The organism is Herbaspirillum sp. CAH-3 (assembly GCF_009668275.1).
Lineage (GTDB): Bacteria > Pseudomonadota > Gammaproteobacteria > Burkholderiales > Burkholderiaceae_D > Herbaspirillum > Herbaspirillum aquaticum.
Window position 1 is genome coordinate 111,867 of the sequence record NZ_VSWE01000016.1, and the last position, 42,241, is coordinate 154,107.

Sequence of the window (42,241 nt, forward strand, 5' to 3'; positions counted from 1 at the left end):
ACCAGGGTGAAAATCTGGCCACCTTGGCCCATGATCTGCTGATGCATCAGGCCATCGCCCTGGCGCAATCCTATTCGATGCCGATCTTATCCGAGCAGAACGTGCAAGCCAAGGCGCTCACGAGCCACTTTTCAGTGCCTCGCAATGCCTGATATCGAATTACCGTTCACCCATCCTGCGTTAGTCGAAGCCCTGGAAGTGATCATGAACCGTGAGGGTTTCGACACCATAGAACAAGCGGCCGAGTTCGTCATGGCGCAATCTGTTCGAGAAGGTATCAAACGTGTTACAGGCAAGGGGCGTGCACTCTATGCCATCAAGGGAAAGAAAACAACATGCGTGTAATCAGCCTGCCGTGCCCTCATTGCCAAAGCCCTGTACGTGCAGCCAAAAGCCGGACCATGTCTACGCTGATGAAGGAAATCACCTATCGATGCCAGAACGTCGATTGCGGTCATACCTTCGTTGCCACGTTGGAGATTTCTCGTACCGTTTCGATGTCCGCGATGCCCAATCCCGAGGTGAGCCTTCCCATCTCGCCGCGAGCCTATCTCGCGCCCCAAGGAACAGGCACCGCCTGACTTGCTGTTGACCGCTTAGCCGGTCGCTGAACCCCAAATTGACTAAGACCTGTCGTGCGCCGTCTGGCGCACGCGGGATTCGCTCGCCCTCAAGGAACCTCGCTATGGCTCTCGACCAGCAACAGACTACGCTTGCCCTCGCCGCGCTACGGCTTCGCATGGGCGACGACATCAAGGAATTTCAATGCGCCCAGCGCATGCTGCTGCGCAAGGCCGTGCTGCAGGACGAACTGCAGTGGAATGTGATCTGGCAAGGGAAGAACGTTATTTCCGCACGCCTTGTCCAGCGCTTGCAGCGCCTGGGCGGCCTGATGGGGGCATGGTAATGCGTACTGTAATCGCTCATTGCGTTGCTGGTTTCTTGCTGCTCGCACCCGCCTTGCTGGCCGCCCTCGGCTTGGTGAAAGGGTAATGATGCGCGGTGCACGAATTAAGGACCATGCGTCATTCCGTCCGGCAGCCGACCTGCTGCGCGAGCGCGCGGCATGGGTGCCCACGCCTCCGGGTAACGAGGCTGCCAAGGCTGAGCTAAGTAAATCCATTTCCCTGCTGCGCAACCGGCGGCGGCCCAATCTCCAGACCGGTATTGCCTACTCCTGGGCGGCGATGGCAAAGCCCGTGCGCAGGCACATTCTGGCCCTGGCGGGCCTCTCGGCGGATCGCTGGGAATGCCCTATTCACTCATTTACTGAAGCGGAACGCCTGGCCATGCGCCATGCCGTGCTGCGTGCCATCACGACGTATGAAAGAGCGCTCAATGCAGTCTAGAACAGTCGATGCGAAGACACGCCGTCGGCATCGGGCCTTTGTCGAGTCGCGGCAGTTTGCCGGAGAACTGGCACGCATTCCGCTGAAGTGGCGCGGGCGTGTCGTGAGCCAGGCACTGGAGCTGATGTCGGTATGGCACTGGAACAAGATCTTCGAGCCGGTGGCAGTGGAATTCGTGCGTGACTTCGCTGAGCAGTATGTGCCGGCTGGCGTCGATCTGTCGCAGGATGATGCCGATATCTGCGCCACGGCCGAGAAAGCCGCCGAGAACGTCAAGAAAGTCTTGTGGAAGGCGATTTCTGACACCCACGCACGCGACCTCATCGAGCAAGAGTGTAGTGACTACGGCATTGATATGCCTGAAGTGGACGATGACGATCTGCGCGCCATCATTGCGCGTGTCGTGGATCCGCGCTGGTGGCGCCGACAATTGCGCAAGGTAGTCGGTCGGGCCTTTGAGGGCGGCAATATCCGCCTGGGCTACGTTCACTACCACGGCGAGCCCTATGCCAGTAATGACGCCGTCTTGTCTCGCCTGGCGCAGAACCGGAGAAATGCCGCCGCGCTGGAAGCGACCATGGTGCGAAATGAGGCTGGCCAGGAATTCAGCATTGCTGAGCTGGCTGAGAAGACAACCGCGAACAAGACTATTCGTCGCGGCGAACTCATGCTGCGCATCAATGGTTTCGAGGTCATTGCAAAGGAGTGCAACGATCAGGGGCTATTCCTCACCTGGTCGTGCCCGTCGCGCTTCCATGCCATGCTGCATACGGGCAAGCCGAATCCGAAGTATGACGGCTCGGACCCGCGCACAGCTAATAAATACCTGGGAAAGATGACTGCGTTGGCGCGCTCAGCGCTGGCCCGGCGCGGCATCGGTCTGTACGGCTTTCGGATTGCGGAACCGCATCACGATGGCTGCCCTCACTGGCACATGCTGGTGTTCGTACGCGCATTGCCGGGCTACACCACGCCGCACGTCAAGGACGTCGCCAGCCGCGCTATTCGCATCATGAAGAGATACGCCTGGCGCGTGGATCGGGGTGAACCAGGGGCATTCAAGCGCCGCCTAGATGTGAAGCGCATCGACTGGGCGAAAGGCAGCGCTGCCGGTTACATCGCCAAGTATGTGGCGAAGAACATTGACGGCGTGGCCGATCACAAGACCAAAGAAGGCTACCTCATCACCACCGACATGGCCGGGGATCGTGAGCTCACGCCCTCAGCCCGCGTAGAAGCCTGGGCGGCCCGCTGGGGTATTCGTCAGTTCCAACAATGGGGTGGCGCACCGGTGAGCGTATGGCGCGAGCTGCGCCGCGTGCCGGCAGACATGGTCAAACAAGCCCCGCCGGCCATGGCCGCTGCCTGGGATGCGGTGCAGAAGGTCGAGGGCGAGAAGCGTGCATGCTGGGCGAGTTATCTGCGTGCGCAAGGTGGTGCTCTGGTGAAACGCGACGATCTGATGGTCACGCTAGCCAAGGAAACCAAGACTGTCACAGGCCGCTATGAAGAGTGCGAACGGCTCATGCCTTATGGCGTCCAGTGCCGCCAGATGGTCGGTGTGGTTTTTAAATCCGTTCGCCACACATGGACGCCAGTTCAAGGGCACGACGCCCGCGCATCGGCGGGGTTGGGGTTCCCTTGGACTCGTGTAAATAACTGTACGCAGCCCGCCGGGACTGACTTTGCGGCCGATGTGTCCTTTGAGCCGAAGACCGCGCCGACGTCGGTCACGTTCCAGCCGGACCAAGCCGCACAGGTTGAGCATGCCTGGCTTGCCCTGGGCGCATGCCCCTGGCCTCGGCCGGCGGTCGATGACAGGCCAACGTGGCCAGCACCGGCTATGACGGCTGATGAACAGGGCCGCGCGCTGGCCTCATGGGACGCCATCAAGGCATGCCCCTGGCCACGCATGGCGCCGGTACCGGACAAATCCCCGCGTCACGGCACGCCTCGCCAGGTAGCCGACTGGCGTGCCGGTCGGCTCGATGTGACCGAACTTCCGATTGATACCAACCCAACGAAAGGGAACGCCACATGACCGCGTTTCGTGTCGTCGTGCGCACTGCCAGCGCACGCCATTCTTACACCGCCATCGCAGCCCATAGCTGCGACGTGATCGCCGCCGCCGTCGATCGTTTTGGCGTGTGTTCTGTAACGGCCACCAAGGAGAAGAAGCAATGAATGCACCTGTGAAATTTGATGTGATCCCCCCTTCCAGCAAGCCGCGTGACTTCGTAATGCAGCCACCCCAGACCCTGGACCGCATTACATTCAACACACCCGACGATGGGGTGCTGGCGGGCTATGTTTCGGTCATTCGTCAGCACCTAGGCAACGGGCAGCGATTCGCCTGGGTGGAGCTGGACAACGAGCTGGCCGGCCAATTTCGAGGGGTACCCCTGGCCGACGTGATCGCTTGCGATGACGCAGGCGGCGTGCGCCGTTGTGCTGCCTCCGATGCTAAATCACGACGCTTGTGCCTGGCTGACTATAGCGGTGGGCTGACCCGTGGCCTGCCGGCCGCTTCAATTACCGTAGCCTGATTTCACAATAATTACGGCATCTAGAGAGGTGTCGTCGGGAGAATAGAATGTTCCTGAATGAAAGGGATATCGCGGATCTCACGAAGCGTAAGCGTGCGAAGGCGCAGCAGAAGCAGCTTAATGCGATGGGTATCCAATACAAGGTCCGTGCCGATGGGTCGCTGGTGGTCCTCCAGGCGCACGTTGAAAAGCTGCTAGGGGCGGGCGAGCAGTCAGCCCGTCAACTATCTGTTCGTGAGCCGAATTGGAAGGCGCTGACACATGCCTAGAAAGCGTAATCCTGAGAACCGAGGACTGCCGGCGCGCTGGCAATTGATTCATGGTGCCTACTACTATCAAGTGCCGCCTGGCCTAGAAGCCCGGTGGGATGGGAAGAAGAAGTTTCGCCTGGGAGGGACACTGCCAGAAGCATACAAGACCTGGGCTGCACGGCTGGAACATAGCGGTAATGCTGAGACTGTGGCGCAGTTGCTGGATCGCTACGCGCTGGAGGTGGTGCCAATGAAGAGTCCGAAGCAGCAGCTCGATCAGAATCGCTATGCCGGTCAACTTAGGGCCGTGTTTGGTGAGCTGCTGCTGACTGACATGCGCCCGCAGCTTGTGTATCAGTTTTTTGACAAGTCACCTAAAAAGGTTGCATCGCGTCGTGCCATCGCGCTGCTATCTCATGCATTTACCAAGGCAGTGGAGTGGGGATACGTCGACCGTCATCCATTCATTGGTCAAATGCGCCTTCCATCAAATCCGCCGCGTGACCGATATGTGGAAGATTGGGAGATTGTCGAATCTCTGGGGCTTCAGCGGCATGCGTCGGGTGGGTCGTCCGCTATTCCGGTGGTGCAGGCCTACATACGAATCAAGTTGTTGACCGGCATTTCCAAGGGGGACTTGCTGCGCCTGCGGCCCTCGCAGGACTTCAAGGATGACGGCATTCATGTCCAGCGCCGTAAGGTCAAGAATACGACCGGGAAGCGCACCATTTATGCTTGGACTCCAGAATTGCGCGAGGAGATAGCACGAGCAATGGATATCCGGCCTAAAAAGGTAGACTGGCTTTTCTGCACTCGGAAGGGGACCAGCTACTATAACGAAATTAGAGATGACTACAGTGGCTGGGATTCCATTTGGCAGAGGTTTATGGAACGAGTCATGAGCGAAACTAAGGTGAAGCAATCATTTACCGACCATGATTTGCGCGCGAAGTGCGCTAGCGATGCTTCGACTTTGGAGCATGCTAGGGCTCTTCTTTCTCACGCAGACAGTCGAACTACGAAGCGGGTTTATCGCCGGCGGCCGGAGATTGTGCAACCACTAAAGTCGCGATTCGAGTAGCCGTGCTACGCCATCGGCTCAAAATATGTGTTGCCAGGGTACTGGCGCGCGCCGACCCAGTGTGGATATAAACTAATCTGTTAGTTTTTTCTGCGCGCTCTGTGATATCTCGGCCAACCTATTCTGAGGTGAATTTGTACCAAGCGCTTTTCCCAGGGAATTTGCTGATGGCTTCGAGTTGTAGCCTTTCGCAAGAGTATTCAAGAAATCGCCCAGCAGATTGAGATTGTCTGCTGTCGACGATGTGCGCTTGAGTGATGTCAGTTCTTCCTTCAGCTTTTTTATTGTCTCTGAGGAGCGATGGCTTTGATCTCGATGCTCTTCTAGCTCGGCCAAAGTTCTGGTCATCTTATCCAGCGTCTCTTTATTCTCTCGGGCTGCTTTGCTTAGGGCGTCGCTTCTTTGATCAAGTTCAGACACAAGGCCTTTAACAAAGCTGCCCATCTCATCTGCACTTCCTGCCAGGCGATTGAATATAGTGAGGAAATATTTCACTAATTCGTTATCCGAGAAATTCGGATATCGAATTTTGTGGTCGATTTCGCTCCAGCCTTCTTCAAATATTGTCCGTACCTGTAATTCAACGTTGACAGGTCGATTTATTGGTTTGGCTGAAAAAACATAGTGGAGAGAGCGATAGCCCTCCGGATGCGTTTGGATCTTCAGTCCTAGGGCTTTGAGCGTATCTGTCGAAGTATCTCCGTCACGGACGAAAGCTAGAGCTTCGGCGGGACTCCAAATTGCTTCAACGGAATGATGGATATCCGTGCAGTCGTCTTTGAAGAGATGCAGAGCCCTGATGCCGACGAGATCGGTAACTATTTCGAAATAGTTATCTTTGTTAATAGCTTCGTATTTTTCTTTGCCTTTAATACGCTTACGAACTATTTTCGCCAAAAGATGAAGTTCATCCTTTACGCGCCAGCGAACTGAATGGACTTTTCCTATCTTCTGGATGATCTTGGCGTAAAACTCAGCAACATCTTTAAGCTCATCTTGATGGGTGCGATAGTCAGCAGAAATTTCCTCGAGAATTTTCCAGTCGCAGCCGCTCTGGTCCCAGTCCGCTTGTGAGATATTGCTTTTTTGCAAGAAATCATCCAGTGTCATAATTTCTCTTGGTTGTTATCGAAATGATCACATAGTATGACGCAAAGACATCTCTTTGAGCACTTTGAATAGCACAGGTGGCGTCCAATAGCACAAAGGCCTCCAAGCGAGAGCCTGGAAGCCTTATATTTTGGTGCTGATGGGCGGAATCGAACCGTCGACCTACTGATTACGAATCAGTTGCTCTACCAACTGAGCTACATCAGCTGAAGGAGCGCGATTATAACCTTTTCTTTTCTCTTCTTCTAGTGCAAGAGTTGTTGGAACCTTGGCAAGGTTGATCCCTCCTCTTCAGCTAGCTTCTTCCCGGTAATGTGACTCGGCTAACGCTCCGCTTTCTTGCAGCGCTCAAGCGTTTCAGGGGCAGGCCCAAGCCTTCCCCCCCTCGCATTTACGGAGAGCCATCGTTAGTCTATATCTATCAGGGTTTGAGAATCAATAGCAATATATGGGGTCATTTTATTCAGATCCGTTTTGTCGCAATCGTCTAACCGGGCGCTTAGTTCTGTTGAAAGGCGGGATTGAATGACGAATCAGTTGGTCTCTGCTTCTAGAACAATGCTGATGATCTGTTCGCCCCTAAATCGCTTCTTCATTGAGCTCTCCTCTGCATTGGCAAAAAGAACTCACTGATCCCAATACGAAAAAATTTGCCTCAAATCACAAGCGCTTCGAGGTGATGAGGATTGTTGCTCATTACGTTGTGAACATTTTGAGCGTCGCCTTGTCGAATGGGCCGACAAATCCTGTTGGGTTACCACGCTGCCCAGGTGACAAGCGAGAATGACTGATGGGCGAATCATCCAAAACTGAACATAAGCAAGGATAATTATCGATGGGTGCGCCTGATAGCGTCAGTTCTCAGACCAATACCGTAGAAAACTCCTGCAAGGAACTTCACTGCGATTGCAATTTGATGTGGTCGATGATCCAGCAGATGAGTACTAAACGGCTGTGCCGACTTCACGGTAGTAACAAGGGCTCTATTATCCCTGTGTACAGTGACCGTGCCAGACGCATTTCTGCCACCTATGCCCGGTTTTATCTTGAGACCGAAGATCATGGCGACCCGGCCAAGAAAGGTCGTTTTTATTGGATGGCATTGGGTGCGTTCGCCAGCAAAACCGTGGCCTGTTCTCTGGATGATCTTCGGGTACCCATTATCGATCCGGTATTCAAAGGACTCGCTAAAGGCAATTTATGGTTGTTTTACGACATCAGTGGCTGGCATTGGTATTACACCCGATTTCGCAGCAGCTTTGATGTATGCGTCAGCTGCCGCGATGCGTCGGCTTATATCAAGCCGGTAAAGGATCAGGTCGCCAACTACCCGTGGAAGGATGAGGCGCTACCAAAGATCAAGAACATGCATGAACATGGCTATATCGTCGAGGGCTTCAATTTGGTCAAGCAAATTGAAGCGATGAGAGAAGGTGCTCGGCAGGAAGAACTGAAATTCTCTCATTTGATCGCGATTGCAAACCATGAACAAAACGTCATCTTGCAACAATTGATCTACAACGATCCGTCCTTTTCCGTTTGGGTAAAGAGGCAGCGTTGGCCTATCGTGAACCTGGTTTCGCCAGAACTGCAGTTGGCCTTTACAAGTGCGTGTGATACCAAGGATGCTCGATTGAAGTCGATTGCTCCCGATGGGACGAAGCTGGAAAACTTCAAAAGTCGTATGAGCTGGATCACTGACGCTGCGCGCACCTTTCATGATCTGATGCAGACACAAACGGCATATATGGAAGGACAAATTGCTGCAATGGCAGGCTGGGTCGGCGTGGACCAAGCCGAAAATCTGGCGAGCGACGTTGTCCCCATCCCGTTCCCTTGACATCTGAAGCGATGATTGTGCAAACCTCGTCATTAAAAGCAATTGCGATAGCTCTTGCACAAACAGTGCTGTTGAGCGTCTTGATGTCATGCTCAAAGTCCGAACCTATGAAATCGCCTGAAATGAATGAATCTCTCGAACTCAAGGTCAATGAATCAGGTAGTGAATTCCTCAAGCGCCATGGCGATCGTTTCGCGCTTGTGGAGCGCCCACCTGGCGTCAAGTTCTACACTGCGAAATGGCCGACGGAGGCGCCCGGGAACGTCGTTTTCAAGCAAGGAAACCATTCTTTCAGCGTTCGCTCGGTCTTGAGCGTCACTGGCAACGACGATCCCAATTTTTCTTCAGAGAATATCTTGCAGTGGCACGTCAACGGCGGTATCAGTGATGCCGATCTGATCGGGCATGACGATGCACGCAAGACCTTTTTTTCGCTTTTGCAGACCATTCGACGCGCTGGATGGAAGCGCTATTACATGTTGGGTGAGCCCCGTCTGACCAAAAGCGACGCGATACGCTATGCCCGCACGCAGTTGCCTGTATATGGTCTGGATCCGGACTATGAGCCCACCAGGGAAGAGTGGATGTCTCTTTCCAATCGTTCTCAGTGGTTGTTTTATGCTGATCACGCTTATCTCTCTGTTGCACTTTCGCGTGATCCCGGTCGCATGGATATTGACCGAGAAGGGGCGTACTTTGTGGAGTTCTCCTTGGTTGGCGAAAATGAACAATTCAGGAAGATCGTAGGACCAAAAAGAAGGGCAACCTGGCAGGCATCTTTGCCAGAAGAACTCAGTCTTCTGAAAGCGGAACGAGAAAAAACTGAACATGCGCTAAAGGCCCAAGGGATCCACATCGATGAGGCGTATGTCGATCCACCGACGCCGCGCTTTTAATGCCAATCCAGGTGTTTGATTCGGCTGCGATTGATTGAACAGGAAATGAAAAGCCCGCTAAACGCGGGCTTTTTATCGGAATCTTGATTGGCGTAATGTTCGCACACGTTGCCTGTCCGACCCTCGGAACATTTCCCGAGGGTCGGCCCCGACGGGCAGTACAGGGCGAACACCGCTGCTTTCGGCCCGCGAATCGCAAATCGCAAACCACAGGGCGCAACGCCCCTCAGCCATCAATCTTCTTGTCCTCTTCCTTGGCCTCTTCCATGGCGTCCGGCTCCAGCTCCTCGGCCGCGCGGTTGCAATAGATGAAGTATCCCCAGGCCGCCAGCAATACGCCCGTACCCACCAGCAGCGCCGCTGCATAGATCATGTCAGCCGCTTCTTCATGCGCTGCGCGGAAGGTCATCACCAGCCCCTCGATGGCCAGCGCCACGATCACCACCACAAAAAAACGCGACAGGAAGCGGCGTACCCGCGTCGGGGCGCTGATGTTGGCGTCGCGCACCACCTCTTCCTCGGTAATGGTCTCGGCAATCTGAAACGCCACCACCGCCGCCGCCAAAATACCGATAGCCTCGATCAACGCCTGCGCCTGCGGCAGGCCCAGGCCCTCCGTCACCGCCTCAAATCCCATGCTCGCGGCAATGGCAATGAGCGCCAGCGCGCCCAGCGCAAACAACACCGCGATCACCGCATGCACCACGCCAAATACCGCCGTGATCTGTTTCATTGATTCCTCCCGTCTGGTTTTTGATGAGCGGTTGGACTGATGAGGCGTACAAAGGTTGTCGCAATGACGCGATCTTGAATGTTGCTTTGTGGAATCGATGAGGCGCCATCGCCGTACGGCGGGCATTGCAGGCCTGCTGATGAGCCCGTCTTCCATCATTCTTACAGCGTTTTCAGACGAGGCGGGATGGCGGGGCCGGGCAGGTCGGCGCAAGATCGAATCACCCGCAGTGAACGTATCCTTTACCTGCCCGCAGAGCATCGCGCCGCGGGCGCAACCGGACAGGAGGCCATCATGCCGCAGACCGCATGGAGCAACAAACGTGAACGCCAGTACGAACACATCAAGACCAGCGCCGTCAAACGCGGCACGAGCACCCGGCGTGCCGAGGAGATCGCCGCCCGGACCGTCAACAAGGAGCGCGCCCAGCACGGCGAATCCAAAACAGCCAGCAAGACGTCCACGCAAGACATGGCGCCGTCGCGCCGAGGCGGCCTGCGGTCGCATTCCGGCGCAGGCGGCCGGACCTTCAAGCAGCTCTATGCAGAAGCGAGTGAACGCGGGATCAAGGGCCGTTCGTCAATGAACAAAGCCGCCCTGGAAAAGGCCCTGTCCCGCTGAATGGCACCACGGAGCAAAAAACTAAGAAACCAGTCCGTGGTCCTGCATCCATAAACTAAGTAAACCGGCGGTAGCCGTAAATAATTAAAACAATTTGCGAAATTGGCGCGGCCGGCTTTGCGTAATACGCACGATATACAATTCCTTCAAACGACAACGCCCCCGATAAATCGGGGGCGCTGCATTCTTTACCTTCCCTGAAAACCAGCCCGCAAGCCAGCCAGCAGGGCAGGGCGACCGACCTTACTTGGTCACCGCCAGCACGGTGCGCTGTCCACCCTTGTAGGTATACAAGGTCAGCGAACCATCCTTGATATCGCCCTTGGCATCAAAGGCGATCACACCGGTCACGCCCTTGTGGCTGATCTTGGCCAGTTCGGGCAGGTACTTCTTGGGATCGGCCGAGCCGGCCTTGGCCATGGCGTCCGCCACGGTCATGGTGGCATCGTAGGCATAGGCTGCGTTGTAGACCACGTCGATGCCGAACTTCTTCTTGTAGGCTGCGCGGAAGTCATCCATGCCCTTCTTGCCCGAGGCATCCACGCCACCGGCTTCGGCACAGATCACCTGGTCCTCGCCCAGGCCATCGCCGGCCAGGCCCGGCAGGGAGCCGGTACAGATGCCGTCACCGCCCATGAACTTGGCGCCGATGCCCAGCTGCTTCATCTGGCGCAGCATCGGGCCGCCCACGGCATCCATGCCGCCGAAGAAGATCACGTCCGGCTTCTTGCCCTTGAGCGAAGTCAGGATGGCGTTGAAGTCGGTGGCCTTGTCATTGGTGAACTGGGTGCCGACGATGGTGCCGCCGGCCGCCTTGGCGCCCTTGGCGAATTCTTCTGCCACGCCCTGGCCATAGGCGGTACGGTCATCGATCACGGCGATCTGCTTGGTGCCCAGCTTCTGCACGGCATACTTGCCCAGTGCGGCGCCCAGCTGCGCATCGTTGGCGACCACGCGGAAGGTGGTCTTGAAGCCTTGCTGGGTATACTTCGGATTGGTGGCCGAGGGGGACACTTGCGGGATGCCGGCATCGCTGTAGATCTTCGAAGCCGGGATGGTGGTGCCGGAATTGAGGTGGCCGATCACGGCGGCGACCTTCTGGTCGACCAGCTTGGTGGCGACCGCAGTGGCTTGCTTGGGATCGGAAGCGTCGTCTTCACCCATGAGTTCGAACTTGACCTTCTTGCCGCCAATGGTAAAGCCCTTGGCGTTGAGTTCGTCGACGGCCATGCGCGCACCGTTCTCGTTGTCCTTGCCCATGTGGGCGTTGGGACCGGAGAGCGGGCCCACGTGGGCGATCTTGACGACTTCCTGGGCATGCGCGGCGCCTGCGAATGCCAGACCGATGGCGGCAGTTAATGGAATAATGGCGCTCTTGAATTTCATAACACTCCTCTGTAGATTGGATTGACCACTTTTAATGTTTTGTCTCACAACACAGTTATTCAGATCCTTGTTGCGGTGACCAGGCGGACTGCTTTGCTTTCGTCCCCGACTTTCTGAATAATGCGACGGTACAACATAAGAATCGGCCAAGCCAAGCAATTTTTGAGTGGCCGGCCTGAACAATCATCCTCGACTCTGTCCCATGGCTGCCAAACTTCACACCCTCGACAAGGTGGATCGCAAACTGCTCAACATGCTGCAGAAAGACAACCAGATCTCCACTCGGGTGCTGGCTGAAAAACTGCACATCTCGCAACCGACCTGCCTGCGTCGCATCCGCGAACTGCGCGAGGCCGGCATCATCAGCGCCGAAGTGGCCATGGTCGATCCCTTCGCGCTCGGCTACGGCATGCTGGCCTTCCTGGAGATCTCGCTGAACAACCAGTCCGACCAGCACATGCAGGACTTCGAGCAGCGCATGGCCAAGGAGGCCGAGGTGATGCAGTGCTACTTCGTCTCGGGCGAATACGATTACTTCCTGGCGGTCCACGTCATCGACATGGATGCCTACTATCAGTTCGTCAGACGTGTGATCTCGGGATCAGGCAATGTGCGCCACTTCCAGTCGCGCTTCCCCATGAAGCGGGCCAAGTTCACCACCCGCATCGCCTTCGATGAGAAGGCGGTCGAAGTGCAGGTGCGCGTGCCCGGCTGAACGCCAGCCAGCTTCCCGCGCGGATTGGGGGTCAAGCTCATCCATTGCGTTTTGTTAGATTCCAGGGCGTCCATCCAGAGGGAATCGTCCGGAATTTACTAAGTTTTTCATTTTGCTGACGGGGGATCCCGTCATGCGGGAGTCTTCTCGCGGCGGGGCAGGCACGCACTTTGCATTGCAGTGCGGTTGTCAGTTGTGTTATTTTCGGGGCATCCCGCAGTGTGCAATGAAGAGGTCTAGCGCCACTGCGTCTACGCTGAAGCAGTACCGTGGTCACCAGCAACAAGAGCGGACACAGATCAGCACCCAGCGCCGGCGACCGTGTGGCCGGCCCGCCAGCAGCACCCGCAATCCCTATCATCCACCGTCCGCGGCCCATGCCGCAGGGCGCAGCCTTGCCCGGTGTCGCAGCGCCTGCGACGCCATCCAGCCAACCCCTGCAGCACGCTGCAGAACCACAGAAAGGAAATCCCGCACGATGCACGAAGTCGAGTTATTCATCCAGGACATGGCCATCATCATGCTCATTGCCGGCATTGTCACCGTCGTCTTCAACAAGCTGAAGCAGCCGGTGGTGCTGGGCTACATCGTGGCCGGCGTGATCATCGGCCCGCATACGCCGCCCTATGACCTGATCCAGGATGAGAAGACCGTGCACATTCTGTCAGAGCTCGGGGTGATCTTCCTGCTGTTCTCGCTGGGCCTGGAATTCAGCCTGAAAAAACTGGCCAAGGTCGGTGCCACCGCCTTCATCGCGGCAGCGGCCGAGATCCTGCTGATGATCTGGATCGGCTACGAGATCGGCCTCTACTTCGGCTGGAAGCGCATGGATGCCATCTTCCTGGGCGCGATGCTGGCCGTCTCCTCGACCACCATCATCGTCAAGGCCTTGAATGAACTGGGCATGAAGAACGAAAAGTTCGCCCAGATCATCTTCGGCATCCTGATCGTGGAAGACATCCTGGCCATCGGCATGATCGCGCTGCTCTCCGGCGTGGCCACCAGCGGCTCGGTGGATTCCACCGAGGTCTTCACGACGGTGGGCAAGCTGGTGCTGTTCATGACCGTCTCGCTGGTGGTGGGCATCGTCGCAGTGCCGCGCCTGCTGAGCTTCATCGCCCGCTTCAAGAGCAACGAGATGCTGCTGGTGGCCGTGCTGGGCGTGCTGTTCGGCTTCTGCCTGCTGGTGATGAAGCTGCAATACAGCGTCGCATTGGGGGCCTTCCTGGTTGGCGCCATCATGGCCGAATCGCGCCAGCTGCATCGCATCGAGCGCCTGGTGGAGCCGATCCGCGACATGTTCTCGGCCATCTTCTTCGTGGCCATCGGGCTGCTGTTCGATCCCAACGTGCTGGTCAAGTACTGGATGCCCATCACCATCATCACGCTGGCCGTGGTCTTCGGCAAACTCATCAGCTGCGGCCTGGGCACCTTCGTGGCCGGGCAGGGCGGCCGCACGCCCATGCGCGTGGGCATGGGCCTGGCGCAGATCGGCGAGTTCTCCTTCATCATCGCCGCGCTCGGCCAGAGCCTGAAGGTCACCAGCGATTTCCTCTATCCCATCGTGGTGGCGGTCTCGGCGGTGACGGCACTGCTCACCCCTTACCTCATCAAGGCCGCCGATCCGCTCTCGGCCAAGGCCGTCACGCTGGTGCCGGCGCGCGTCTCGGGTTTGCTGGGCATGTATTCGCGCTGGCTGGAAAGCCTGCAGCCGACCGGCGACCGCGCCGAACTCACGCGCATCATCCGCCGCATCCTCATGCAGGTGATGGTGAACCTGGCGCTGGTGATTGCGGTATTCCTGGCGGGCGCTTTCTTTGTGGACGGTTTGTCGCGCCAGCTCTCGGCTTGGACGCCTGATCCGGATGTGCAGAAGGCCATCATCTGGGGCTGCGCTTTGGTGATTTCCTTGCCCTTCCTGATCGCCACTTACCGCAAGCTGCAGGCGCTGTCGATGCTGCTGGCGGAGGTCAGCGTCAAGCCGGAGTTCGCGGGAGCGTATACTTCCGGGGTGCGCAAGGTGGTCTCGGAGGTCTTGCCCATCATGTCCATCGTGGGCATCATGCTGCTGATCTTCGTGCTCAGCGCCAGCATCCTGCCCCCGCTGAACCTGCTGGCCTTCGTGCTGGCCGCCGCTGCCGGGCTACTGTGGTTGCTGTGGAGCAAGCTGGTCAAGCTGCATTCGCGCCTGCAGATCGCGCTCTTCGAAACCCTGGACGAACAGCCGGACGACGTGCATTGAGCATTGCCGATCCCGCAAGCTGAGAATTTTTTGCGTTGCCAAAAAGGGAACGCCCCCGTTTTTATTTACGTTGAACTGAACCATCATGACTCAAGACGAACTCAAGCAAGCCGTGGCCAAGGCCGCCATCGACTACGTGGTCGACGGCGAAATCATCGGCGTGGGCACCGGCTCCACGGCCAATTTCTTCATCGATGAACTGGGCAAGATCAAGCACCGCATCACGGGCGCCGTGGCGTCCTCCGAAGCCACTGCCGAGCGCCTGCGCTCGCATGGCATCACCGTGTTTGATCTCAACGAGGTCGAGACCATGCCGGTCTATATCGACGGCGCCGATGAAATCAATGGCAGCGGCGCCATGATCAAGGGCGGCGGCGCTGCACTCACGCGCGAGAAGATCGTGGCGTCCGTGGCGCAGAAGTTCGTTTGTATTGCCGATGGCTCCAAGCTGGTCGAGGTGCTGGGTACTTTCCCGCTGCCGGTGGAGGTGATCCCCATGTCGCACGCCGTGGTGGCCCGCAAGCTGGCCGCACTGGGCGGCGAGCCGCGCCTGCGCCTTAACAAGAATGGCGACGGCAAGCCGCTGGTCACCGACAACGGCTGCTACATCATCGATGTGCTGGGCTTGGCCATCACCGATCCGGCCGACATCGAAGACAAGATCAACAACATCGTCGGCGTGGTCACCAACGGCCTCTTCGCGCGCCAGGGCGCCAACGTATGCCTGCTGGGTACCGCCGAAGGGGTCAAGAAACTGGAGTTCTGAAGACTTCGGTTTTCTGAGCCCCAGACAAAAATGCCCGTGTCGCAGGACACGGGCATTTTTTTCATCTCGATGATTTCAGGCGGATGCGTCAGGGCTGGCTGGCCTTGGCCTCATCCCGTGCAATCACCACGGTCATGCGAGCCGGATCGATGTACTTGCGCACGGCCGCATTCAGTTGTGCCAGCGTGAGATCGGCCAGTTTGAGATCCAGCTGCTGCTGCCACAGGAAGCTGCGGTCCAGGTTCATCAGCGCACTCCAGCTGGTGGCGATGCCGCCATCACCGGCGCGCTGCTGGTTGCGCTGCTGCAGGATGCCGGACTTGGCGCGCAGCAGTTCCTCTTCGGTAAATCCATCCTTGATGAGCCGGGCAATTTCTTCGCGCACGGCCGCGTCGACCTTGTCCAGGTTCTGCGGAGCAGCGATGGCGCGTACGCTGAAGTAGCCCGCATCGCTGATGGCGCCGACCTGCAAGCCGCTGTTGATGCCATAGGACAGACCATCCTTCTGGCGGATGCGGTCAGCCAGGCGCGACTTCAGGCTGGAGCCGCCGAGCAGGTAATTGGCCACGGCCAGGGCCGGATAGTCCGGATCGTCATCACGCAGGCGGATGTTCTGGCGGGCCAGGTAGACGCCGTTTTCCTTGTCCGGCGTATCGATGACGATGCGCTTGGGCGGAATGTCGGCCCAGGTCTGCAGGACGCGCGCGTAGGGCGCCCCACTGGCCCAGCCGCCGAAGGCGGCATCGATCGCCTTGCGTGCAGCCTGCGCATCGAAGTCACCGACCACGGCGACCTCGCCATGCGAGGCACCGTAGAAGCGGCGATGGAAGGCCTGCACCTGTTCCAGCGTCACGGCCTGCACGGCGGCGATGCGCTGCTCCAGCGTCTGGGCGGCGCGCCAGTCGCCGTCCGGGTAATGGTTGAAATGCAGTTGCAGCGCTTCGCCGGCACGGGAGTCCGGCTCCTTGCGCGTGGCTTCCAGCGCGGCCACGGTCTCATTTTTCAACTGCGCAAATTCAGCGGGATCCATGCGCGGATGGCGCAGCACTTCGCCCACCAGAGCAAACGCCGGGACCAGATTCTCGCGTGTGGTCTGGAAACGATAGACGTTGCCGTTGATCTTCAGGCGCGTGAATTCGTCGGCGAGCTGGCGGCGATCCAGATCGCGCGTACCCCGCATGAGCATGGCCGCCGTCAGCGAGGCCACCGCGCGCTGGCCGAACAGGCTCTCGGCATCGCCAAACTCCAGGTTCATGCTGACCGACACCGTCTGCCCGCGCGATTGCTTGGGCAGCAGTGCCAGCTTCAGTGCGGTGTGGGGCGGCTGGCCTGGCGCCACGCGGGTGGTGCGCTGTTCGATGTTGCCCGGTGCCGGATCGAACGCTTCGCCCGAGGCGATGGCTGCACGCGGCTGGTATTGCGCCAGCAGCGATTCCAGGCTCGGTGCGGGCGGGACCTCGGCGCGCTGCGGATGATCTTCCGGCAAATAAAGGCCGACGGTACGGTTGTCGCGGCGGAAGTAGCGGCCAGCAGCCGCAGCGATGTCAGCGCTGGTCAGGCGCTGCTCCAGATCGCGTTCGATGAAGACCAGCCGCCAGTCACCGCGGGCAATCGCGTTGGACATCGCTACCGCCATCTGCTGCGGATTGTTCTGCAGCGTCTCGAAGTTGTTGGCGCTCTCGCGGCGCAGGCGCGCGATTTCTTCGGCGGTCGGCGGGGTGGTGCTGAAGGACTCGACGGCGCTGATCATGGCTTGCTTGACCGGCTCGATGTCGGCGCCAGCCTTGACCTGCGCCACGATCATCTGCAGCCCCGGCGCGTAGCCGCTCAGCGGCATCGCATAGACCTGCGTGGCCAGCCCTTTTTCCACCAGCAGCTTGTGCAGGCGGCCATTGGGCGTGTCGGTCAGGATGTCGCTGGCAAACGAGAGGGCGGTGGCATCCGGATGCAGCGCCGAGGGCATCTTGTAACCCAGCGCCACCAGTTGCAGGTCACCCCGGCGGCGGATCGCGAACTGGCGTTCGCCATCCTGGGTCGGTTCCACGGTCCAGAATTCAGGGAGCTTGCGCTTGGGTTTTGGGATGCGACCGAAACTCTGGTTGACCCATTGCAGCACCTGCGCCGGATCGAACTTGCCGGCGATGAGCAGTACCGCGTTGTCGGGCTGGTAGTAGGTGCGGTAGAAGGCTTGCAGGTTTTCGATGCGCACGTTCTCGATGTCGCTGCGCGCGCCGATGGTGTTGCGGCCATAGCTGTGCCAGTCGTAGGCCACGCTCTGCATGCGCTTCAACATCACCCGCGGGGGCGAGGTTTCGCCGGATTCAAACTCGTTGCGCACCACCGTCATCTCGCTGTCGAGATCCTTGCGTGCGATACGGGAATTGACCATACGGTCGGCTTCCATGCTGATCGCCCATTGCAGGTTGTCCTTGCCGGCCTCGAAGGTTTCGTAATAGTTGGTGCGGTCCAGCCAGGTGGTGCCGTTGAAGTTCATGCCGCGCCTGCTGAATTCCTGCGGGATCGCCGGGTTGTGCGGCGAGCCCTTGAACATCAGGTGTTCCAGCAGGTGCGCCATGCCGGTCTCGCCATAGTTCTCGTGGCGCGAGCCGACCAGGTAAGTGATGTTGACCGTGACCGTGGGCTTGGAATCGTCCGGCAGCAGGAGCAGCTTGAAGCCATTGGCAAAGCGGTATTCGCTGATCCCCTCGGCGCTGGGGCCTTGCGTGACGCCGGGCGGCAGCGTCGGTGCAGTGCTGGCCGCCGGACTGGCGGTGGCCGCCCGGGCCCACGGGGAAACAAAGGTAAAGCCGAGACTGACGGCAAGCACGGCAAGGCGCAGGTGACGCAGGGACAAGATGAGCTCCAGCGGGAAGTCGGTAGGGAATCAGGGATTCGGAGTCGGCATTGTAGACGAGCCAGCCGTCGCGATGCGTCAGCCAAAACAAACGCCGCCGTGGCGAACCAGGGCGGCGTTGCGGCGATGCTTGGACGATCCGGCCAGCTTACTCGCTCGGCGGCACGTAACCGGCAGCGGCATCGGCACCTTCGCCGAAGAAGTGTTTTTCCATTTGCGCGGCCAGATACTTGCGGGCGCGCGCGTCGGCCAGCATCAGGCGGTTTTCGTTGACCAGCATGGTCTGGTGCTTGAGCCAGGCGGCCCAGGCTTCCTTGGAGACACTTTCATAAATGCGCTTGCCCAGCTCGCCCGGATAGGGCGGGAAGTCCAGGCCTTCGGCTTCCTTGTTCAGTTTGATGCAGTGGACCATGCGTGCCATGTCGATTCCTTGGTTCGTTAAGTTGAAATGCCTGGGACGGGCGGGCCAGCGATGGGGGTCAGCGGTTGAGCCTGCTCACGTCCTGACGGAAAAATGATTAATACAAATTCTTGATCAGTACCTGCGACTTGCGCTGCCAGTTGTAGATCTGCTGGCGATCCTGCGGCAGGTCGTTGACACCGGCCAGCACGAAGCCGCGCTTCAGGAACCAGTGCGAGGTGCGGGTGGTGAGTACGAAGAGCTTGGTCAGCCCGGCCTCGCGCGCCCGGGTTTCGATGTGCTTCAGGATACGGTCGCCGTCGCCCTGGCCCTGTACTTCCGGATTGACGGTGAGGCAGGCCATCTCGCCCATGCGTTCCTTGGGGAAGGGATACAGGGCGGCACAGCCGAAGATGACGTTGTCGTGTTCGATCACGGAGAAGTAGTCGATTTCCCGTTCGATCAGTTCGCGGCCGCGCTTGACCAGGGTGCCATCGGCTTCCAGCGGTTCGATCAGCTTGAGGATGCCGCCCACGTCCTCGATGGTGGCCTGGCGCAGGCTTTCCAGGTTCTCGTAGGTGACCATGGTGCCCACGCCGTCGTGGGTGAACAGTTCCAGCAGGGCCGAACCATCAGTGGAGAAGGGCACGATGTGGGCGCGCGAGACGCCCGCATTGCAGGCCTTGACCACGCTGGCCAGGTAGAAGGCCGCATCCGCGGGCAGGAAGCCGGCCGACAGCACGGCCTCGGCCTGGTGCGAGGACAGCTCGCGGATTTCAGCGCCGCCGGCATCCTTCATCAGCGGGGTTTCCGACAGGAAGATCAGCTTTTCGGCGCGCAGCGCGATGGCGGCGGATACGGCCACGTCTTCCATGGTCAGGTTGAAGGCTTCGCCGGTGGGCGAGAAACCCAGCGGCGAGAGCAGCACGATGCCGCCTGCGTTCATGATGGGCTGGATGACATCGGCGGCGATCTTGCGGACCACGCCGGTCAGTTGCAGGTCCACGCCATCGATCACGCCCATCGGACGGGCCGTGACGAAGTTGCCGGAGATTACGCGGATGGCCGAATGCGCCATGGGGGTATTGGGCAGGCCCTGGCTGAAGGCGGCCTCGATATCCAGGCGCAGTTCGCCGGCGGCTTCCTTGGCGCATTCCAGCGCGGCGCTGTCGGTCACGCGCAGGCCGTTCTGGAAGCGCGCCTCGACATTGCGCAGGGCCAGCTGTTCGGCCACCTGCGGGCGCGAGCCATGCACCACCACCACGCGGATGCCCAGCGCATGCAGCAGCGAGAGATCCTGGGCCAGCACCTGCAAGCCGCCGGCCGTGACCAGCTCGCCCGGGAAGGCGACCACGAAGGTCTTGCCGCGGAAGGCGTGGACATAGGGCGCGACGGAACGCAGCCAGTTGACGAATTCGGTCTGTTTTTCCATGACGCGCATTATAACCAGCGTCGCGGCGGGCCGTAGGCTTGCGGGCCGCATCGGGGCAGATTTCTTGCACGGATGTTGCAAAGCGGAGCCAACCGGCCCGCTGCCGGCTGAAAAAACTGCACTATCGGCCGTCCAGCCGCACGCAGCCTGACCGGGCGGGCGGTGGCAGGTATAATGTCGGCCTCATGTCCGTTACCAAAGCACCCAATACTCCCCCCGGCGGCCAGGCGCAGCAGAACCCGCAACAAGATCGTCCGCGCGGCCCGCGCGAGCAGCGAGGCCCGCGTCGCGCCGCCGCTGCCGAGCCTGCTGCACACGCCGCGCCGCCCGTGCGCAATCCGCTGCCGCCGGTCACTTTCCCCGAAGAGCTGCCGGTCTCCGGCCGCCGCCACGAGATCGCCGAGGCCCTGCGGGCCCATCAGGTCATCATCGTCAGCGGCGAGACCGGTTCCGGCAAGACCACCCAGCTGCCCAAGATATGCCTGGAGCTGGGCCGTGGCGAAAAGGGCCTGATCGGCCACACCCAGCCGCGCCGTATCGCCGCCTCTTCCACCGCCAAGCGCATCGCCCAGGAACTCAATTCCCCGCCGGGCGAGCTGGTTGGCTACAAGGTCCGCTTCAACGACACGCTCTCCAAGGGTGCGTGGATCAAGCTGATGACCGACGGCATCCTGCTGGCCGAGACGCAGACCGATCCGCTCTTGCGCCAGTACGACACCATCATCATCGACGAGGCGCATGAACGCAGCCTCAACATCGATTTCCTGCTGGGCTACCTGAAGCAGCTGCTGCCCAAGCGCCCCGACCTGAAGATCATCATCACCTCGGCCACCATCGATGCCGACCGCTTCGCCCGCCATTTCGGCCGCGAGGTCAAGGGCGAGCTCGTGCCGGCCCCGGTGATCGAGGTCTCGGGCCGCCTGTATCCGGTGGAGATCCGCTATCGTCCCATCGACAATGCTGACCGCAGCGGCGTCTCGACCGAAGTGGCGCAGGCCCGTGCGCGCGCCGAAGGCCGCGCCAGCCAGGCCCAGAAGGACCGCGAACAGCGCGACCTGATGGATGCCGTGGTCGATGCCGTGGACGAACTGGCGCGCATCGGTTCCGGTGACGTGCTGGTGTTCCTGCCGGGCGAGCGCGAGATTCGCGATGCCGCCGAGGCGCTGCGCAAGCATCATCCGCCGCATGTGGAGATCCTGCCGCTGTTTGCGCGCCTCTCCGCCCAGGAGCAGGAGCGCGTCTTCAAGACCAGCAATGCCCGCCGCATCGTGCTGGCGACCAATGTGGCGGAAACTTCACTGACCGTGCCCGGGATCCGCTATGTGGTCGATGCCGGTCTCGCCCGTGTGAAGCGTTACAGCTATCGCAACAAGGTCGAACAATTGCAGATCGAGCCGGTAGCGCAATCGGCCGCCAACCAGCGTGCCGGCCGTTGCGGCCGGGTGGCGGCGGGCGTGTGCATCCGCCTGTATGACGAGCAGGATTTCCTGCAGCGCCCCAAGTTCACCGATCCCGAGATCCTGCGCTCGTCGCTGGCCTCGGTCATCTTGCGCATGAAGTCGCTGCATCTGACGGATGTGGAGAGCTTCCCCTTCATCGAACCGCCGCTGGGCCGCGCCATTGCCGACGGCTACCAGCTCCTGCAGGAACTGGGCGCGGTAGAAGAGCAGGGCGGCGTCAATCGCCTGACGGCACTGGGCAAGCAGCTGGCCCGCCTGCCCCTGGATCCGCGCGTGGGCCGCATGATCCTGGCCGGCCGCGACAACGCCTGCCTGACCGAATTGCTCATCATCGCCGCAGCGGTATCCGTGCAGGACCCGCGCGACCGGCCCATGGATGCGCAGAATGCGGCTGACAACGCCCACAAGAAATTCGCCGACGAGAAGTCGGAATTTGCCAGCTATCTCAAGATCTGGAAGTGGTTCGAAGACGCCATCGCGCACAAGAAATCGAATCGCCAGTTGCAGGAACATTGCCGCGAGAATTTCCTTTCGCAACTGCGCCTGCGTGAATGGCGCGATGTCCATTCGCAGCTGCTGACCATCGTCAAGGAACAGGGCTGGCGGCTGAACGAGGCCCCGGCGACCTACGATCAACTGCACCTTGCCTTGCTGACCGGCTTGCTGGGCAACGTCGGTTTCAAGAGCGAGGACGATGCGCAATACCTGGGCGCACGCGGCATCAAGTTCAACATCTGGCCCGGTGCGCACCTGACCAAGAAACCCGGCCGCTGGGTGATGGCGGCCGAGCTGGTCGACACCGCGCGCCTGTACGCGCGCTGCGTGGCCAACATCCAGCCCGAGTGGCTGGAAAAACTGGGTGGCCATCTGCTCAAGAAGTCCTGGGGCGAGCCGCGCTGGGAAAAGCGTGCCGCCCAGGTCACCGCCTCCGAGCGCGCCACCCTCTATGGCCTGGTGGTGTACAGCCAGCGCCGCATCAACTACGGCAAGATCAACCCGGCTGAAGCGCGCGAGATTTTCATTCGCGATGCGCTGGTCGGTGGCGACTTCGAGACGCGCGCGCCGTTTTTCGCGCACAACCAGAAGCTGGTGCGCGAGATCGAGAACCTGGAACACAAATCGCGCCGTTTGGATGTGCTGGTGGACGATGAACTGATCATCGGTTTCTACGACAAGCTGATCCCGCACGACATCTGCAATGGTGTCGATTTCGAGAAGTGGCACAAGGAAGCCACCGCCGCCGATCCCAAGCTGCTGTACCTGAACCGTGACGACCTGATGCGCCACGAAGCAGCAGGCGTGACCACCGAGCTTTTCCCCAAGACCATGAACGTGGCGGGTATCGCCATGGCCTTGAGCTATCACTTCGAACCCGGTGCTGCCCGCGATGGCGTGACCCTGACCGTGCCGCTGTATGCGCTCAACCAGGTCTCCTCGGACCGCTGTGACTGGCTGGTGCCGGGCATGTTGAAGGAGAAGGTGCACCTGCTGCTGAAGTCCCTGCCGCAGAAGCTGCGCCGCCATTGCGTACCGCTGCCCGATTACGCTGCGCGATTCTGCGAGCGCATGGAAGAGCGCAAGACCTTCGGCCGGGGCAACCTGATCGACGCCATCATTGCCGACATCCGCGAGCAGATCACGATCCTGGTCAAGCCCAGCGACTTCAAGCAGGAGACGCTGTCGGCGCACCATGCGATGAACTTCAAGATCGTCGATGAGCATGGACGGCAGCTGGAGATGGGGCGCAACCTTGCCGCCTTGCAGGCCGAATTCGGCGGACAGGCACGCCAGCAGTTCCAGAAGCTGGCCGAGCAGGTGGCCATTGCCCCGCGCGAGGATGAGGACAGCGCCGCACCCGCGCCCGCTGCCGCACCCGGCAAGCCCGGTCCGAGCGCAGCCCCGGCGGCTCCCGCTTCGGTGGGCGAGTACAGCAATCTCACCAGCTGGAGTTTCGGTGAATTGCCGGAGCTGCTGGAGATCACGCGCGGCAGTGGCAAGCAGGCGCAGACGCTGATCGGCTTCCCCGCGCTGGTGGATCGCAAGACGCATTGCGACCTGGAAGTCTTCGACGATCCGGCCGAGGCGGCGCGTTTCCATTACGCTGGCCTGCGTCGGCTCTTTGCCTTGCAGATGAAGGAGCAGCTGAAGTATCTGGAGAAGAACATTCCGGGCCTGCAGCAGATGGGCATGCAATTCATGGCGCTGGGTTCGCAGGAAGAGTTGCGTGAACAGATCCTCAATGCAGGCCTGGAACGCGCCTTCCTGCAGGACCCGCTGCCGCGCAACGCAGACGAATTCAACCGCCGCCGTGATGAGGGCAAGGCGCGCTTGGGTTTGCTGGTCAACGAGATCGCCCGCCTGTGCGGCCAAGTGCTGGCCGAGTACCACGCCCTGCCCAAGAAGTTGCAGGGCATCAAGGCCCACGCGGCTGCTGCGGCTGACATGCAGGCGCAGTTGGCGCAACTGGTGGGCAAGCGTTTTGTTGCGGAAACGGATTACGGCAACCTGAGCCACTATCCGCGCTACCTCAAGGCCATCAATGTGCGGCTGGACAAGCTGCGAGCCGATCCGGCCCGCGATACGCGGCTGCTGGCGGAGTGGAATTCGGTGGCCTTGCCCTACCAGCGCGCCCTGAAGGACCGCGCTGGCCGGGTTGATCCCAAGATGACCGAGTTCCGCTGGATGCTGGAAGAACTGCGCGTGTCGCTGTATGCGCAGGAACTGAAGACGCCGATGCCGGTGTCGGTGAAGCGCTTGCAGAAGGTGTGGGAGAGTATGCAGCGGTGATGGGCTGGCCGTGGGCTGGAAGCGTTCTGCAGAGCGCTTCCAGTCTGCATTTCAGCCGATTTCGTCCATTTTCGCGTAAAATGCCGGATTCTTTGAATACGTTGAATACCATGGCCATCAAGTCAGACAAGTGGATCCGCCGCATGGCGGAGCAGGAAGGAATGATCGAACCCTACGAGCCCGGGCAGGTGCGCCTGGCCGCTGACGGGAGCAAGATCGTTTCCTACGGCACCTCGTCCTATGGCTACGATATCCGCTGCGCCAACGAATTCAAGATCTTCACCAACATCAATTCCACCATCGTCGATCCCAAGAACTTCGATGAGAAATCCTTCGTGGATTTCAAGGGCGATGTCTGCATCATCCCTCCCAATTCCTTCGCGCTGGCCCGCACCGTCGAATACTTCCGCATCCCGCGCAGCGTGCTGACCATCTGCCTGGGCAAGTCGACCTATGCGCGCTGCGGCATCATCGTCAACGTCACTCCCTTCGAACCGGAATGGGAAGGCTATGTGACCCTGGAGTTCTCCAACACCACGCCGCTGCCCGCCAAGATCTACGCCGGTGAAGGCTGCGCCCAGGTGCTGTTCTTCGAGAGCGATGAAGTCTGCGAGACCTCCTACAAGGATCGCGGCGGCAAGTACCAGGGGCAGCATGGCGTGACCTTGCCCAAGACCTGAAAACGATATAAACCATATCGGCAGTACAAAAAATGGCTTCCGGAAGGAAGCCATTTTTGTATCGAACAATGGATTGCCATATCCCGGCAATATGCCTGCCGATATCAGCGTCGCTTGCGTCCCGCGCTCAGTTTCAGCGCCTCTTCACGCATCAGCCGCGCTGCGCTGCTGATGCTGCCAGTCCGGTAAGCCAGGTGCAGCGGCGCTTTCAGCTCGGCAGCCCCGGTCAGCTTCAGGTATACCACCCCCTCCGCATTGACCCGCGTCATCGACGCCGGAATGATGGCCACTCCCACACCCGCCGCCACCAGCGAGAGCGTGGAGAGATTCTTGCGCGCCTCCTGAATCACCTGCGGGGAGAAACCGGCGGCATGGCAGGCGGCGATGATGGTGTCGTACAGGCCGGGGCCGTTGGGCCGGCGCGTCATGATGAAGGATTCCTCGGCCAGTGCATGCAGGGCGATGCTCTTGCGTTTGCCTTGCTCTGCCAGCGGATGGTCGATTGGCAACGCGGCCACCATGTCTTCCACCAGCATGGTCTCGATGGTCAGGCCGCCGGAATCCCCCACGGGAGAACGCACGAAGGCCAGGTCCAGCCGCTTGGCGCGCAGCGCTTCGATCAGCTCGTTGGTGTTGCTCTCTTCCACCGTCATCGCCACATCCGGCGCATCGGTACGGAAGGCGCGGATCACCGAATGCACGAAGGGATGCAACGAAGCCGATTCGGTAAAGCCCACGCCTATGCGTCCCATCTTGCCCTGGGCGATGCGGCGCACGCTGGCCACCGTCGTATCGAGTTGTGCCAGCAGGGCGCGGGCATCGTTGAACAGGGCGGTGCCGCTGTCGGTGAGCTCCATGCCGCGCGGCAGGCGGTTGAACAGCGTCACGCCCAGTTCGCGCTCCAGCAGGCGGATCTGTTGCGACAGCGGCGGCTGCTGGATGCCGATGCGCTCGGCTGCCTTGGTCAGGTGGCCTTCTTCAGCCACGGCGATGAAGTAGCGCAAGAGGCGCAGGTCGATGGACGGTGACATATCGATAGAATATGGATAGGGTGTCTGACATATATTAGACAAAAACCCCCCTCAAGCGTAGCCTTTCATGCATGCGGCAATCACGCCGCGCTTGCACGAGATGATGATGAGTACTCCTGACCTCCCGGCCGTTGAACGGCCTATCCCCACTACCAGGGAATTGTTCCTGGGCTTTCTCGGCCTGGGCATGACCGCCTTTGGCGGCGCGCTGCCGCTGGCGCACCGCATGATCGTCGAGCGCCGAAAATGGCTGACCGATCCCGAATTCGTCGAGCTGCTGGGGCTGTGCCAGTTCCTGCCCGGAGGCAACATCATCAACCTGTCGGTGGCGCTGGGCATGAAGTTCCGGGGCTGGAAGGGGGCCGTGGCAGGCATCACCGGTTTGATCGCCGTGCCCTCCATGGTAGTGATCCTGCTGGGGATGATCTACCAGCATTTCCAGCATGATCCCAACGTCAAGCATCTGTTCGCCGGACTGGCGGCTGCCGCGGCAGGGCTGCTGATCCAGATGGCCGTGAAGATCGCGCTGCCGCTGCGCAGGAATTTGGTGCTGGCGGCCGTGGCGGTGATCTGCTTCATCGCCATCGCCTTCCTGCGCATCCCCTTGCTGTGGGTGATGCTGGTGATGACGCCCATCAGCGTGGTCCTCACCGCGCGCTACGGTGATCGCTTTGCCGCCAAGGCGCAGGCTGCGCCGGCACAGCGTGAGGGCAAGAAGGAGGGCGCGCAATGAGCCAGACCCTGATCGCATTGGCCATCATCTTCACGCAGTTGTCGGTGCTGGCCTTCGGTGGCGGCAATACCATCCTGCCGGAAATGCAGCGCCAGGTAGTGGAAGTGCATCACTGGATGAGCGCCGAGGATTTCAGTGCGCTGTTTGCCCTGGGGCAGGCTGCGCCCGGTCCCAACCTGATGGTGGTCACGCTGGTGGGCTGGCATGTGGCCGGCTTCTGGGGGATGCTGGTGACCAGCCTGGCCAAGTTCGGGCCGTCCTCGCTCATCACCATCATCATGTTGCACGTCTGGGAGAGGTTCAAGGACAAGCCCTGGCGGCGTCACGTGCAGGCAGGCCTGCTGCCCGTCACGGGAGGACTGGTCGCGGCGTCGGCGCTGCTGATCACGCAGGCATCCATCACGCACGGCTTCCTGGCGGCGATCACGGCGGCCACTGCCATCATCGCGCTCAAGACCAAGATTCATCCGCTGTGGTTGTTGTTCGGCGGCGCTCTGGCGGGATTCTTCTATCTCGGCACGTTCTGAGGGCGCGTCTGCCGGAGCCAAAACAAAACAGCCGATGCCCTCGCAGGCATCGGCTGTTTTTTTACGGGCAGCGCTGAGGCTTACTGCTTGACGCAATCCACGAAGTAATCGCGGCGGCCGTTGACTTCACGCTTGACCAAGCCATGCACGTCGGTTTCGAAGCCCGGGAATTTCTCGTTGAAATCACGCGCAAACTTCAGGTAGTCGACGATGGTCTTGTTGAAGATCTCGCCCGGGATCAGCAGGGGAATGCCCGGCGGATACGGGGTGAGCAGGATCGAAGTGACGCGGCCTTCCAGTTCGTCCAGGGGGACGCGCTCGATTTCGCGGTGCGCCATCTTGGAGAAGGCGTCCGAAGGCTTCATGGCCGGCTGCATGTCCGAGAGATACATCTCGGTGGTCAGGCGGGCCACGTCGTAGGCGCGGTAGGTCTCGTGGATCTGCTGGCACAGGTCACGCAGGCCCAGGCGCTCGTAGCGAGGGTTGCGCTGGGCGAACTCGGGCAGGATGCGCCAGATCGGCTGGTTCTTGTCGTAGTCATCCTTGAACTGCTGCAGCGCCGTCACCAGGGTGTTCCAGCGGCCCTTGGTGATGCCGATGGTGAACATGATGAAGAAGGAATACAGGCCGCACTTCTCCACGATCACGCCGTGCTCGGCCAGGTACTTGGTCACGATGGAGGCCGGGATGCCGCTCTCGCCGAACTGGCCGTTCAGGGCCAGGCCGGGGGTGACGATGGTGGCCTTGATCGGGTCCAGCATGTTGAAGCCCGGCGCCAGGTTGCCGAAACCGTGCCAGTCGTCCTCGGCCTTGATGACCCAGTCCTCGCGCTCGCCGATGCCGTCGGCGGCGAAGCTGTTGGGGCCCCAGACCTGGAACCACCATTCATCGCCGAATTCCTGGTCGATCTTCTTCATGGCGCGGCGGAAGTCCAGCGCTTCCAGGATGCTTTCTTCCACCAGGGCGGTGCCGCCCGGTGCTTCCATCATGGCCGCCGCCACGTCGCAGGAGGCGATGATGGAGTATTGCGGCGAGGTCGAGGTGTGCATCAGGAAGGCTTCGTTGAAGGCGTCTTCATCGAGCTTCACGGTCTCGGACTCGCGCACCAGGATCTGCGAGGCCTGCGACAGGCCGGCCAGCAGCTTGTGGGTCGACTGGGTCGAGAAGATCAGCGACTTCTTGGCGCGCGGACGGTCCTTGCCGATGGCGTGCATGTCCTTGTAGAAGTCGTGGAAGGTCGCGTGCGGCAGCCAGGCTTCGTCGAAGTGCAGGGTTTCGATCTCGCCGTCGAGCATGTCCTTCAAGGTCTCGACGTTGTAGACCACGCCGTCGTAGGTCGATTGCGTGATGGTCAGGATGCGCGGCTTCTTGTTCTTGGCTTCGCGGGCGAAGGGGTTGGCTTCGATCTTGCGCTGGATGCTTTCCAGGGTGAACTCTTCCAGCGGGATCGGTCCGATGATGCCCAGGTGGTTACGCGTGGGCATCAGGAACACGGGGATCGCGCCGGTCATGATGATGGAGTGCAGGATGGACTTGTGGCAGTTGCGGTCCACCACGACGATGTCGCCGGGCGCCACGGTGGAGTGCCAGACCATCTTGTTGGAGGTCGAGGTACCGTTGGTGACGAAGTAGCAGTGGTCGGCATTGAAGATGCGCGCCGCGTTGCGTTCCGAGTTGGCGACCGGGCCGGTGTGGTCCAGCAGTTGGCCGAGTTCTTCCACGGCGTTGCAGACGTCGGCGCGCAGCATGCGTTCGCCGAAGAACTGGTGGAACATCTGGCCCACGGGCGACTTCAGGAACGCCACGCCGCCGGAGTGGCCGGGGCAGTGCCACGAGTAGGAGCCATCCTGGGCGTAATCGACCAGGGCGCGGAAGAACGGCGGCGCCAGGCCGTCCAGGTAGGATTTGGCTTCGCGGATGATGTGGCGGGCCACGAACTCCGGCGTATCTTCGAACATGTGAATGAAACCGTGCAGTTCGCGCAGCACATCGTTGGGAATGTGGCGCGAGGTGCGGGTTTCACCGTAGAGGTAGATGGGGATGTCGGCGTTCTTGTGACGAATTTCGCTCACGAAGGCACGCAGGGCCTTCAGGGCATGGTCGGTCTCTTCGTCGGAACCCGCACCCATTTCTTCATCGTCGATGGAGAGGATGAACGCCGAGGCGCGCGACTGCTGCTGGGCGAACTGGGCCAGGTCGCCATAGCTGGTCACGCCCAGCACTTCCATGCCTTCGGCTTCGATGGCGTCGGCCAGGGCGCGGATGCCCAGGCCCGAGGTGTTTTCGGAGCGGAAGTCTTCGTCGATGATGACGATGGGGAATCGGAATTTCATGGATTTCTCCAGGCTTTGCGCGCGTGGGGCCGGGTAGGCGGGCGCGCGCAGGGGGTGAAAAGAAAAGCGCCTGGGCTGGCAGTGCTTGCGCGCCGGAAAAATGAAAGCGGGATTGTCGCAGATATGCGCGCAACGTGCGCGCCAACTGCGCTAAAGAGGTGCGCAGTTTAAGCAAAAACGGGAAAAAACAACAGCCTCGCGCCAGCGCGGTTCAACGTCTTTCGTATGTCACAAAAGCGTAGTCCAATCCGGAAGTTTCGGACCGGTGGTTCTCGCGCGCGGTCTCCTGCCAAACGGCCGTATCCAGTGCCGGGAAGAAGGCGTCGCAATCAAACGCCTGGTGGATGCGGGTGATGATGAGGCGGTCCACCAGCGGCAGGGCCTCCGTATAGATCTGCGCTCCGCCGATGATGAAGGCCGGCGCGCCCTGCGCCAGCGCGGCGGCGTCCTGCAGCGAAGCGGCCGTCTCCACGCCCGCGTGTTGCCACCCGGCATTGCGGGTGATGACAATGTTGCGCCGGTTGGGCAGCGGCCGGCCGATCGATTCAAAGGTCTTGCGGCCCATCAGGATGGCATGCCCCGACGTGGTGCGTTTGAAATGGGCCAGGTCTTCCGGCAAATGCCAGGGCAGGGTGTTGCGGATGCCGATGCCGTTGTTGAGGTCGGTGGCGACGACGATGGTGAGGGAGCCGGAAGCTGTGGTCATGCGAGGATCTGGATTCGGACGGAAGGCCTGCAGCCCGGCGCGCAGCCGGATGCAAGGGCGACAGAAGCATAATGTTACAGCAGCCATGCTGCGGCACGGAACTTTATGCACCGCCATCTGCCCTTATACCTGAACCGGCTGGCCGCTTGCGCGCGCCGGGGCCGGGTTTGCAGGTGAATGAAGTTTCATTCAGGAAATATTGTCTCTTGGGGCGATTCCTACTGCAAGCATGCCATCTTCATATGAACTAGCGAACAATCCCCGCCACATTTGGGTAAACTAGCGCCTGCTTTCCGGTGCGGCGCTGCTTCCACTGCCTGCCGGGGCAATCAACCAGAAAATTGCATGTCAGACAAAACAATAATGCTGCTTCACACCACCTCCTGGCCGCGCGAGGGACTCGTTTCCCGGCGTAGTGCCGCACGATCGACCTGGTGGCGCCGCCTTGCCGCTCCGGCGACCCTGGCGGGTCTGCTGGCGCTGGCCCTGCCGCAAGCTGCCCTGGCCTTCGATTTCAACACGGTGGCCGCCCGCGCCAAGGCGCTGGCCGGCAAATCGTACAAGAAGCCCGACGATGACCTGCCCAAGTCGCTCAAGGACCTGAGCTACGAGCAGGCCAGCCAGATTTACTTCCGCGATGACAAGTCCTACTGGCGAGCCCAGAAGCTGCCTTTCGAACTGTCCTTCATCCATCTGGGTGCCAGCTACACCGAGCCGGTCAAGATCAATGAAGTGGTCGGCGACTCGGTGCGCGAGATCCACTTCAATCCGGCACTCTTCGATTACAGCGCCAACCGCAGCGTCGATCCGCGCACCCTGCGCAATATCGGCTTTGCGGGTTTCCGCATTCGGTTCCCGCTCAATTCGGCCAAGGTCAAGGATGACGTGCTGACCTTCCACGGCGCCAGCTACTTCCGCGCCATGGGCAAGGGGCAGAGCTATGGCCTCTCCGCGCGCGGGCTGGCCATCGATACCGCACTCTATTCGGGCGAGGAATTCCCGCGCTTCACCGAATTCTGGCTGGAGCGTCCTTCGGGCGATGCCAAGGAACTGGTGATCTATGCGCTGCTGGATTCGCCGCGCGCCACCGGGGCCTATCGCTTCGTCCTCAAGCCCGGCGTGGATACCGCCATGGACGTCAAGGCCCAGCTCTACCTGCGCAGCAATGTCACCAAGCTGGGCATTGCCCCGCTGACCAGCATGTTCCTCTTCGGCGAGAATCAGCCGGGACCTGCGGACGACTTCCGTCCGGAAGTGCATGATTCGGATGGCCTGTCGATGCAGTCGGGCACCGGTGAATGGCTGTGGCGTCCGCTGGTGAACCCCAAGCGCCTGCTGGTGACTTCGTTCTCCTTCGACAATCCGCAGGGCTTTGGCCTGATGCAGCGCGACCGCAACTTCTCGCACTACGAAGACCTGGACTACAACTACCAGTCGCGCCCCAGTGCCTGGGTCGAGCCCAAGGGCAAGTGGGGTTCGGGCCGCGTGGAGCTGGTACAGATCCCTACGCCCGACGAGACCAACGACAACATCGTGGCCTACTGGATTCCCAATACGCTGCCCAAGCCGGGCCAGCCCTTGAATGTGGAATACCGCCTGTCCTGGCAGAAGGACAACGAGAAGCGTCCGCCGCTGGCCTTCGTCACGCAGACCCTGTTCGGCCACGGCTATCGTCCCAAGCAGGAGGGCAAGCCCGAGGAGGTGCAACAGCTGGCGATCGATTTCGATGGCGGCAACCTCAAGAAGCTGCCCGCCAATGCGCGTGTGGAAGGCGTGGTCGAGGCCGATGCCAATGGCAAGCTGGCCAGCGTCACTACTCGCAAGAATGAAATGACCGGCGGCTGGCGCGTGGAAGTCAAGCTGCGCCGCCTGGAAGAAAACAAGCCCGTCGAGCTGCGCGGTTTCCTGCGCAACGGTAACGGCGGCACAACCTTGTCTGAAACGTGGAGCTACATATTACCCCCCAACTAAGGCAGAATGCGGCAGCCTCGCAGACGCTGGAGGAATACCTCGCGCGTCTGCCGCTGTCGCCTGAGCAACGCCAGGACCTGGCCGCGCGCGCGGGTGCTATCGGCTCCGACGATCCGGTCGTTGACCTGCACCGCGTGCTGGCTGAGGCCTCCGGGCGCGATGCCAGCCTGGTGCCGGCCGCAGCGCAAGCGTCGGTCGATGCCCGCCTGCGTCTCATGTATCCCGCCGCGCAGCCGGCACCCGTGCCTGCTGCGCAAGCGGCACAAGCGGTGCAGGGTGCGCCCGTTCCCCCCATCGGTGAAGAGCGCGGCCAGCCGCGCATTCCGGTCGGCCCGCCGATGCATCGCAAATCGATGGTGCCGCGCCCGTGGGGCGAACTCAATCCGTTCTCGCGCTGGGTGGAAGAAGAAAACCGCCGCCTGGAACGTCGTCCCAGCCGCTGGCGCCGCGCCCGCAAGGGCCGCGCCAAGGCGGCTGAAGCCGCACCGCCGGTGGACGATGAACCGCGCTACATCGAAGATCACCTGGACCAGTCCGAGGCCCCCGATCCCAAAGGCCACTGGCAGCATACGGGCAACATCCGCCGTGTCACGCTGCTGGTGCTGATGGCGCTGCAGACCTCGATGGCCACCTATTTCATGAGCGATGTGCTGCCGTATCACGGCACCAAGCCGCTGGAGATGGTGGTGCTGTTCCTGTTCGGGTTGCTGTTCCTGTGGGTCTCGGCCGGTTTCTGGACGGCCATGACCGGCTTCCTGCTCCTCATGCGCGGTGACGACAAGTACCTGATCTCGCACGAGAAGGCAGGCAATACCGAGATCGCCCCGGAGGCCCGCACGGCCATCGTCATGCCGATCTGCAATGAAGATGTGGCACGCGTCTATGCCGGCCTGCGCGCGACCTACGAGTCGCTGGAGCGCACCGGGCAGATCGAGCATTTCGACTTCTTCATCTTGAGCGACAGCGGCGAAGCCGACATCTGCGCCGCCGAAGTTGCCGCATGGGACCGCCTGTGCCGCGAGACCGGCGGTTTCGGACGCATTTTCTATCGGCACCGCCGTCGCCGCGTCAAGCGCAAGAGCGGCAACCTGGACGACTTCTGCCGCCGCTGGGGCGCCGACTACCGCTACATGGTGGTGCTGGACGCCGACAGCGTCATGACCGGTGAATGCCTCACCAAGCTGACCCGCCTGATGGAAGCCCATCCGGGCGCCGGCATCATCCAGACCGCACCGCGCGCAGCCGGCCGCGATACGCTGTATGCGCGCATCCAGCAGTTCTCGACCCGCGTGTATGGTCCGCTGTTCACCGCCGGCCTGCATTACTGGCAATTGGGCGAGTCGCACTTCTGGGGGCACAACGCCATCATCCGCCTGCAGCCCTTCATGAAGTATTGCGCACTGGCGCCGCTGCCGGGCAAGGGCAACCTGTCCGGTCCTATCATGTCGCACGACTTCGTGGAAGCGTCGCTGATGCGCCGTGCCGGCTGGTCGGTGTGGATCGCTTATGACCTGGACGGCAGCTACGAGGAAATGCCGCCCAACCTGCTCGATGAATTGAGCCGTGACCGCCGCTGGTGCCAGGGCAACCTGATGAACTTCCGCCTGTTCCTGGCGCGCGGCATGCACGCGGTGCATCGCGCCGTGTTCGTCACCGGTGTGATGGCTTACGTGTCGGCGCCGCTGTGGGGGCTGTTCCTGATCCTCTCCACGGTGCTGCTGGCGGCCCATACGCTGATCGATCCGCAGTATTTCACGGCACCGCGCCAGCTCTTCCCGATCTGGCCGGAATGGCATCCGGAGAAGGCGCTGGCGCTGGTCTCGGCCACCGCCACCATCCTGTTCCTGCCCAAGATCCTGGCTGTGCTGCTGTTTGCGGTGAAGGGCGCGCGCGGCTTCGGCGGTGCGCTGGCACTGTTCGTGAGCATGGTGATCGAGTTGCTGTTCTCGATGGCGCTGGCCCCGGTGCGCATGCTGTTCCATACCCGCTTCGTGCTGGGCGCCTTCCTCGGCTGGAACGCCGGCTGGAAGTCGCCGCCGCGAGCCGACAATGAAACCGGCTGGGGTGAGGCGGTGCGCCGCCACGGCTGGCATTCGGTGCTGGGCGTGGCCTGGGGCGCGCTGGTGTACTGGCTCAATCCGTCCTTCATTTATTGGCTCATTCCCATTGCCGGTTCGCTGGCCGTGTCGGTGCCGGTGTCGGTGTTGTCGTCACGCGTGACGTATGGCCGTGGCTTCCGCCGTGCGGGGCTGTTCAAGATCCCCGAAGAGACCACGCCGCCGTTTGAACTGCGCGAAACCGTGCGCCATCACGAAGAGACACCGCCACTGCCGGGCTTCGTCGAGGCCGTGGTCGATCCGTCCGTCAATGCGTTGATCTGCGCTACCGCGCATGCACATCCGCACGTGCCGCAACTGACGCAGCACCTGCGCGAGAAGCTGGTGCGCACCGCGCTCAAGGACGGACCGGATGCGCTCAACGACAAGCAGAAGAACAGCATCCTGGAAGAGCCGGGCCTGCTGTCGCAACTGCACCAGGCGGTCTGGAGCGGTGCTGCCGAGGTCCATGCCGACTGGCATGCCGCCCGCCAGCAACCGGCACCGGCTACCGCCATCGCATCACCGGCACTGGCCGCCTGAGGGGGCGGGCCACGACCGGAACAGGGGACGGCCGAAGACATTCGGCCGTCATCTTTTGCAGGGATCATCACGCATTGTTGACCCTGAATGAACGCTTGCCGCCAGTGACATGACCGAGCCGCACGACCATCTTCCGCACGCTGTCCCGACCACCCATGCGCCTGCCCGGCAGAAAGCCTGGTGGAGTGTCGTCGCGCTGGTGCTGCTGCTGGGCGGCGGCTATGCGCTCTATGCGCGGCAGTCGCCGCCTCCGGCCCCACCCAAGCCGATTCCGGTGAAGCTGGAGACGGTCGCCGTCGAACGTGCCGACCTGGAGCAGGTGGTCAATGCCACCGGCAATGTGGTGGCCCAGGATTATGTGGATGTCGGCTCCAAGGTGGCCGGGCAGATCTCGGATGTGGAAGTGGTGATCGGCGAGGCGGTCAAGGCCGGACGCCTGCTGGCCACCGTGGCCCCGGCCGTGCAGAACAGCCGCATCGAGAGCAACCGCGCCACGCTGGCGCGCCTGAAGGCCGAGCTGGCCGGGCAGAATGCCCAGCTGGACTTTGCGCAACTGCAGTTCCAGCGCCAGACCCAGTTGAAGGCCGAGAACGCCACCCGCGAAGAATCCTACGAATCCAGCCGCATGAACATGTATGCGGCAGCCTCCCGCGTAGACGCCACCAACGCCCAGATCCAGCAGACCGAAGCGGCCATCCGTGAAGATGAGGCCGTTCAGAAGCAGACCCGTATCGAAGCGCCCAGCGGGGGCACCATCGTCACCCTCAATGCGCGTCCCGGCCAGATGGTCAGTGCCAACCAGGAAGTGCTGATGCGCATCGCCGACCTGTCTCGCATGACGGTGCAGGTGCCGGTGTCGGAAGAGGACGTGACGCGCCTGCAAAAGGGCATGACCGCGTATTTCACCACCCCCGGTTATCCCGGCAAACGCTGGAGCGGCAAGCTGCGCCAGATCATGCTGCTGCCCACCGACGACTCCGGCCGCCAGGGCAAGAAGGCGTATTACACCGTGCTCTTCGATGTGGCCAATCCCAGCCGCGAACTGATGAGCGGCATGAGTGCCGACGTGTATTTCGTGCTGGCGCGGGCGGAAAACGTGCCGACCATTCCGCGCTCGCTGGTGACCAAGCCCGGCATGGATGGCACCCAGACCGTCAAGGTGGTGGCAGCCGATGGCACCCTGGAGAGCCGCAAGATCAAGATCGGCATTCGCGATGGCGAACGTGCCCAGGTGCTGTCCGGTCTCAAGGAAGGCGAGCAGGTGCTGCTGCCGGCCAATCCGCCGGCGCCTGCTGCCGGCACCAGGTAGTCGCGCCCCGTTTTTTATTCGTTTCCGTCCGTCGACGTTCAAGGCCATGACACTGCGTAGTTCACTGCTGCTCAATTCTTCTCCATCGCTACGCGCGGCGCGTGTGGCGATGGCAGTCGCGCTGGCCTTGGCCGTGGGCGGCTGCGTGACCCGCGAAGCGCAGCCTGATCCCATCCTTGAAATGCAGGTGCCTGACAAGTGGAATGGCGGTGCCTCGGCTGACGTGGCCCATGCCGAGCAGCTCTGGCCCGATACGGACTGGTGGAAGCAGTTCGGCAGCAGCGAATTGTCTAGCCTGGTGCAGGAAGGCCAGAACAACAATTACGAGATCGCCGCCGCCTTCTCGCGCATCAAGCAGGCCGAGGCGCAGGCCCGTATCGCCGGTGCGCCCCTGTTGCCCAATGTGGGCCTGAACGCCGGCGCCAACCGCGAGATGCCTATCTCCGGCGGCACGCCCACCAACAGCGCCAATGCCAGCCTGCAGGTGAGCTACGAAATCGATTTCTGGGGCAAGAACCGCGCGGGCGTGGAAGCCGCCGAAGCGACCCTGCGCGCCAATCGCTACGACCGTGAGACCGTGGCCCTGACGGTCACCAGCGGCATCGTCTCCACCTACCTGCAGGTACTGTCGCTGCGCGACCGGCTGGAGATTGCGCGCCAGAACGTCAACAATGCCGAACGCGTGCTGCGCCTGGTGGAAGCGCAGAGTCGTGCCGGTTCGGCCTCGCCGCTGGACCTGGCGCGCCAGCGTTCTGCCTTGGCCAACCAGCGCCAGCTGATCCCCGACCTGCAGCAGCAGGAGCAGGATGCGCAGACCGCGCTGGCCATCCTGCTGGGCCGTCCGCCGCAGAATTTCAAGGTCGAGGAAAAGGGCCTGGCCAGGATCCAGATGCCGCGCATTTCGGCGGGCCTGCCGTCGGAACTGTTGACGCGTCGGCCCGACATTCGCCGCGCCGAAGCCAATCTGGCGGCGGCCAATGCCAATGTGGCCGTGGCGCGGGCTTCGCTTTTCCCCAGCATCTCGCTGACCGGTTCCACCGGTGCGCAGAGCAATGCCTTGCTGTCGCTCTTCAATGGTCCGAATCTGTTTGCCAATCTCGGCACCAGCCTGATCGCACCGATCTTCGACGGCGGCAACCTGCGCAACCAGCAGGCGCTGGCCGAGGCGCAGAAGGAAGAACTGGTGCAGGTGTATCGCCAGCGCGTCATTACCTCGCTGTCGGAAGTGGAAAAGGCACTGGGGGCCATCCGCAGTCTGGAAGAGCGCTATCGCCTGAAGGTCAATGAAGTGGACCAGGCGCGCTTCGCCTTCGAACTGGCCGAAATCCGTTATCGCGCCGGGGCGGAGGACCTGCTGGTGGTGCTCGATACCCAGCGCACCTTGTCGGAGGCGCAGAACCAGCTGGGCCAGATCAAGCTGCAGCGCCTGCAGGCGACCGTCTCGCTCTACAAGGCCCTGGGCGGCGGCTGGCAGGACAAGCAGGTGCCGGGCGATACCGGCACCAGTACCGACACGGTCTCCTGAGCGCAGGCTGCAGGCTGCAGGCTCAGGCCTGCGCCCGCCACTCCTGCACCAGCAGGTGCACCAGTTCCCCCACCGTATAACCATCCCGGATGAGCGCCGCACCCTGGCCGGCCCAGTGCGCGCCGAACTCGTGCACCTCCTTGGCGGTCGCCATGGCGTGCAACTGCTTGCCGGCGTCGTAGGCGGCGGGGTACGCAGGAATGGGGGCTGCAGCCGGTGTGTCGATTTCTTCCATGAAGCGGTTGACGATGCCCCGTGCGCGGCGGCCGGAGATGGCAGCGGTCACGCGCGTGTGTTGGGCACGTGAACTCTTGAGCAGATTCCTGTAGGCCGCGTTGGCGCCCGATTCGCGCGTGAGCAGGAAGGCCGTGCCCAATTGCACCGCCTGCGCGCCCAGCCGCAGGGCCGCCGCAATGCCGGCACCATCCATGATGCCACCGGCGGCGATCACCGGTAGCCGGCACTGCGTGGCCAGCAGGCGCACCAGGGCGAAGGTGCCGATCTCTTCATCCTTGTGTTCATCGAAGATGCCGCGATGGCCGCCGGCTTCAATGCCCTGCGCCACGATGGCATCCAGCCCGGCTGCTTCGATCTGGCGGGCTTCGTCCAGGTTGGTGGCGGTGGCCATCAGGAAGACCCCGGCGTTTTTCAGTGACCGGAGCACGGCCGCATCCGGCAATCCGAAGTGGAAGCTCACCACAGCCGGGGGCTGTTCCAGCAGCAGTTGCTGCATGTCGCTATCGACGATGAAGCTCTGGTAAATCTCCTTGAGGGGCAGGTTGATGCTGCCGCCGAACTCATCCAGATGGCCTTGCAGGTGCTTGATCCAGGCCGCATCGCGGGCGGCATCCAGCGCGGCCGGCTGATGGCAGAAGACATTGACGTTGAAGGGTTTGTCGGTCAGTGCATGCAATTGCGCCAGCGCTTCGCGCGCCTGCGCCACCGTAGAGGCGCCCAGCGCCAGCGAGCCCAGCGCGCCCGCATTGGACGCCGCAGCGGCCATGGTCACGGTGGAAGTGCCCGCCATGGGGGCCTGGATGATGGGATGGGCCAGGCCCAGTCGTTGCAGCAGCGCGTTGGACATGCGAACTCCGGAAGCGCAGGCCGGCGCGCCACAGCACCGGCTTGCCGAGGTGGATCAGACCGCCATGGGCGCGGTCAGCGGGGCGTGGTGCTGGTAGTTGACCAGCGAGAAGTCGCTTGGCTCGACCAGTTCCAGCCATTGCGGGGCGTACTCCCCGGTCTTGGCGAATTCCGGGACGCGCTCGGCGATGGCCAGTTGCGGCAGCGGATAGGGCTCGCGCGTCAACTGCTCCTTGACCATGTCGATATGGTTTTCGTAGATGTGCGCATCGCCCACGAAATAGCTGAACCAGCGTGGCTTGTAGCCGGTCAGGCGTGCCACCAGGTGCAGCAGCGCCGCGCCTTCGGCCAGGTTGAAGGGCGTACCCAAGCCGATGTCGTTGCTGCGCACGTACAGGCAAAGCGATATCTCGCCGGTACTCTGGTTGGGCAGGAACTGGTACAGCAGATGGCAGGCGGGCAGGGCGATTTCGTCCAGCACCGCGCAGTTCCAGCCGTGGAAGAGGATGCGGCGGCTGCCGGGATTCTTGACGATGGTGTCCAGGCACTCGCGCAACTGGTCCACGGCCTTGTAGAGCAGGACTTTTTCCACGCCCTTGTCCTGCAACGAGGAGACGATGGCAAAGCCCTTGGCCCGGGCCGCGTCGATCTGCGCGGTGTGGGCGGCATCGATCAGCTTGTAGGCCGGCCATTCTCGCCACTGCACGCCGTACACCGGGCCCAGGTCATCGGTGCCGGTGCGGAAAGGATTGGCCAGCCAGTCGGCATTTTCGTTGGCGTTCTGGTCCCAGACCTTGCAGCCCAGCGCGCGGAAATCGGCCGCGCTGCGGGTAGCGCGCAGGAAGCCGCACAGTTCGCCCACCACCGACTTGAAGGCCAGGCGCTTGGTGGTCACCGCCGGAAAACCCTTCTGCAGGTCGAAGCGCATCATGGCGCCGGGAATGCTCAGGGTGCGGATGCCGGTGCGGTTGTCTTGCCAGGAGCCATTGGAGAGCACGTCCTGGATGAGGTCTTGGTATTGTTTCATTGCAATGTTCGGGAGGCTGGCCGGGAGGCCGAAGGATGGGGGATTGTAGCCTATCGACGGCCTGAACATCGGTTGTCGCAACAGCTTGTCATCGTAGCAATATGAAGAAAAACACCGGAGGCGGTCACCCGCTCCGGTGTCATCGACGGGGTAGCGCCTGCCTCAGAAACCGACGTTCTGCCCGCCCTTGAGCTGCAGCATCGCGCGCGCTTCGTCAGGGGTGGCCACCTGCAAGGAAAGCGCCTCGATCACGGTGCGGATGCGGCGCACCTGGTCGGCATTGCTCTTGGCCAGTTGGCCGGGGCCATCCCAGAGTGAATCTTCCAGCCCGACGCGGGTATGCCCGCCCATGGCGGCGGCCATGGTGGCAATCGGGATCTGGCCGCGCCCGGCACCCAGCACCGACCAGAAGTAGGCATCGCCGAAGAGGCGGTCGGCGGTGCGCTTCATGTGCATGACATCTTCGACATCGTTGCCGATGCCCCCGCGCAGGCCGAAGACCGACTGGATCAGGAAGGGCGGCTTGATCAGGCCGCGGTCGATGAAGTGCGCGGCCGTGTAGAGATGGCCGATGTCATAGCACTCGATCTCGAAGCGGGTCTGGTTGGCGCTGCAGGATTCAAGGATGTAGGCGATGTCCTTGAAGGTATTGCGGAAGATGCGGTCGTCCGAGCCGGCCAGGTAGGGCTGTTCCCAGTCGTATTTGAACTCCTTGAAACGGTTCAGCATTTCATACAGGCCGAAGTTCATCGAGCCCATGTTCAGCGACGCCACTTCGGGCTTCAACTGCAAGGCCGGTTGCAGGCGTTCTTCCACCCCCATGGTCGGCGCGCCGCCCGTGGTGAGGTTGATGACCACGTTGGAGGCAGCCTTGATCTGCGGCAGGAATTTGCGGAACTCCTCCGGGTCCTGCGTCGGTTTGCCGTTCTGCGGATCGCGCGCATGCAGGTGCACGATGGCCGCGCCGGCCTCGGCTGCGGCCAGGGCTTCATCGCGGATCTGCTCGGGCGTGACGGGCAGGTAGGGCGACATCGAGGGGGTATGGATGGCACCGGTGACGGCGCAGGTGATGATGACTTTGCGAGGCTGGGCCATGGGGCTAGCTCCTGGAGAGGATGAAGGAAAAGAAAGCAGGTGGTTGCGTTGGCTCAGGCCAGCGTTTCCACGTTGCCGCACACCGACAGGCTCTGGCCGCTGATGGCCGCACCGGCAGGCGAGCAGAGGAAGAGGATCTGGTTGGCGATATCCTGGGCGCTGACCATGCGCCGCAGCGAGACCTTGGAAAGCAGCCGTGCGCGCATTTCTTCATGTTCGATGCCATAGGCCGCCGCCTTGGCCGCCACGATGCGCTCCTGGCGGGGGCCCTCGACGATGCCGGGCAAGACGGCATTGACGCGGATGTTGGACGGCCCCAGTTCGATGGCCCAGGTCTCGGTCAGCCCGATGACACCGTACTTCGAGGCCGAATAGGGCGTGCGCAGTGCAAAGCCCAGCCGGCCAGCCACCGAGGAGATGTTGATGATGGCGCCGCCGCCATTGGACTTGAGCAGCGGCACCGCACGCCGGGTGCAGAGGAAGGGGCCGGTCAGGTTGATGGCGATGGTCTGGTCCCATTCGGCCGGGGCGATGTCTTCTACCGGAAGGGTCGGGCCGGCGATGCCGGCGTTGTTGACCAGCACATCCAGCCGGCCATCCCAGCGCGAAGCCAGGTCGGAAAACATGGCGTCGACCTCCTCCGGCCTGGCCACGTCAGTGCGGCTGAAACTCACCGCCGCACCTGCCAGGCGGGCACGGGCATCGGCCAGGAAAGCCTCATTGATGTCGCAGACATGCACTTGCGCGCCTGCTTTGATGAACGTTTCGGTAATTGCGAGGCCGATGCCCTGGGCACCGGCGGTGACGATCACTTTCTGGTCCTGCAGATTCAGTTCCATGGGTTTGTCTCCTGAGGGGGATCATCCGTCCCGGGTGCCAGCGCGGGCTGGTCTTGTCGTGGTGGGGCGGTTGGGTGCGGACGACTGTAGTAGAGCCGGGCCGCAGCGTCAACGACAGCATCCTGACCTGGCGCCCACGGGCAAATCCGCTGATCCCGCCGCCGCAGCCCGTGGCAAAAGGGCTGGCGCGTAGCGGCGTGCAGTGCGGGGCTTGGCCAGGATGAACAGATTGCGCCGCAGGGAAAAACTTTCATCAATGGCAGGGGATGGGGAG

The 42,241-nt window shown here is 61.5% G+C and carries 37 protein-coding genes and 1 tRNA gene (1 of these 38 running past the window's edge); 24 read left to right on the forward strand and 14 right to left on the reverse strand.

What is annotated here, in order from left to right; all coding sequences use genetic code 11:
- The 10 genes from FYB76_RS20725 to FYB76_RS20765 all read left to right on the forward strand — a co-directional run.
- A protein-coding gene (locus FYB76_RS20725; RefSeq protein WP_006461600.1) for a hypothetical protein crosses the window boundary here: on the forward strand, positions 1 to 152 show its 3' portion. The gene continues 91 nt to the left of window position 1, outside the view; 152 of the gene's 243 nt are visible here — the last part of the coding sequence; its start codon lies off the left edge, out of view; the stop codon is at positions 150 to 152.
- Positions 145 to 345 carry a hypothetical protein gene (locus FYB76_RS20730; protein WP_154134891.1) on the forward strand — a complete coding sequence of 67 codons (201 nt, stop codon included), beginning with the start codon at positions 145 to 147 and terminating at the stop codon, positions 343 to 345. The genes FYB76_RS20725 and FYB76_RS20730 overlap by 8 nt, the downstream gene beginning before the upstream one ends.
- Entirely contained in the window at positions 336 to 581 is a 246-nt protein-coding gene (locus FYB76_RS20735; RefSeq protein ID WP_075259284.1) for an ogr/Delta-like zinc finger family protein, read from the forward strand. Before FYB76_RS20730 ends, FYB76_RS20735 begins: the two co-directional genes overlap by 10 nt.
- Positions 582 to 685: 104 nt before the next feature.
- The gene (locus FYB76_RS20740; RefSeq protein ID WP_154134892.1) at positions 686 to 907 is read left to right on the forward strand and encodes a hypothetical protein; all 222 of its coding nucleotides are present in this window, start codon (positions 686 to 688) and stop codon (positions 905 to 907) included.
- Positions 908 to 992: 85 nt separating this feature from the next.
- Positions 993 to 1,349: a hypothetical protein gene (locus tag FYB76_RS20745; RefSeq protein WP_229297052.1), complete on the forward strand. Its 357-nt coding sequence runs from the start codon at positions 993 to 995 to the stop codon at positions 1,347 to 1,349.
- Positions 1,339 to 3,390 (forward strand): replication endonuclease, encoded by a 2,052-nt coding sequence (locus tag FYB76_RS20750; protein WP_154134893.1) that lies wholly within the window; start codon positions 1,339 to 1,341, stop codon positions 3,388 to 3,390. The genes FYB76_RS20745 and FYB76_RS20750 overlap by 11 nt, the downstream gene beginning before the upstream one ends.
- Entirely contained in the window at positions 3,387 to 3,533 is a 147-nt protein-coding gene (locus tag FYB76_RS26715) for a hypothetical protein (RefSeq protein ID WP_008330650.1), read from the forward strand. The genes FYB76_RS20750 and FYB76_RS26715 overlap by 4 nt, the downstream gene beginning before the upstream one ends.
- Entirely contained in the window at positions 3,530 to 3,895 is a 366-nt protein-coding gene (locus tag FYB76_RS20755) for a hypothetical protein (protein WP_154134894.1), read from the forward strand. Before FYB76_RS26715 ends, FYB76_RS20755 begins: the two co-directional genes overlap by 4 nt.
- A 47-nt stretch (positions 3,896 to 3,942) precedes the next feature.
- A complete protein-coding gene (locus FYB76_RS20760) occupies positions 3,943 to 4,164 on the forward strand; it encodes a DUF4224 domain-containing protein (RefSeq protein WP_154134895.1) in 222 nt (73 codons plus the stop codon).
- Entirely contained in the window at positions 4,157 to 5,227 is a 1,071-nt protein-coding gene (locus FYB76_RS20765) for an integrase (RefSeq protein ID WP_195724687.1), read from the forward strand. Before FYB76_RS20760 ends, FYB76_RS20765 begins: the two co-directional genes overlap by 8 nt.
- 72 nt (positions 5,228 to 5,299) lie before the next feature.
- On the opposite strand, the gene FYB76_RS20770 is transcribed toward FYB76_RS20765, so the two are convergent.
- Together FYB76_RS20770 and FYB76_RS20775 are read right to left on the reverse strand one after the other, a co-directional pair.
- Positions 5,300 to 6,337 carry a RelA/SpoT domain-containing protein gene (locus tag FYB76_RS20770; protein ID WP_154134896.1) on the reverse strand — a complete coding sequence of 346 codons (1,038 nt, stop codon included), beginning with the start codon at positions 6,335 to 6,337 and terminating at the stop codon, positions 5,300 to 5,302.
- 131 nt (positions 6,338 to 6,468) lie between these two features.
- Positions 6,469 to 6,544 (reverse strand) — tRNA-Thr (locus FYB76_RS20775).
- A gap of 628 nt (positions 6,545 to 7,172) precedes the next feature.
- Here FYB76_RS20775 and FYB76_RS20780 point away from each other — a divergent pair.
- Both FYB76_RS20780 and FYB76_RS20785 read left to right on the forward strand, forming a co-directional pair.
- Entirely contained in the window at positions 7,173 to 8,177 is a 1,005-nt protein-coding gene (locus FYB76_RS20780; protein WP_154134897.1) for a hypothetical protein, read from the forward strand.
- 107 nt (positions 8,178 to 8,284) lie between these two features.
- The gene (locus FYB76_RS20785; RefSeq protein ID WP_195724688.1) at positions 8,285 to 9,073 is read left to right on the forward strand and encodes a hypothetical protein; all 789 of its coding nucleotides are present in this window, start codon (positions 8,285 to 8,287) and stop codon (positions 9,071 to 9,073) included.
- 226 nt (positions 9,074 to 9,299) lie between these two features.
- Here the strand turns inward: FYB76_RS20785 and FYB76_RS20790 are convergent, their stop codons facing one another.
- Positions 9,300 to 9,806: a hypothetical protein gene (locus tag FYB76_RS20790; RefSeq protein WP_088754801.1), complete on the reverse strand. Its 507-nt coding sequence runs from the start codon at positions 9,804 to 9,806 to the stop codon at positions 9,300 to 9,302.
- A 294-nt stretch (positions 9,807 to 10,100) separates the two neighbouring features.
- Here FYB76_RS20790 and FYB76_RS20795 point away from each other — a divergent pair, with 294 nt between their 5' ends.
- Positions 10,101 to 10,427, forward strand: coding sequence for a plasmid stabilization protein (locus FYB76_RS20795; RefSeq protein WP_088754802.1), 327 nt, complete (start codon positions 10,101 to 10,103; stop codon positions 10,425 to 10,427).
- 243 nt (positions 10,428 to 10,670) lie between these two features.
- Here the strand turns inward: FYB76_RS20795 and FYB76_RS20800 are convergent, their stop codons facing one another.
- Entirely contained in the window at positions 10,671 to 11,813 is a 1,143-nt protein-coding gene (locus FYB76_RS20800) for a branched-chain amino acid ABC transporter substrate-binding protein (RefSeq protein WP_088754803.1), read from the reverse strand.
- A 202-nt stretch (positions 11,814 to 12,015) separates the two neighbouring features.
- Between FYB76_RS20800 and FYB76_RS20805 the strand changes: the two genes are divergently transcribed.
- The 3 genes from FYB76_RS20805 (at position 12,016) to rpiA (ending at position 15,536) form a co-directional block, all read left to right on the forward strand.
- Positions 12,016 to 12,528 carry an Lrp/AsnC family transcriptional regulator gene (locus tag FYB76_RS20805; protein WP_008331218.1) on the forward strand — a complete coding sequence of 171 codons (513 nt, stop codon included), beginning with the start codon at positions 12,016 to 12,018 and terminating at the stop codon, positions 12,526 to 12,528.
- 478 nt (positions 12,529 to 13,006) lie between these two features.
- Entirely contained in the window at positions 13,007 to 14,770 is a 1,764-nt protein-coding gene (locus tag FYB76_RS20810; protein WP_088754804.1) for a cation:proton antiporter, read from the forward strand.
- 85 nt (positions 14,771 to 14,855) lie between these two features.
- On the forward strand, positions 14,856 to 15,536 hold the full coding sequence (gene rpiA, locus FYB76_RS20815; protein ID WP_154134899.1) for a ribose-5-phosphate isomerase RpiA: 681 nt from the start codon (positions 14,856 to 14,858) through the stop codon (positions 15,534 to 15,536).
- An 88-nt stretch (positions 15,537 to 15,624) separates the two neighbouring features.
- Here the strand turns inward: rpiA and FYB76_RS20820 are convergent, their stop codons facing one another.
- From FYB76_RS20820 to argA, 3 genes are all read right to left on the reverse strand, one after another.
- Entirely contained in the window at positions 15,625 to 18,390 is a 2,766-nt protein-coding gene (locus FYB76_RS20820) for a pitrilysin family protein (RefSeq protein ID WP_154134900.1), read from the reverse strand.
- A 148-nt stretch (positions 18,391 to 18,538) separates the two neighbouring features.
- Complete coding sequence (locus tag FYB76_RS20825; RefSeq protein WP_008331210.1) at positions 18,539 to 18,811, reverse strand: oxidative damage protection protein; 273 nt, start codon at positions 18,809 to 18,811, stop codon at positions 18,539 to 18,541.
- 97 nt (positions 18,812 to 18,908) lie between these two features.
- Positions 18,909 to 20,222, reverse strand: a complete 1,314-nt coding sequence (gene argA / locus FYB76_RS20830) for an amino-acid N-acetyltransferase (RefSeq protein ID WP_008331208.1) — start codon at positions 20,220 to 20,222, stop codon at positions 18,909 to 18,911.
- 185 nt (positions 20,223 to 20,407) lie between these two features.
- On the opposite strand from argA, the gene hrpA reads away from it, so the two are divergent.
- Together hrpA and dcd are read left to right on the forward strand one after the other, a co-directional pair.
- Positions 20,408 to 24,469, forward strand: a complete 4,062-nt coding sequence (hrpA, locus tag FYB76_RS20835) for an ATP-dependent RNA helicase HrpA (protein WP_154134901.1) — start codon at positions 20,408 to 20,410, stop codon at positions 24,467 to 24,469.
- Positions 24,470 to 24,579: 110 nt separating this feature from the next.
- Positions 24,580 to 25,149 (forward strand): dCTP deaminase, encoded by a 570-nt coding sequence (gene dcd / locus FYB76_RS20840; protein ID WP_039784915.1) that lies wholly within the window; start codon positions 24,580 to 24,582, stop codon positions 25,147 to 25,149.
- A gap of 104 nt (positions 25,150 to 25,253) precedes the next feature.
- Here the strand turns inward: dcd and FYB76_RS20845 are convergent, their stop codons facing one another.
- Positions 25,254 to 26,180: a LysR family transcriptional regulator gene (locus FYB76_RS20845; protein ID WP_154134902.1), complete on the reverse strand. Its 927-nt coding sequence runs from the start codon at positions 26,178 to 26,180 to the stop codon at positions 25,254 to 25,256.
- A 100-nt stretch (positions 26,181 to 26,280) separates the two neighbouring features.
- Here FYB76_RS20845 and FYB76_RS20850 point away from each other — a divergent pair, with 100 nt between their 5' ends.
- Both FYB76_RS20850 and FYB76_RS20855 read left to right on the forward strand, forming a co-directional pair.
- On the forward strand, positions 26,281 to 26,913 hold the full coding sequence (locus FYB76_RS20850; RefSeq protein ID WP_154134921.1) for a chromate transporter: 633 nt from the start codon (positions 26,281 to 26,283) through the stop codon (positions 26,911 to 26,913).
- Entirely contained in the window at positions 26,910 to 27,440 is a 531-nt protein-coding gene (locus tag FYB76_RS20855; protein ID WP_088754808.1) for a chromate transporter, read from the forward strand. The genes FYB76_RS20850 and FYB76_RS20855 overlap by 4 nt, the downstream gene beginning before the upstream one ends.
- An 80-nt stretch (positions 27,441 to 27,520) precedes the next feature.
- Here FYB76_RS20855 and FYB76_RS20860 read toward each other — a convergent pair whose 3' ends face one another.
- Together FYB76_RS20860 and FYB76_RS20865 are read right to left on the reverse strand one after the other, a co-directional pair.
- On the reverse strand, positions 27,521 to 29,773 hold the full coding sequence (locus FYB76_RS20860; RefSeq protein ID WP_034330200.1) for an arginine/lysine/ornithine decarboxylase: 2,253 nt from the start codon (positions 29,771 to 29,773) through the stop codon (positions 27,521 to 27,523).
- 211 nt (positions 29,774 to 29,984) lie between these two features.
- Entirely contained in the window at positions 29,985 to 30,479 is a 495-nt protein-coding gene (locus FYB76_RS20865) for a dihydrofolate reductase (protein ID WP_154134903.1), read from the reverse strand.
- A 345-nt stretch (positions 30,480 to 30,824) separates the two neighbouring features.
- On the opposite strand from FYB76_RS20865, the gene FYB76_RS20870 reads away from it, so the two are divergent.
- The 4 genes from FYB76_RS20870 (at position 30,825) to FYB76_RS20885 (ending at position 37,923) form a co-directional block, all read left to right on the forward strand.
- A complete protein-coding gene (locus tag FYB76_RS20870) occupies positions 30,825 to 32,450 on the forward strand; it encodes a glucan biosynthesis protein G (protein ID WP_154134904.1) in 1,626 nt (541 codons plus the stop codon).
- Entirely contained in the window at positions 32,423 to 35,089 is a 2,667-nt protein-coding gene (gene mdoH, locus FYB76_RS20875) for a glucans biosynthesis glucosyltransferase MdoH (protein ID WP_370516389.1), read from the forward strand. The genes FYB76_RS20870 and mdoH overlap by 28 nt, the downstream gene beginning before the upstream one ends.
- Positions 35,090 to 35,198: 109 nt before the next feature.
- Positions 35,199 to 36,398, forward strand: coding sequence for an efflux RND transporter periplasmic adaptor subunit (locus FYB76_RS20880; protein ID WP_088754812.1), 1,200 nt, complete (start codon positions 35,199 to 35,201; stop codon positions 36,396 to 36,398).
- A gap of 46 nt (positions 36,399 to 36,444) precedes the next feature.
- Complete coding sequence (locus FYB76_RS20885) at positions 36,445 to 37,923, forward strand: efflux transporter outer membrane subunit (protein WP_088754813.1); 1,479 nt, start codon at positions 36,445 to 36,447, stop codon at positions 37,921 to 37,923.
- 22 nt (positions 37,924 to 37,945) lie between these two features.
- Here FYB76_RS20885 and FYB76_RS20890 read toward each other — a convergent pair whose 3' ends face one another.
- The 4 genes from FYB76_RS20890 to FYB76_RS20905 all read right to left on the reverse strand — a co-directional run bounded on the left by FYB76_RS20890 (position 37,946) and on the right by FYB76_RS20905 (position 41,967).
- A complete protein-coding gene (locus tag FYB76_RS20890; RefSeq protein WP_154134905.1) occupies positions 37,946 to 39,007 on the reverse strand; it encodes a nitronate monooxygenase family protein in 1,062 nt (353 codons plus the stop codon).
- 54 nt (positions 39,008 to 39,061) lie between these two features.
- Positions 39,062 to 40,033: a thymidylate synthase gene (locus FYB76_RS20895; RefSeq protein ID WP_154134906.1), complete on the reverse strand. Its 972-nt coding sequence runs from the start codon at positions 40,031 to 40,033 to the stop codon at positions 39,062 to 39,064.
- Positions 40,034 to 40,195: 162 nt separating this feature from the next.
- Positions 40,196 to 41,128, reverse strand: coding sequence for a 3-keto-5-aminohexanoate cleavage protein (locus tag FYB76_RS20900; RefSeq protein WP_154134907.1), 933 nt, complete (start codon positions 41,126 to 41,128; stop codon positions 40,196 to 40,198).
- A 53-nt stretch (positions 41,129 to 41,181) separates the two neighbouring features.
- Positions 41,182 to 41,967, reverse strand: coding sequence for an SDR family oxidoreductase (locus FYB76_RS20905; protein ID WP_088754817.1), 786 nt, complete (start codon positions 41,965 to 41,967; stop codon positions 41,182 to 41,184).
- Between the last annotated feature and the right edge of the window lie 274 nt (positions 41,968 to 42,241).

Coding starts and splice junctions, on each gene's coding strand:
- FYB76_RS20765 (WP_195724687.1), top strand. CDS start 4,157: ATGCCTAGAAAGCGTAATCCTGAGAACCGAGGACTGCCGGCGCGCTGG.
- FYB76_RS20845 (WP_154134902.1), bottom strand. CDS start 26,180: ATGTCACCGTCCATCGACCTGCGCCTCTTGCGCTACTTCATCGCCGTG.
- hrpA (WP_154134901.1), top strand. CDS start 20,408: ATGTCCGTTACCAAAGCACCCAATACTCCCCCCGGCGGCCAGGCGCAG.
- FYB76_RS20850 (WP_154134921.1), top strand. CDS start 26,281: ATGATGATGAGTACTCCTGACCTCCCGGCCGTTGAACGGCCTATCCCC.
- FYB76_RS26715 (WP_008330650.1), top strand. CDS start 3,387: ATGACCGCGTTTCGTGTCGTCGTGCGCACTGCCAGCGCACGCCATTCT.
- dcd (WP_039784915.1), top strand. CDS start 24,580: ATGGCCATCAAGTCAGACAAGTGGATCCGCCGCATGGCGGAGCAGGAA.
- FYB76_RS20750 (WP_154134893.1), top strand. CDS start 1,339: ATGCAGTCTAGAACAGTCGATGCGAAGACACGCCGTCGGCATCGGGCC.
- FYB76_RS20810 (WP_088754804.1), top strand. CDS start 13,007: ATGCACGAAGTCGAGTTATTCATCCAGGACATGGCCATCATCATGCTC.
- FYB76_RS20890 (WP_154134905.1), bottom strand. CDS start 39,007: ATGTCCAACGCGCTGCTGCAACGACTGGGCCTGGCCCATCCCATCATC.
- FYB76_RS20805 (WP_008331218.1), top strand. CDS start 12,016: ATGGCTGCCAAACTTCACACCCTCGACAAGGTGGATCGCAAACTGCTC.
- FYB76_RS20880 (WP_088754812.1), top strand. CDS start 35,199: ATGACCGAGCCGCACGACCATCTTCCGCACGCTGTCCCGACCACCCAT.
- FYB76_RS20785 (WP_195724688.1), top strand. CDS start 8,285: ATGAAATCGCCTGAAATGAATGAATCTCTCGAACTCAAGGTCAATGAA.
- FYB76_RS20800 (WP_088754803.1), bottom strand. CDS start 11,813: ATGAAATTCAAGAGCGCCATTATTCCATTAACTGCCGCCATCGGTCTG.
- rpiA (WP_154134899.1), top strand. CDS start 14,856: ATGACTCAAGACGAACTCAAGCAAGCCGTGGCCAAGGCCGCCATCGAC.
- FYB76_RS20790 (WP_088754801.1), bottom strand. CDS start 9,806: ATGAAACAGATCACGGCGGTATTTGGCGTGGTGCATGCGGTGATCGCG.
- FYB76_RS20745 (WP_229297052.1), top strand. CDS start 993: ATGATGCGCGGTGCACGAATTAAGGACCATGCGTCATTCCGTCCGGCA.
- FYB76_RS20905 (WP_088754817.1), bottom strand. CDS start 41,967: ATGGAACTGAATCTGCAGGACCAGAAAGTGATCGTCACCGCCGGTGCC.
- FYB76_RS20795 (WP_088754802.1), top strand. CDS start 10,101: ATGCCGCAGACCGCATGGAGCAACAAACGTGAACGCCAGTACGAACAC.
- FYB76_RS20895 (WP_154134906.1), bottom strand. CDS start 40,033: ATGAAACAATACCAAGACCTCATCCAGGACGTGCTCTCCAATGGCTCC.
- FYB76_RS20760 (WP_154134895.1), top strand. CDS start 3,943: ATGTTCCTGAATGAAAGGGATATCGCGGATCTCACGAAGCGTAAGCGT.
- FYB76_RS20860 (WP_034330200.1), bottom strand. CDS start 29,773: ATGAAATTCCGATTCCCCATCGTCATCATCGACGAAGACTTCCGCTCC.
- FYB76_RS20885 (WP_088754813.1), top strand. CDS start 36,445: ATGACACTGCGTAGTTCACTGCTGCTCAATTCTTCTCCATCGCTACGC.
- FYB76_RS20855 (WP_088754808.1), top strand. CDS start 26,910: ATGAGCCAGACCCTGATCGCATTGGCCATCATCTTCACGCAGTTGTCG.
- FYB76_RS20755 (WP_154134894.1), top strand. CDS start 3,530: ATGAATGCACCTGTGAAATTTGATGTGATCCCCCCTTCCAGCAAGCCG.
- FYB76_RS20780 (WP_154134897.1), top strand. CDS start 7,173: ATGGGTGCGCCTGATAGCGTCAGTTCTCAGACCAATACCGTAGAAAAC.
- FYB76_RS20865 (WP_154134903.1), bottom strand. CDS start 30,479: ATGACCACAGCTTCCGGCTCCCTCACCATCGTCGTCGCCACCGACCTC.
- FYB76_RS20825 (WP_008331210.1), bottom strand. CDS start 18,811: ATGGCACGCATGGTCCACTGCATCAAACTGAACAAGGAAGCCGAAGGC.
- FYB76_RS20770 (WP_154134896.1), bottom strand. CDS start 6,337: ATGACACTGGATGATTTCTTGCAAAAAAGCAATATCTCACAAGCGGAC.
- FYB76_RS20735 (WP_075259284.1), top strand. CDS start 336: ATGCGTGTAATCAGCCTGCCGTGCCCTCATTGCCAAAGCCCTGTACGT.
- FYB76_RS20870 (WP_154134904.1), top strand. CDS start 30,825: ATGTCAGACAAAACAATAATGCTGCTTCACACCACCTCCTGGCCGCGC.
- FYB76_RS20730 (WP_154134891.1), top strand. CDS start 145: ATGCCTGATATCGAATTACCGTTCACCCATCCTGCGTTAGTCGAAGCC.
- argA (WP_008331208.1), bottom strand. CDS start 20,222: ATGGAAAAACAGACCGAATTCGTCAACTGGCTGCGTTCCGTCGCGCCC.
- FYB76_RS20900 (WP_154134907.1), bottom strand. CDS start 41,128: ATGGCCCAGCCTCGCAAAGTCATCATCACCTGCGCCGTCACCGGTGCC.
- FYB76_RS20740 (WP_154134892.1), top strand. CDS start 686: ATGGCTCTCGACCAGCAACAGACTACGCTTGCCCTCGCCGCGCTACGG.